The 57,671-nt window shown below is 53.4% G+C and carries 55 protein-coding genes and 2 pseudogenes (1 of these 57 running past the window's edge); 32 read left to right on the top strand and 25 right to left on the bottom strand.

The annotated features are described in order from the left end of the window. The 27 genes and pseudogenes from QW71_RS19265 to QW71_RS19145 form a co-directional block, all read left to right on the top strand. Positions 1–344, top strand: partial view of a 5-formyltetrahydrofolate cyclo-ligase gene (locus tag QW71_RS19265; protein WP_039302118.1) — the 3' portion only. Its footprint begins 316 nt before the window's first position; only the last 344 of its 660 coding nucleotides appear in the window; its start codon lies off the left edge, out of view; its stop codon occupies positions 342–344. Further along, positions 335–811, top strand: a complete 477-nt coding sequence (gene moaC, locus QW71_RS19260; protein WP_039302115.1) for a cyclic pyranopterin monophosphate synthase MoaC — start codon at positions 335–337, stop codon at positions 809–811. Before QW71_RS19265 ends, moaC begins: the two co-directional genes overlap by 10 nt. Positions 812–901: 90 nt before the next feature. Then, positions 902–1,387, top strand: a complete 486-nt coding sequence (locus QW71_RS19255) for a molybdenum cofactor biosynthesis protein B (protein ID WP_039302112.1) — start codon at positions 902–904, stop codon at positions 1,385–1,387. 128 nt (positions 1,388–1,515) lie between these two features. After that, on the top strand, positions 1,516–1,758 hold the full coding sequence (gene tatA, locus QW71_RS19250) for a twin-arginine translocase TatA/TatE family subunit (RefSeq protein WP_039302110.1): 243 nt from the start codon (positions 1,516–1,518) through the stop codon (positions 1,756–1,758). Positions 1,759–1,873: 115 nt separating this feature from the next. Further along, positions 1,874–2,638, top strand: a complete 765-nt coding sequence (gene tatC, locus QW71_RS19245) for a twin-arginine translocase subunit TatC (protein WP_039302107.1) — start codon at positions 1,874–1,876, stop codon at positions 2,636–2,638. Between the two features lie 323 nt (positions 2,639–2,961). After that, entirely contained in the window at positions 2,962–3,243 is a 282-nt protein-coding gene (gene groES, locus QW71_RS19240) for a co-chaperone GroES (RefSeq protein ID WP_039302104.1), read from the top strand. 137 nt (positions 3,244–3,380) lie between these two features. Then, entirely contained in the window at positions 3,381–5,009 is a 1,629-nt protein-coding gene (groL, locus tag QW71_RS19235) for a chaperonin GroEL (RefSeq protein WP_039302101.1), read from the top strand. A 257-nt stretch (positions 5,010–5,266) separates the two neighbouring features. Further along, complete coding sequence (locus QW71_RS19230; protein WP_039302098.1) at positions 5,267–6,487, top strand: hypothetical protein; 1,221 nt, start codon at positions 5,267–5,269, stop codon at positions 6,485–6,487. Positions 6,488–6,525: 38 nt separating this feature from the next. Then, complete coding sequence (locus tag QW71_RS39070; RefSeq protein ID WP_052770091.1) at positions 6,526–7,383, top strand: zincin-like metallopeptidase toxin domain-containing protein; 858 nt, start codon at positions 6,526–6,528, stop codon at positions 7,381–7,383. Positions 7,384–7,400: 17 nt separating this feature from the next. Beyond that, entirely contained in the window at positions 7,401–7,736 is a 336-nt protein-coding gene (locus tag QW71_RS19220; RefSeq protein WP_039302095.1) for a hypothetical protein, read from the top strand. A 42-nt stretch (positions 7,737–7,778) separates the two neighbouring features. Further along, on the top strand, positions 7,779–8,204 hold the full coding sequence (locus QW71_RS19215; protein WP_039302093.1) for a hypothetical protein: 426 nt from the start codon (positions 7,779–7,781) through the stop codon (positions 8,202–8,204). 576 nt (positions 8,205–8,780) lie between these two features. Further along, entirely contained in the window at positions 8,781–9,035 is a 255-nt protein-coding gene (locus QW71_RS19210; protein WP_039302090.1) for a hypothetical protein, read from the top strand. Next, positions 9,032–9,208: a hypothetical protein gene (locus QW71_RS40540; protein ID WP_156118540.1), complete on the top strand. Its 177-nt coding sequence runs from the start codon at positions 9,032–9,034 to the stop codon at positions 9,206–9,208. Before QW71_RS19210 ends, QW71_RS40540 begins: the two co-directional genes overlap by 4 nt. After that, positions 9,195–9,569, top strand: coding sequence for a hypothetical protein (locus QW71_RS19205; protein ID WP_039302087.1), 375 nt, complete (start codon positions 9,195–9,197; stop codon positions 9,567–9,569). Before QW71_RS40540 ends, QW71_RS19205 begins: the two co-directional genes overlap by 14 nt. Before the next feature lie 174 nt (positions 9,570–9,743). Beyond that, entirely contained in the window at positions 9,744–10,721 is a 978-nt protein-coding gene (gene msrA / locus QW71_RS19200; protein WP_039302084.1) for a peptide-methionine (S)-S-oxide reductase MsrA, read from the top strand. 205 nt (positions 10,722–10,926) lie between these two features. Further along, positions 10,927–11,031, top strand: a pseudogene (locus QW71_RS39065) (HutP family protein); the annotation flags it as partial. Positions 11,032–11,127: 96 nt separating this feature from the next. After that, on the top strand, positions 11,128–12,672 hold the full coding sequence (gene hutH / locus QW71_RS19190) for a histidine ammonia-lyase (protein WP_039302081.1): 1,545 nt from the start codon (positions 11,128–11,130) through the stop codon (positions 12,670–12,672). A 238-nt stretch (positions 12,673–12,910) separates the two neighbouring features. Continuing rightward, complete coding sequence (locus QW71_RS41835) at positions 12,911–13,033, top strand: hypothetical protein (protein ID WP_268794624.1); 123 nt, start codon at positions 12,911–12,913, stop codon at positions 13,031–13,033. Between the two features lie 150 nt (positions 13,034–13,183). After that, a complete protein-coding gene (hutU, locus tag QW71_RS19185; RefSeq protein ID WP_152679807.1) occupies positions 13,184–14,863 on the top strand; it encodes a urocanate hydratase in 1,680 nt (559 codons plus the stop codon). Next, positions 14,863–16,137, top strand: a complete 1,275-nt coding sequence (gene hutI / locus QW71_RS19180) for an imidazolonepropionase (protein ID WP_039302078.1) — start codon at positions 14,863–14,865, stop codon at positions 16,135–16,137. The genes hutU and hutI overlap by 1 nt, the downstream gene beginning before the upstream one ends. After that, complete coding sequence (locus QW71_RS37195) at positions 16,137–17,333, top strand: Zn-dependent hydrolase (protein WP_063776457.1); 1,197 nt, start codon at positions 16,137–16,139, stop codon at positions 17,331–17,333. The genes hutI and QW71_RS37195 overlap by 1 nt, the downstream gene beginning before the upstream one ends. Further along, positions 17,314–17,568, top strand: coding sequence for a M20/M25/M40 family metallo-hydrolase (locus tag QW71_RS41425; RefSeq protein WP_063776456.1), 255 nt, complete (start codon positions 17,314–17,316; stop codon positions 17,566–17,568). The genes QW71_RS37195 and QW71_RS41425 overlap by 20 nt, the downstream gene beginning before the upstream one ends. A 12-nt stretch (positions 17,569–17,580) precedes the next feature. Beyond that, on the top strand, positions 17,581–18,903 hold the full coding sequence (locus QW71_RS19170) for an amidohydrolase family protein (protein ID WP_039302076.1): 1,323 nt from the start codon (positions 17,581–17,583) through the stop codon (positions 18,901–18,903). Positions 18,904–19,188: 285 nt separating this feature from the next. Continuing rightward, a complete protein-coding gene (locus QW71_RS19160) occupies positions 19,189–19,923 on the top strand; it encodes a ZIP family metal transporter (RefSeq protein WP_039302071.1) in 735 nt (244 codons plus the stop codon). A 51-nt stretch (positions 19,924–19,974) separates the two neighbouring features. Next, positions 19,975–21,438, top strand: a complete 1,464-nt coding sequence (locus QW71_RS19155) for an O-antigen ligase (RefSeq protein WP_039302068.1) — start codon at positions 19,975–19,977, stop codon at positions 21,436–21,438. Positions 21,439–21,677: 239 nt separating this feature from the next. Beyond that, entirely contained in the window at positions 21,678–24,155 is a 2,478-nt protein-coding gene (locus tag QW71_RS19150; protein WP_160311825.1) for an S-layer homology domain-containing protein, read from the top strand. Between the two features lie 165 nt (positions 24,156–24,320). Beyond that, positions 24,321–24,614 carry a hypothetical protein gene (locus QW71_RS19145; protein WP_039302063.1) on the top strand — a complete coding sequence of 98 codons (294 nt, stop codon included), beginning with the start codon at positions 24,321–24,323 and terminating at the stop codon, positions 24,612–24,614. Positions 24,615–24,732: 118 nt separating this feature from the next. On the opposite strand, the gene QW71_RS19140 is transcribed toward QW71_RS19145, so the two are convergent. From QW71_RS19140 to QW71_RS19125, 4 genes are all read right to left on the bottom strand, one after another. After that, on the bottom strand, positions 24,733–25,641 hold the full coding sequence (locus QW71_RS19140; protein ID WP_039302060.1) for an aldo/keto reductase: 909 nt from the start codon (positions 25,639–25,641) through the stop codon (positions 24,733–24,735). A 153-nt stretch (positions 25,642–25,794) separates the two neighbouring features. Continuing rightward, a complete protein-coding gene (locus QW71_RS19135) occupies positions 25,795–26,784 on the bottom strand; it encodes an aldo/keto reductase (protein WP_039302057.1) in 990 nt (329 codons plus the stop codon). Positions 26,785–26,943: 159 nt separating this feature from the next. Then, positions 26,944–27,789 (bottom strand): AraC family transcriptional regulator, encoded by an 846-nt coding sequence (locus QW71_RS19130; protein ID WP_039302054.1) that lies wholly within the window; start codon positions 27,787–27,789, stop codon positions 26,944–26,946. A gap of 252 nt (positions 27,790–28,041) precedes the next feature. Continuing rightward, on the bottom strand, positions 28,042–28,353 hold the full coding sequence (locus QW71_RS19125) for a ferredoxin (RefSeq protein ID WP_042134087.1): 312 nt from the start codon (positions 28,351–28,353) through the stop codon (positions 28,042–28,044). 373 nt (positions 28,354–28,726) lie between these two features. On the opposite strand from QW71_RS19125, the gene QW71_RS42250 reads away from it, so the two are divergent. Further along, positions 28,727–29,905 carry a YsnF/AvaK domain-containing protein gene (locus tag QW71_RS42250; RefSeq protein ID WP_039302051.1) on the top strand — a complete coding sequence of 393 codons (1,179 nt, stop codon included), beginning with the start codon at positions 28,727–28,729 and terminating at the stop codon, positions 29,903–29,905. A gap of 443 nt (positions 29,906–30,348) precedes the next feature. Here QW71_RS42250 and glpX read toward each other — a convergent pair whose 3' ends face one another. From glpX to QW71_RS19105, 3 genes are read right to left on the bottom strand one after another with little or no spacing between them, the layout of a single operon-like run. After that, on the bottom strand, positions 30,349–31,344 hold the full coding sequence (gene glpX, locus QW71_RS19115) for a class II fructose-bisphosphatase (protein WP_039302048.1): 996 nt from the start codon (positions 31,342–31,344) through the stop codon (positions 30,349–30,351). A gap of 25 nt (positions 31,345–31,369) precedes the next feature. After that, entirely contained in the window at positions 31,370–32,170 is an 801-nt protein-coding gene (locus QW71_RS19110) for a pyruvate, water dikinase regulatory protein (protein WP_039302045.1), read from the bottom strand. 18 nt (positions 32,171–32,188) lie between these two features. Then, positions 32,189–32,833 carry a helix-turn-helix transcriptional regulator gene (locus QW71_RS19105; RefSeq protein ID WP_200905939.1) on the bottom strand — a complete coding sequence of 215 codons (645 nt, stop codon included), beginning with the start codon at positions 32,831–32,833 and terminating at the stop codon, positions 32,189–32,191. Positions 32,834–33,147: 314 nt separating this feature from the next. On the opposite strand from QW71_RS19105, the gene QW71_RS19100 reads away from it, so the two are divergent. Next, positions 33,148–33,741 (top strand): hypothetical protein, encoded by a 594-nt coding sequence (locus QW71_RS19100; protein ID WP_152679806.1) that lies wholly within the window; start codon positions 33,148–33,150, stop codon positions 33,739–33,741. A 103-nt stretch (positions 33,742–33,844) separates the two neighbouring features. Here the strand turns inward: QW71_RS19100 and QW71_RS19095 are convergent, their stop codons facing one another. Then, positions 33,845–34,795 carry a DMT family transporter gene (locus QW71_RS19095; RefSeq protein WP_039302038.1) on the bottom strand — a complete coding sequence of 317 codons (951 nt, stop codon included), beginning with the start codon at positions 34,793–34,795 and terminating at the stop codon, positions 33,845–33,847. Between the two features lie 234 nt (positions 34,796–35,029). On the opposite strand from QW71_RS19095, the gene QW71_RS19090 reads away from it, so the two are divergent. After that, complete coding sequence (locus QW71_RS19090; protein ID WP_039302035.1) at positions 35,030–36,466, top strand: PLP-dependent aminotransferase family protein; 1,437 nt, start codon at positions 35,030–35,032, stop codon at positions 36,464–36,466. A gap of 267 nt (positions 36,467–36,733) precedes the next feature. Next, entirely contained in the window at positions 36,734–37,405 is a 672-nt protein-coding gene (locus QW71_RS19085) for a hypothetical protein (protein WP_052770090.1), read from the top strand. Between the two features lie 502 nt (positions 37,406–37,907). Here QW71_RS19085 and cysC read toward each other — a convergent pair. The 17 genes from cysC to QW71_RS18995 form a co-directional block, all read right to left on the bottom strand. Continuing rightward, complete coding sequence (gene cysC / locus QW71_RS19080; RefSeq protein WP_039302032.1) at positions 37,908–38,468, bottom strand: adenylyl-sulfate kinase; 561 nt, start codon at positions 38,466–38,468, stop codon at positions 37,908–37,910. Between the two features lie 643 nt (positions 38,469–39,111). Beyond that, complete coding sequence (locus tag QW71_RS19070) at positions 39,112–40,014, bottom strand: STM4011 family radical SAM protein (RefSeq protein WP_047013858.1); 903 nt, start codon at positions 40,012–40,014, stop codon at positions 39,112–39,114. Then, positions 40,011–41,399 carry an STM4012 family radical SAM protein gene (locus QW71_RS19065; RefSeq protein WP_047013857.1) on the bottom strand — a complete coding sequence of 463 codons (1,389 nt, stop codon included), beginning with the start codon at positions 41,397–41,399 and terminating at the stop codon, positions 40,011–40,013. Before QW71_RS19065 ends, QW71_RS19070 begins: the two co-directional genes overlap by 4 nt. 31 nt (positions 41,400–41,430) lie before the next feature. Then, a complete protein-coding gene (locus QW71_RS19060) occupies positions 41,431–42,216 on the bottom strand; it encodes an STM4013/SEN3800 family hydrolase (protein ID WP_039302026.1) in 786 nt (261 codons plus the stop codon). Further along, entirely contained in the window at positions 42,213–43,607 is a 1,395-nt protein-coding gene (locus QW71_RS19055; RefSeq protein WP_039302023.1) for an STM4014 family protein, read from the bottom strand. Before QW71_RS19055 ends, QW71_RS19060 begins: the two co-directional genes overlap by 4 nt. Beyond that, complete coding sequence (locus tag QW71_RS19050; protein WP_039302020.1) at positions 43,607–44,452, bottom strand: STM4015 family protein; 846 nt, start codon at positions 44,450–44,452, stop codon at positions 43,607–43,609. The genes QW71_RS19055 and QW71_RS19050 overlap by 1 nt, the downstream gene beginning before the upstream one ends. Positions 44,453–46,240: 1,788 nt before the next feature. Further along, positions 46,241–47,650 carry a nucleoside recognition domain-containing protein gene (locus tag QW71_RS19045; protein WP_039302017.1) on the bottom strand — a complete coding sequence of 470 codons (1,410 nt, stop codon included), beginning with the start codon at positions 47,648–47,650 and terminating at the stop codon, positions 46,241–46,243. Then, a complete protein-coding gene (locus QW71_RS19040; RefSeq protein WP_039302015.1) occupies positions 47,628–48,359 on the bottom strand; it encodes a FeoB small GTPase domain-containing protein in 732 nt (243 codons plus the stop codon). Before QW71_RS19040 ends, QW71_RS19045 begins: the two co-directional genes overlap by 23 nt. Then, complete coding sequence (locus QW71_RS19035) at positions 48,356–48,610, bottom strand: FeoA family protein (RefSeq protein WP_039302013.1); 255 nt, start codon at positions 48,608–48,610, stop codon at positions 48,356–48,358. Before QW71_RS19035 ends, QW71_RS19040 begins: the two co-directional genes overlap by 4 nt. Positions 48,611–48,909: 299 nt before the next feature. Beyond that, complete coding sequence (locus tag QW71_RS19030; RefSeq protein WP_039302010.1) at positions 48,910–49,365, bottom strand: SRPBCC domain-containing protein; 456 nt, start codon at positions 49,363–49,365, stop codon at positions 48,910–48,912. An 83-nt stretch (positions 49,366–49,448) separates the two neighbouring features. Beyond that, entirely contained in the window at positions 49,449–50,408 is a 960-nt protein-coding gene (locus QW71_RS19025; protein ID WP_039302007.1) for a YafY family protein, read from the bottom strand. A 113-nt stretch (positions 50,409–50,521) separates the two neighbouring features. Then, entirely contained in the window at positions 50,522–51,619 is a 1,098-nt protein-coding gene (locus QW71_RS19020) for an endospore germination permease (RefSeq protein ID WP_039302278.1), read from the bottom strand. Positions 51,620–51,628: 9 nt separating this feature from the next. Next, complete coding sequence (locus QW71_RS19015) at positions 51,629–51,862, bottom strand: hypothetical protein (RefSeq protein WP_039302004.1); 234 nt, start codon at positions 51,860–51,862, stop codon at positions 51,629–51,631. A 12-nt stretch (positions 51,863–51,874) separates the two neighbouring features. Further along, the gene (locus tag QW71_RS19010; protein ID WP_039302001.1) at positions 51,875–53,107 is read right to left on the bottom strand and encodes a Ger(x)C family spore germination protein; all 1,233 of its coding nucleotides are present in this window, start codon (positions 53,105–53,107) and stop codon (positions 51,875–51,877) included. Further along, the gene (locus QW71_RS19005; protein ID WP_039301998.1) at positions 53,104–54,207 is read right to left on the bottom strand and encodes an endospore germination permease; all 1,104 of its coding nucleotides are present in this window, start codon (positions 54,205–54,207) and stop codon (positions 53,104–53,106) included. The genes QW71_RS19010 and QW71_RS19005 overlap by 4 nt, the downstream gene beginning before the upstream one ends. Continuing rightward, the gene (locus tag QW71_RS19000) at positions 54,204–55,826 is read right to left on the bottom strand and encodes a spore germination protein (RefSeq protein ID WP_083442623.1); all 1,623 of its coding nucleotides are present in this window, start codon (positions 55,824–55,826) and stop codon (positions 54,204–54,206) included. Before QW71_RS19000 ends, QW71_RS19005 begins: the two co-directional genes overlap by 4 nt. A gap of 187 nt (positions 55,827–56,013) precedes the next feature. Continuing rightward, positions 56,014–57,165 (bottom strand): phosphodiester glycosidase family protein, encoded by a 1,152-nt coding sequence (locus QW71_RS18995; RefSeq protein ID WP_039301995.1) that lies wholly within the window; start codon positions 57,163–57,165, stop codon positions 56,014–56,016. 270 nt (positions 57,166–57,435) lie between these two features. On the opposite strand from QW71_RS18995, the pseudogene QW71_RS37185 reads away from it, so the two are divergent. Further along, positions 57,436–57,671, top strand: a pseudogene (locus QW71_RS37185) (helix-turn-helix domain-containing protein); the annotation flags it as partial.

Raw genomic sequence — 57,671 nt, 5'->3', positions numbered from 1 at the left:
GAGCTTACGGTATACCGGAGCCCGTAACCGAAATAGCAGGTCCCGGCGCTTACGCCGGCAAGAGTGAGAGATCCGGCCTGCCGGATGCCGTATTCGTACCCGGCCTGGCCTTCGACTTGCGCGGCGGACGGCTCGGCTATGGGCAGGGCTACTATGACCGCCTGCGGGCAGCCTGGGAAGCAGAGCTTCCTGAATCTGCCGCCAGGCCCCTGTGGGTGGGACTGGCCTTTAGCCTGCAGCTGGTGCCTGAAGTGCCGCTGGAAGAGCATGATGCCTTAATGGATGTGCTGATTACGGAGAATGGCATTTGGGACTGCCGGAAGGAGAGGAAGACATGGAGTTAACTCATTTCAATGAACAGGGCAGAGCCCGCATGGTGGACGTGAGCGAGAAGGAAGTCACCAGCCGGACAGCGGCGGCGCGAAGCCGGGTGCAGATGGACCCGGAGACGCTTACCGCCATTAAAGCGGGCAGAATCAGCAAGGGGGATGTGCTCGCCGTAGCCCAGGTTGCGGGAATTATGGCTGCCAAGCAGACCTCCGCCTGGATTCCGATGTGCCATCCGCTGCCGCTTACCGGGGTGGATATCAGCTTCTCGGATAACAGCAAAGATGAACTATATATAGAAGCAACCGTCAAGACTACCGGTAAAACCGGAGTGGAGATGGAGGCGCTGACTGCTGTTTCAGCAGCGGCGTTGACCGTATACGACATGTGCAAGGCGCTGCAGAAGGATATGATTATCGGACCTACCCTGCTGGTGTCCAAGAGCGGCGGCAAGAATGGCGATTACGCGCTGGAGGAAGAATAGCTAACAGCATGAGACTTACGCTGAAGGTGCGGGCAGCGGCTGTATCAAGCAGCCGGACTTACATAGTACATAGAGAGGGAGGGACAACCTATGGCGTGGAAAACAGCAATCCTGACGGCCAGCGATAAAGGGGCCAGAGGCGAACGGGAAGACACGAGCGCCCAGGTTATTCGGGAACTGGTGGAAGAGGAGCTTGGAGGCGAGATCGTAGAATACCGGATCGTACCCGATGAGCAGGATGAGATTATTGCGGCATTGATTGAACTGACGGATTATTTCCAGGCGGATCTGGTGCTGACTACCGGAGGAACCGATCTGGCGATCCGCGATGTTACACCGGAGGCTACACGGCGTGTCATTGAACGTGAAGTCCCTGGACTCTCCGAGGCGATGCGCAGCACAGTGATGCAGAAGAACCGGGCGGTGATGCTGTTCCGGGGAATCTGCGGCATCCGCGGCCGGACATTGATTGTCAATCTGCCCGGCAATCCTAAGGGTGTACATGAGAACCTGGCGGCTATTATGGATCAGCTGCCTGAAGCCTTGCTGATGGTTACCGGACAATACCGGCAATAAGTGCACATGCTCCGGTAACTTCAGCATGATTCGTCACTCTAGACGATGGATGTGTGATATAAGTTATGGTATTATTAATTTATCGTTAACGATATCATGAACGGATAGAGTGATGGGAGGAAACAGTAATGCTAAATGGTATTGGTGCACCCGGAATTATTCTATTGGTTATCTTGGCGCTCCTGCTCTTTGGCCCGAATAAGCTTCCTGAGCTTGGGCGGGCAGTCGGACGTACCTTCCGTGAATTCAAGGACGGGGCGCGGGAGATCATTAATGAACCGGAACCGGCCCGGAAGAGTGAAGTGCCTGCTCCTCCGGCTCCGCAGACTGTAGCAGCAGAACTTCCGCAGGACCGCCGTCTGCCGGAATAATTTCCATCCACTTACGCAGGGGCGTCTTTCCCAGGTCTGCTTCAGACTGGGGCGGCGCCTCTTTTTTCTCTAATCTATATAGCTATTTTATATGTCATTTCGGGTGGTGTCAGTCATGTCTCTGGAAGCGGAAGAAATGTCTTTGGTCGATCATCTGACTGAGCTGCGCAGACGGCTTATCTACGTGCTAATTGTATTTGCAGCCGGACTTGTACTCGGGTTGTTCGTTGCCAAACCGATCTATTTGTATCTTATCAGTGCTGACCCTGCCCAGGGATTCGTGCTGCATGCCTTCTCTTTCTGGGACGGGATCGGCATGTACATGAAGATTGCCATGGCCGTGTCACTGGCATTCTCCGTGCCGTTTATTGTCTTTCAGCTGTGGGCCTTTATCAGCCCGGGCCTCCGGCCTGTTGAACGCAGCGCAGCGCTGCGTTATGTGCCGTATGTGTTCGTTCTGTTTATTCTGGGCATAGCCTTTGCCTATTACATCGTATTTCCTATGGCCTTGTCCTTTACGATCTCGATTACGCGCAGCATGGGACTTGAGGAGACATACGGCATAGCCGAATATTTCAATTTCCTGTTCAGTCTGGTGATCCCGCTGGCCTTGCTCTTCGAGCTGCCGCTGATTGTCATGTTCCTGACCAAGCTGAGAGTGCTCAATCCGCTGCGCCTGCGCCGGATGCGGCGGTATGCTTATTTTGCGCTTGTATTTATTGCTGTGGTGATCACACCGCCCGATTTCATCTCGGATTTTCTGGTGACGATTCCGCTTCTGGTGCTGTATGAATTCAGTGTATTTCTGTCTGCGTTCGTTTACCGGAGGCAGTTGGCGGAGGATGCGCAACGGGAAGCACGTTATATTAAGGCGGAGTAATGGAGGGGGCATATTTTGCCCCCTGGTGGATAGAATGTAAGAGAGTGTGTGCCGGACAACCCCTGAAACCATAATTTTCCCCAAAACAAATACGATTTTACGTAAAAGGACTTGAAATCCGTCTTCAAGTTGAGTATCATAAAAATTGTTGTTAGCACTGCAAGCAGTTGAGTGCTAACGCTGTGGAAAATAGGGAATGGGCCGGCGAAACAGCATTTAAGTATGCTGATTCTCAACATTGCCATAAGGACCGCTAAGATTCCCGGCAGTTCAATCTATGTTTTCAAGGTAAACAACATAATTTCAAAGGAGGCTATTTTTTCATGATTAAACCACTAGGTGAACGCGTATTGGTAGAACCAAGCGAGCAAGAGCAAACCACTTCTTTCGGGATCGTGCTTCCGGACTCTTCCAAGGAGAAACCGCAAGAAGGCACTATCATCGCTGTAGGCAGCGGAGCTTTGAAAGACGGAGTTCGTGTAGCGCTGGAAGTTAAAGAAGGCGACCGTGTGCTTTTCTCGAAATATGCCGGAACTGAAATCAAATACGAAGGCAAAGAATATCTGATTATGAAAGAAAGCGACATTCACGCGATTCTTGACTAGTCTTAGAGCCTTTCATAAGTTAGACCCCGATTACTTATATACACAAAACTTAAGTTTATGCTTTCGAAGCGAGTTTTGTACGAAGTGAAATCAATGAAGCGAATGCTACACAAAACTTTTAGGAGGTTAACAACACAATGGCAAAAGAAATTAAATTCAGTGAAGACGCCCGCCGCGCTATGCTGCGCGGGGTTGATGCTTTGGCAAATGCGGTTAAAGTTACACTCGGACCTAAAGGCCGTAACGTGGTGCTTGAGAAGAAATTCGGCAGCCCGCTGATCACTAATGATGGTGTTACTATCGCCAAAGAAATCGAGCTTGAAGATGCATTCGAGAACATGGGCGCGCAGCTTGTTAAAGAAGTTGCTACCAAAACTAACGATGTAGCCGGTGACGGTACTACAACTGCAACAGTTCTGGCTCAAGCCATGATCCGCGAAGGTCTGAAGAACGTTACTGCAGGCGCTAACCCTATGGTTATGCGTAAAGGTATCGACAAAGCGGTTAAAGCTGCTGTTCTTGAACTGCAGAGAATTTCCAAACCTATCGAAGATTCCCAGTCTATCGCACAAGTAGCTGCTATCTCTGCTGCTGACGAAGAAGTAGGCCAACTGATTGCTGAAGCTATGGAAAAAGTCGGCAAAGACGGCGTTATCACCGTTGAAGAATCCCGCGGATTCCTGACTGAGCTTGAAGTGGTAGAAGGTATGCAGTTCGACCGCGGTTACATTTCCCCGTACATGATTACAGATACGGACAAAATGGAAGCTGTTCTGGAGAACCCGTACATCCTGATCACTGACAAAAAAATCAGCAGCACTCAGGAAATTCTTCCTTTGCTTGAGAAGATCGTTCAACAGGCGCGTCCGCTGGTTATCATCGCTGAAGATATCGAAGGCGAAGCTCAGGCAATGCTGATCGTGAACAAACTGCGCGGAACCTTCAATGCAGTAGCTGTTAAAGCTCCTGGATTCGGCGACCGCCGCGAAGCTATGCTGCAGGATATCGCTGCTCTGACAGGCGGCCAAGTGATCACTGAGAAGCTTGGACTTGATCTGAAAAGCACTTCCATCGAGCAACTGGGTAACGCACGCCAAGTGCGCGTAACCAAAGAAAACACTACAATCGTAGACGGAAGCGGCGACAAAGCGGATATCAATGCTCGCGTAAGCCAAATCCGCTCCCAGCTGGAAGAAACTACTTCCGAGTTCGACAAAGAAAAACTGCAGGAGCGTCTGGCTAAATTGGCTGGCGGCGTAGCCGTTGTCAAAGTCGGTGCTGCTACTGAAACTGAACTTAAAGAGCGCAAGCTGCGCATCGAAGATGCCCTGAACGCAACCCGCGCTGCGGTTGAAGAAGGTATCGTATCCGGTGGGGGTACTGCTCTTGTGAACGTATATGCTGCTGTTGCTGCTGTAGTAGCTGAAGGCGACGAAAGAACCGGCGTTAACCTCGTGCTGCGCGCACTGGAAGAACCTGTTCGCACCATCGCTGCTAACGCAGGCCAGGAAGGTTCCGTCATCGTGGACCGTCTGAAAAAAGAAGCTGTAGGTATCGGCTATAACGCTGCTACCGATGAGTGGGTAAACATGTTCGAAGCGGGTATCGTTGACCCTGCGAAAGTAACCCGTTATGCTCTGCAGAACGCGGCTTCCGTAGCTGCAATGTTCCTGACTACTGAAGCTGTTATCGCTGACAAGCCAGAACCGGAAAAGGGCGGAATGCCTGATATGGGCGGCATGGGCGGTATGGGCGGCATGATGTAAGACAGCGAAAAACCCTTGCTGAGGCAAGGGGGGGAGCTGTTGGGGAGTTCAATTCCCCACATAGGGTAATACAATTAGAGGCTTCTCACGAGTTCAATAAACTTGTGGGAAGCCTTTTTTTAGCTTTGAGGATTCAAAAGTAAGGATAACTAGTGATTAAATGGAAAATTAAACCGATATATAGGTTATTAGCAATCTTCTTGTTTTACATAAGCTTTCCAACGATGAAGTAGTGTATAAAGAATTGGAGGGAAGGAATGTCAGCTGGAAAAATGGTGTTTGACGCCGATGAAGCCCGGCGTCTGCAAACGAAAATAAGCCAGGTAAGTGAAGACACGAACCGGTTGTACCTGCAACTGAAAGGCCAGGCCAGCCAATGGGACGGGCTACCCATAGGGACAGGCCGGTTGCAAGCTCAGGTGCTTATCAACGAGCTGACTGTAGAGGCGGAGAAGCTCGAGGATCTCATTCGGATAGCGGTGAAGGGTGTTCAGGACGTGCAGGACGAAAGCAAGCGTCAGGCGGGCCAGCTCAGCCAGCAGTTCGGCATTTTTGGCGGTATGTTCGGAAGTTTTGGAGCAGGGTTCGGGAGCGTGGAAAGGTTGCCAATTCCGGCCTTTGCCCAGAAGATATCAACCAACCTGATTTCTTCGATAGCGATCCTGAGCGGCAAGGATGAACTGAACAGCGATCCAATGGTGCGGAAGCTTCTGGACATGAACAGTCAGTCCGGCCTGGGGACAGTGGACTCCATTGCCGTGCAAAGCAAGCTCAAGGATATCTACGAAGCACGGGACCAGATCGCAAAGGCGCAGACGGCTTTTGGTGTGTACCAGGCATTTGGAAACCAGGCGCAGATGGATAGGGTGCACCAGTTGGCGGAAGAGGCACGGGCGAAGCTGAAATCGTTTGGAGTGGATGAGGTCCAGTACCAGGCGGGGAAGGATCTGAGTGTCTACTTCAAGCAGCCTGCAGTCAAGGCATGTAAGTATGATCCGTCCATTACGTCTGGTAACGTACCTCTGGTACAGAATGAAGCGTATCTACTGCTGCTGCGGATGGGGATGGAAGATGGAGTTCAGGGCAATTGGGCGAAGGGGCAGCTGGAAGGCATTCATGCTACAATGAAGCAAATGATAGCTACAGGGGTCAATTTAGGCGTACATATGATGACGAACCAAGGTGCAGAAGCTTGGGGAGACGTCGCCCGGTTAACTTCCTCATTTGCGCAATTAGAAAGCTATAACCTGTTTAAAAGCAAAGCGCCGGATGAACAACCGGAAGCGCCAGAGAAGTCGAAAAATGCTTTCTTAAAATCGCTGGACAGTTTCAAAGAAATTGGGACGGGTTTCATGGATACGTTAAGAATCCGTGCGGATAAAGCCACAGATTCCCCCTATGACTTTGTCAACTGGATAACGTTAGGCATTGCAGGCGATCTTCCCGTAGGGAAGAGAAGTCGAAAAATGCTTTCTTAAAATCGCTGGACAGTTTCAAAGAAATTGGGACGGGTTTCATGGATACGTTAAGAATCCGTGCGGATAAAGCCACAGATTCCCCCTATGACTTTGTCAACTGGATAACGTTAGGCATTGCAGGCGATCTTCCCGTAGGGATATACAGGCAAGCCAAAGAGCGGGCGGATCATATGTTGGATTCACCGGAGAAGTTTGCGGATTGGTTGACGCTCGGGACAGTAGAAATGGGGAAGGGGGCATTCCACCCCGAAGAAAGCTGGTCCGCAGAGCATTGGCTGAACAGTTTGGGAGTAGTATCGTTGTTGGTGGGTCCCTTGGAAAAGTCCTTGTTATCTACAGGTGGCGAATTGCCGAAACCGATGATTTCAAAAAATGCAGCTGACAATGGGATGGATATATTCAGTAAAGATAAGGGCGGGCAGGGTATTGAGGGGACGGGAAATTTTGATTACAAAGAATGGGCAGACATGCCTGTTAGCGGTGAAGTCAGAATAACATCCAATGGACAAAGATTAATTAGCATAAGTGAATTGAAGTTGTTTAAAAAAGAAATGAATGGAAAAGGAATTGAACTTATTCCTGATAAAAAAGGAAGTATATTACCGGATGATGTGGCTGCTGCTTTCGATCCAGATACTGGATCGATAATCTTAAGAAAAAACCCAACCTATTTAAGTGCTGTTCATGAATCATACCATGCTGAGCAATGGATGAAGTTGGGAAAAGAAAATTATTTAAAGCAATCAAGACTCGAAAGGGAAGAGTATGTTTTTAACGAAATAATGAAGAACAAAGATAAGTTTTCAGAAGCCGAAATATTATTTTCTATGAAGTATATTTATAAAGTAAGGCATGGAGAATGGCCACCACGAGATTGGACAGGATTCACAGATTGAAAGGAGAACAATTAAGTATGAACTTATCAAGTAAGCAAGCATTGGAGATTGCTTCGGCATATACAGAGAAATACAATTTATCAGGAAAAATTGTAATTAATAATGAAAGAACTGTAAAATCATATGATGGATTTGATGGAGTAGAAGGGATTACATGGATTGTCTTAGTTACAATAGAACCTACAATTTATCATGCGGATAGTGAATTTTCTATTATTATTTCTGATGAAAAGTCACAGGTTGAATACATTATTGATGCAAATGGGCATTATTACGCTCCTCATATAAAAGGAAGTGGCGGTATGACGGATGAAGAATTTGATTCACTATGGGATGATGACAGTGATGGCTAGAATTATTTAAATAGGTAACAGACTCATCATATTGCATCAACTATGGCAGGTTTAGAAAGCTATAATCTGTTTAAAAGCAAAGCGCCGGATGAACAAGCGGAAGCACCAGAGAAGCCGAAAAATGCATTGTTAAAATCGCTGGACAGTTTCAAAGAGATTGGGACGGGTTTCATGGATACGTTAAGAATCCGTGCGGATAAAGCCACAGATTCCCCTTATGACTTTGTCAACTGGATAACGTTAGGGAAAAATGCATTGTTAAAATCGCTGGACAGTTTCAAAGAGATTGGGACGGGTTTCATGGATACGTTAAGAATCCGTGCGGATAAAGCCACAGATTCCCCTTATGACTTTGTCAACTGGATAACGTTAGGCATAGCAGGCGATCTTCCGCAGGGATATACAGGTAAGCGAAAGAGCGGGCGGATCATATGTTGGATTCACAGGAGAAGTTTGCGGATTGGTTGACGCTCGGGACAGTAGATGCTATCCACAGCGTCGAATTGCCGAAACCGTTTTACAGAAACAAGGTAATATGACTACTGCTGACGTGCAAATATCAGGAATAAAGAAAGAGTTCAATGCACATAGCAGAATGCCGCTAAATCATGAGTAGAATATATCTTAGATTTGAAAATTGATTAATCTTACGTTAGGCAAAGCTCCTTACTTTTCAATGCTGAAGTTATAAATTGGGTGAAAGTGAACTTCATCCAGAATTACAAACGAATAAGTGTTGTATTAATGTTAATTATTCGCTTTTTCAAAACCTTGCCAGGCCGGGCAAGGTTTTTTTTGTTATGGATACTCACTGAAGAGACAATTTCATTGTTCGGACATCTATCCGCACACCCGCCCGCCCCCCGCTCTAACAATATACTGCTGCACCCAATCAGAAATGCTTTTGAAAGAGTAGATTACTATGAGGGTGTTGTGATTGGAGCGGTAGTAATGGCTGGTGGCGAAAAAGTGGACAGGGGGTAAGGGCGCATTCATTTCTGATGACAGAATCTAGATTACATTATAGGAACGGGGGGACTACCCATGGATTTCAGTGCATTGACTGGCCTTTTTGTGAATAACAATGGTTCGGTCGTGCTAAATGTCCTGTTATCTACTGCATTAATCTGGAGTATTAAGCAAATTGCGAACAAAGAGAAAGTGATTCAGAATTACCAGAAACGTGATGAAGAGAACGAAAAGCAGCTGAATGAATATAACCGTACGCTCGTCAAGCTGCTAATCGAGAGAGGCACTGCGGAGAAGAAACCTAAAGATGAGGAGGTCGTCAACAAGTGAAGCTCCTCGATATATTCAGAAAACACGAGATGAAGCCCAGCCGGGTCAAGCATGAAATCGATACCTTGGGCGAAATTCAGGAAGCGTATGAATCCAATGATCTGGAGAGACTCATTGATCTGCACCGTACCGGCTTAGGTAGAAGGGGAGATGATCTGCATGGAAATTGTTGACTTGACACTGATCACACTGGAAACGATAGCCTTTATTGCTTTTACTGCTTATGTTATCCGTTACCGCAGGTATTTTATGGGACGAGGCCCCTTGCGGACGTATAATTTGTATCTCCGGAGTGTATGGGTTACCTACGGGGCTGTAGCACTGCTATGTCTCAATCTGTTGTGGGGACGGCTGAACATCATTCTCGGATATAATACGGACGGCAGCCTATCGGGCATCATGAGGGAGTATGTCCTGATTCTGACCCTCGTAATGCTCGTATTCGCAGGCTGGATGCATAAGGAGCTATGGGATTCCAACCGGCGTGAAGAAAAGAAGCGGGCCCGTTCAAACCAATCAAACAGACTCAAATAGGCCTAAATAAGCCCAGAGAGACGCAGATTCACATCATAGCTATTCTGGTGCTGGACGAGCTGGCCAACGGACGGGATCTCCCGGGGAAGTATGGAGCATTCACAGCGTATTCTGCTCTCGTGAAAAAGGATATTCATATATAATAGGGGAAAAGAGTACAAGGAGGCGGTCTGTTTGACTACTAACAATACACTCCAGGTGGCCACCTTCGCCGGCGGCTGCTTCTGGTGTATGGTCAAGCCGTTCGACGAGCTGCCGGGTATAGTCTCGGTGGTATCCGGTTACACGGGCGGACATACGGAGAATCCTACCTACGAGGCAATAGGAAGAGAAGCTACAGGGCATAGGGAGGCGGTGCAGATCACCTTTGACCCGGAACGTTTCCCTTATGAACGTCTGCTGGACATTTATTGGCAGCTGATTGATCCGACAGACGGCGGCGGGCAATTCATGGACCGGGGGCGGGCTTACGAGGCGGCGATTTTTGTACACAGCGAAGAGCAGCGGCAGAAGGCGGAGCTGTCGAAGGCGGCGCTTCAGGCCAGCAAGCGGTTCAAAGCACCGATTGTGACGGAGATTCTGCCGGCAGCAGCCTTCTATCCGGCGGAAGCGGAGCATCAGCATTATTATAGAACCCATCCGCTGGACTACAAGCTGTACCAGAAGGGTTCAGGCCGTGATGATTTCACGGAGCTGCACTGGAACAGCCGCGAAGACAAGAAGCAGCTGCTGAAGCAACTGACAGAGCTGCAATATGAGGTCACCCAGAAGAAGGCTATGGATCCGCCGTATCAGAACGAATATTGGAACCACTTCGGGGAAGGGATCTACGCCGATATTATCAGCGGGGATCCGCTATTCAGCTCCACTGACAAATTCGATGCCGGTACCGGCTGGCCCGGGTTCACCAAGCCGGTGGAAGAGGGGCTGATCCGCCGAGAAGCGGACTACGGCAGCGGTGAAGTGCGGACGGTGCTGCGCAGCAGGCTGAGCGGGGCTTATCTGGGGGATTTATCCTACGATGGCCCGGAGCCGGCGAAGCTGCATTACCGGGTGAATTCCGCCGCACTGCGTTTTATTCCGAAGAATGAGCTTGCGGAGAAAGGGCTTGGGCGGTATTTAGAGCAGTTTGAGCGGGAGAGCCGAGGTTAACTCCGGATGAAGGCTGACTTCAGGACGGAATATCATATGTATTAGGGCAGGCTCCCGGATCTGGGGGACTGCCCTAACTTGTTTTTAATGAGGATTATTCATGATTAGCGAGTGTAAGGCATATTATATAACGTCAAGAAAAGAGGAGATCTCCGGCATGGGAGAAGCATCGGCTTCAGTGCGGGGGATGATGTCCGGCAGCGTGGAGCATGAAGGGGAATGGATTGCCGTCTGTGCCTACGGTACGATCGGTGCGCCCAAAAAAGGCTTTGAGCATGAAGCGGTAGGATTTGGATTCAATCATATCTAGGGATTATTAGCCGTAATTTAGCGATTAGTGATATAGAAGCCGGTACCTCTATTAGGGTATGGGCTTTTTCTATTACCCGGGAAGCAGGTGAGGCATATGCCCGAAATAGACAATCAAACCGTCATGATCCGCGGCAATACTTTAACCATTGAGGAAGTTGTTAAGGTGGCCCGGTATTATCGGATGGTGGACCTGAGCGAGGAGAGCTGCCGCAAGGTGGACCGTACCCGCCAATATGTAGAGAAGCTCCTGCTGGAGAAAAAAGTGGTGTACGGCCTCACGACCGGCTTCGGCAAATTCAGTGATACGTACATCTCGCCGGAGGATACGAAGCAGCTGCAGCTTAATCTGATCCGCAGCCACTGCTGCGGAATTGGCGAGCCGTTCCCTGAGGAGGTCGTGCGCGCAATATTGCTGCTGCGGATAAACGCCTTATCCCTTGGTTATTCCGGCATCCGTCTGGAGGTGATCCGGCTGATGGTGGAGATGCTTAACCGGGGCGTAGTTCCGGTAATTCCGGAAAAAGGCTCCCTGGGCGCAAGCGGTGACCTTGCCCCTTTGTCGCATATGGTACTGGTTCTGATCGGCGAAGGCGAAGCCTATTATCAGAGTATACGGATGCCTGGTGCTCAAGCGCTGGCCAAAGCGGGGCTTGCGCCAATTGTCCTTGCGGCCAAGGAGGGGCTGGCCCTGATCAACGGAACACAGGTGATGACCGCTGTCGGCACGCTGGCCTGCTGGGATGCGCTGAATCTGGCCAACTGGGCGGACTGCACGGCCGCACTTAGCTGTGAGGCGCTGCGGGCGGTCCGGGATGCGTTCGACCCGGCGACGCATGCGGTTCGTCCGCATCAAGGCCAGCGCCAGGCGGCCGATAATATCCGCAATCTGACAGCCGGCAGTAAGCTGATGACTAATCAGGGGGAAGTGCGGGTGCAGGACGCCTATTCGCTGCGCTGCGCGCCGCAGGTCCACGGCGCAAGCCGTGATGCGCTGGCTTACATCGCAGAGAAGCTGGAGATTGAGATCAACTCGGCCACAGACAATCCGCTGATCTTCGCGGATGAAGACAAGGTGATCTCGGGCGGGAACTTCCACGGGCAGCCGGTTGCGCTGCCGATGGATCATCTGTCCATCAGCGCGGCGGAGCTGGCGGATATTGCCGAGCGGCGGATCGAGCGGCTGGTCAATCCGCAGCTGAACGAGGGACTGCCCCCGTTCCTGACGAAGAACGGAGGGCTGCAGTCCGGGTTCATGATCGCCCAGTATGCGGCGGCATCTGTGGTGTCCGAGAATAAATCACTGGCTCATCCGGCCAGTGTGGATTCTATCCCCTCCTCCGGCAATCAGGAGGATCATGTAAGCATGGGCACGATCGGCGCCCGGAAGGCGAAGCAGATCGTCGACAATGCCTATGCGGTGCTGGCGATCGAGCTGCTCTGCGGGGCGCAGGCAGCCGATTTTCGGGGGCCGCAGCTGCTCGGGGCGGGCACGAAATGGCTGTATGACCGCTGCCGGGAGCTGGTCCCGTTCGTGGACGGGGACCGGGTGCTGTCCGGTGATTTCGCCACCATCGCCGAGTGGATGAAGGAAGCGGATGTGCTGGAGGAGCTGTTCGCGCTGGTTCCGTTTCATTCCTGATCAAGGGCAAGCAGAAACATTCGATTCCGCTAACCGGTTAGTTACTGGAGGACGGGGTTCGGCCGATCAAGCCTTTTGGCGAGTTTTAAACGAGGCAATGGGGCGGTAATGAAACTGTTTGCTTGGAGTTCATGTCTGGAAGCCGGCTGAGAACTTTAGTTCAGCCGCTATAGGCATAATTGTTGTAAATTTTGCAACTTTGATACCTGGATACCCGGGTGTTCAGGGGGATTGTTGTATGGAATACAACATTTCTCCCGCTAAGCCGGCTGGAAGAGGAGGAATGCTGTATTTTCTACAACAATCTCCGGTTACGGCCGATTTGATGAAGGGAATGTTGTATTTTGTGCAGGATTTTTAATCAAAATTGTAATTTGCTCTCTTGCGGGATAACGCTACATTCAACCATGTATGAAAGTTTCCCGCTGAAAGGGGAGTTATCTACAGCATAAGCAGTCACCGGGTTCCCGGCATGATCAGCATATTCAATGGAGGAAGGGGAGTTAAGAACATGAGTATGGATGAACCAAGAGTCTGCCGCGCGCCAAGAGGCAGCGGGCTGAACACCAAGGGCTGGGTGCAGGAAGCGGCGCTGCGCATGCTGATGAACAATCTCGACCCCGAGGTGGCGGAGCACCCGGAGCAATTGGTTGTCTATGGCGGGATCGGCAAGGCTGCGCGCAACTGGGAGAGCTATGATGCTATTGTGCGCTCCCTTAAGATGCTCGAAGACAACGAAACTCTGCTGATACAGTCCGGTAAGCCTGTTGCCGTCTTCCGCACCCATCGTGATGCCCCGCGCGTGCTGCTGGCCAATTCCAATCTGGTGCCGGCCTGGGCCAACTGGAGTACCTTCCATGAGCTGGACCAGAAAGGGCTGATGATGTACGGGCAGATGACGGCGGGCAGCTGGATTTATATCGGCACACAGGGAATTGTGCAGGGGACATATGAGACGTTCGCGGAGTGTGCGAGACAGCATTTCGGCGGTTCACTTCGGGGGACGATCACACTTAGCGCGGGACTCGGCGGCATGGGAGGCGCGCAGCCGCTGGCTGTCACCATGAACGGCGGGGTATTCATCGGCATCGATGTGGACCGGACGCGGATTGAGAAAAGAATCCAGTCCCGCTACTGCGATGTGCTGGCCGAAACGCTGGATGAGGCGCTGTCGCTGGCTGAAGCAGCCCGGGATGCCGGGCAGGCGCTCTCGGTGGGCCTGCTCGGCAATGCGGCAGAAGTGCTGCCGGTGATGATATCCCGGGGCTTTGTCCCGGATATTCTGACTGATCAGACCTCGGCCCATGATCCGCTGAACGGCTATGTGCCGGAAGGCTTCACGGTGGATACGGCTAAGCAGCTGAGAGTTCAGGACCCGCAGGAATACGTCAAATTGGCCAAACAGAGTATCGCCCGCCACGTGGAAGCGATGCTGGAGCTTAAGCGGAGGGGAGCGGTTACCTTCGACTACGGCAATAATATCCGCCAGGTTGCCTATGATGAAGGCGTGAAGCAGGCTTTTGACTTCCCGGGCTTCGTCCCGGCCTACATCCGCCCGCAATTCTGCGAAGGCAAAGGACCGTTCCGCTGGGTCGCCCTGTCGGGCGATCCTGAAGATATCTATAAGACGGATGCGGCTATTCTGAAGGCATTCCCGGATAACGGAGGGCTGCAGCGCTGGATTACTCTGGCGCAGGAGAAGATCTCCTTTCAGGGGCTGCCTGCACGGATTTGCTGGCTCGGCTACGGTGAACGGGCGAAGTTCGGGCGGATTATCAATGATATGGTGGCATCCGGAGAGCTGTCTGCGCCAATTGTTATCGGCAGGGATCATCTCGACGCAGGCTCTGTCGCTTCCCCCAACCGGGAGACGGAAGCGATGCGTGACGGCAGTGATGCGGTATCGGATTGGCCGCTGCTGAATGCACTGGTCAATACCGCTGCCGGCGCCAGCTGGGTATCGCTGCACCACGGCGGAGGCGTCGGCATGGGCTATTCGCAGCATGCCGGAATGGTCGTGGTGGCGGATGGAACGAAGGAAGCGGAAGCACGGCTTGAACGGGTGCTGACCTCAGATCCGGGGATGGGCGTAGTCCGCCATGCGGATGCGGGTTACCCCCTGGCTGTGGAGACAGCCAAGGCTCAAGGCATTGTGATGCCTATGCTGATTGACCCGAAAGGAGTCAAGTGATGATCTATATTCAGAACGCTGCGCAGATCGCGACGCTTGGCGGTGCCGGCAATAAGCCGAAGACGGGCAAGGACATGGAGGAGCTCGGGCTAATCGGGCACGGGGGGATTGTGATCGAAGACGGTATCTTCACCTTCGTCGGCAGTGATGAGGATGCGCGCAGCTATGTGGAGCAGCATGCCGGAGATAAGCAGGTGACGGTGTTCTCAGCGGAAGGGAAGACCGTCACACCGGGGCTGGTCGATCCCCATACCCATGCCGTTTTTGCCGGCTCCCGGGAGTTTGAGCTGAATCTGCGGCTGCAAGGCGCTAAATATATGGACATTCTAAATGCCGGAGGTGGAATTCTGTATTCCACCGAACGGACCCGGGAAGCTACGGAGGAGCAGCTGATCGCCGAAACCGTGAAGCGGCTGGACCGTTTCCTGGCGCATGGAGTAACGACCATCGAAGCCAAGAGCGGATACGGATTGCGGCTGGAGGATGAGCTGAAGCAGCTGCGCGCAGCCCGCAGACTGGGTGCTTCCCATCCGGTGGATGTGGTGTCCACATTCATGGGCGCCCATGCCGTGCCGGTGGAATATCGCGGCGATGCGGATGGATATGTCCGCAGTGTGATTGAAGAGATGATTCCGGCTGTGGCCCGGGAGGGGCTGGCGGAGTTCTGTGATGTGTTCTGCGAAGAGGGAGTATTCACGGTGGAGCAGTCCAGGGACATTCTGGAGGCGGGCCGGAGCTGGGGGCTGAAGCCCAAGCTCCATGCCGATGAGATTGTCTCCTGCGGAGGGGCGGAGCTGGCCGCCGAGCTGGGGGCAGTAACAGCGGATCATCTGCTGCATGCTTCCGAAGCTGGCATACAGGCGATGGCGGAGAGCGGAGTAATCGCCGTATTGCTTCCGGGTACAGCCTTTTTCCTGATGGCGAAGCCTGCGGATGCGCGGGCGATGATTAATGCCGGTGTGCCTGTTGCGCTGTCGACCGACCGCAATCCCGGCTCCTCCCCGACGGAATCGCTGCCGTTTATTATGAATCTGGCCTGCCTGACGATGGGCATGACTCCGGCGGAGGTGCTGACGGCCTGTACAATCAACGCGGCACATGCGATCTGCCGTGCGGATGTGATCGGCAGCATTGAGGTTGGCAAACAGGCAGATCTGGTAATGTTCGATGCGCCGAATGTTCTCTACCTCCAGTACCATTACGCAGTGAATCTGGTGGATACCGTGTTCAAGAAGGGTGAGGCAGTCATTCAGAACGGACGGAGGGTATGGTGATGAGATCCTTGCGGATTAATGCGGAACGTCTGCAGAATAACATCCGGGAGCTGGCCAAGTTCGGCCTGAATGTGCAGACCGGAGGCCTGGACCGGACGACCTTCACTGAGGCCGAACTGGCAGCACGGCAGTGGCTCAAGAGTAAGCTGCTGGATCTGCAGCTTAGGGTCAGGGTAGATGAAGCGGCGAATATCTGGGCCACCCGGAGGGGAACGGGACAGGGGACTATATCCGGAGATTCGGATGTTATGGAGTGTCCAGAGGCTCCGGAAGACTTAGAGGTTTCAGGAGTTCCCGATGGGCAGAGGATTTCAGATCCGTCAGGAAATTCCGCAGCTGCCGGCGGTTCCTGTGCTTCCGGCAGAGCACGGGAGAGCCTTCCGGTGATCGCATTTGGCTCCCACATCGATACGGTTCCAAACGGCGGGAAATATGACGGTGCGCTTGGGGTTCTGCTGGCTCTGGAGGTCATGAATGTAATGGAAGAGAACAAGATCAGCACCCGGCATCCGCTGGAGCTGGTCTCCTTCAGCGCGGAAGAACCTAATCCGTTCGGACTCTCCACGTTTGGCAGCCGGGCGGTAGCGGGCAAGCTCAGCCGGGGTGATCTTGCCGGAGTGCGCGATGATCAGGGGCAGCTGCTGACGGAGGCGCTGCGGCGGGCAGGCGGCGATCCTGAGCATTTCGAACAATGCCGGAGGGACCCCGAGGCGCTTGCGGCTTTTCTCGAAGTCCATATTGAGCAAGGTAAGCGGCTGCTGGACCGGGGCATTCCAGTGGGAATCGTCACCGCCATCACGGGAATTTACCGCGAGGAGATTACCGTCACGGGAGAAGCGAATCATGCAGGAACCACCTTGATGCAGGACCGGAAGGATGCACTGATGGGCGCTTCCGAGATGATGCTGGCGTTCGAAGCGGTCTGCCGGAAGCATCCGGCGGATGAAGCCGTAGGCACGATCGGGCGGATCAGCAATGAACCGAATGCCGCCAATATTATTCCGGAGAAGGTACTCTTCCACCTGGAGGCCAGGGGAGCGGCCCGCCAGCAGATTCAGGAGATGATAGAGGACTGGAGCCAGCAGGCTGAGGCTATTGCCCGAAGCAGAGGCCTCCGGCTGGAGCGGCGGCTGATTCTGGATCAGGCGGCTGATTCTGGATCAGGCGCCGCAGCCAATGGATGCACGGGTCATTGATGTGAGTACTGCACAGGCAGAGGCGCTGGGGATTCCCGGCCTGCACCTGGGCAGCATGGCCGGTCATGATGCTACCCATATGGCTTCGCTGACCCGCGCAGGAATGCTCTTCGTACCGAGCCTGGGCGGCAAAAGCCATTGCCCGGAGGAAGAGAGCCGGATGGCGGATATTGAGAAGGCGGGCAATGTCCTGCTGCAGTCTATTCTGGCACTTGATGAGCAACTAAGCTGTTAGGAGGATCAAGCCATGCGCGAAATATATTCAGCAGATGTTCTGTACACGCAGGACGAATTCAAGAAGAATGGTGCCCTGCTGGTGGAGAACGGGAGGATTTCGGATGTGGGAGAGCGTGAAGAGCTGCTGGGCCGCTATCCCGATGCCAGGCACATCCACTGGGAGGGCAGAGCTATCGTTCCCGGTACCGTCAATTCACATAATCACTCCTTCCAGAGCCTGCTGCGCGGGATTGCGATTGATAAGCCGTTTCTGGATTGGCGGGATCAGGCCCTGTACAAGTACACACCGCTTCTCGATGAAGAGGCCATCTATACCGGCGCGTTGCTTGCCTTCGGAGAGATGCTGCGCTACGGAATCACGACCGTCTGTGATTTCTTCTATGTGCATAATGGCGGAACTGCCTACGATGAAGCTGTGATCCGGGCCGCGGGTGATCTGGGAATCCGGCTTGTATTTGCCCGCACGATGTATGACTGGGCCGGGGCACCACTTGCTTACCGGGAGACGGTTCCGGAGGCTGTAGAGCGGACGCGGTCATTAGCCAAGAAGTATCAGGGCAATCCCATGGTTACGGTACATCCGGCTCCGCATAGCCCGCATGCGGCTTCACCGGAGATGATTAGGGCCGGGCATAAGCTGGCTATGGAGCTGGATACGCCTTTTCATATCCATGTGGCGGAAGAAATGTTCGAGGTAGAAGAGATCCAACGTGACTATGGCCTGCGGCCTGTGCATTATCTGGATTCCCTGGGCGTTCTCGACGAGCGGATGATTGCGGTTCATCTGGTCTGGCTGGAGGATTCCGAGATTGAACTGATTGGCGCAAGACGCGGGTCGCTGGCATACTGTCCGTCCAGTAATATGTTTCTGGCTGACGGCGTGACCCGCATTCCCGACCTGCTGAAGGCAGGCGTCAGAGTGACACTCGGGACTGACGGAGGCTGCAGCAATAACCGGATCAGCGTGTATGAGGAGATGCGTATGTGTGCGCTTTTGCAGAAGGTCAGCCGGCTGGACGGTACCTGCATCACTGCCGGACAGGTGTACCGGATGGGCACCCGGAGTGCCGGGGAGATTCTGCAGCTGCCGGTGGGTTCGCTCGAAACCGGGCAGTACGCCGACTTCGCGGCGCTCGACCTTCAGGATCTGTCGCTGGCTCCGAAGCGGGAATTGTTCGCGAACATGGTCTATGCCATGCAGCCGGGAGCGATCCGGACAGTAGTCGTTGGCGGGAAGGTGGTTTTTGAACAAGGAAAAATCAAGGCAGTGTCCGAGGAGGCCATCGGCGGACGGGTAGACCGGTTGTTTGAGAAGTGGGCGAGGCTGGAGTAATTCATGTCATTCATCACCATCAGATTCTAATGTATTTCATACAATTGATTGCTGAAGTCCGGCTCCATAACACCCTTTCTATTGGGATCTGCTGTACAGAGTACAATAGATTCAATTTTTTAAGCATATCTAGGGCTGATCTGTTGTACAAAATGCAATTGAACTCTGGCTGGGCGCCACCGGTTCAATCTGTATGGGAAGAAAATAATGGAAGCCTGGTTATATTTAAGGCTGCCGGAAGCATAAGCTTGTCTATAAGTCCTGTCCACAAAAGGGGTTGAAGACTTGGCGAGTGCGTTTCTAGGCAGCTTTTTATCTGCAATGGCTACGGTTCTTGGCGTGATTCCCATCCTGTTCGTGAAGCGGCTGTCTGAGCTGTGGAAAGATGTGCTGGTGGCCTTTACCGCCGGTATTATGGTGTCCGCGACCACCTTCGGACTGATGCCGCAGGCGATCAAAGAGTCGGGAATCATCGCTCTTACTCTGGGTCTGATTACCGGGGTGCTTCTGCTTGATCTGATCGAGAGCCATATTCCGCATATTGATGTGGAGAACAAGCCCGGTCTCAGCAATCTGGATTCCAAAGCGCTGCTCGTGATGATCGCGCTGTTCATTCATAATATTCCCGAGGGGCTGAGTACCGGCTTCAGCTATGCCAGTGAGCAGGCGAGCCTGGGGCCCATGGTAGCTATTGCGATCGGTGCCCAGAATATGCCCGAAGGCCTGATCCTGGCAATATTTCTGATGAATGCCCGTGCGACCCGGCGCAAGGCATTGACTATTGCCTTCCTGACCGGCCTCATGGAGATGGTGTCGGCAGTCATCGGGTATTTTACAGCCAGCTATGTGCAGAATGTAGTCGGTTACGGGCTGGCCTTCGCGGCCGGTGCGATGCTATTCATTGTCTATAAGGAGCTGATCCCGGAGAGCCACGGCCATGGGTATGAGCGGCCTTCAACCTATTCGTTTATATTCGGCCTGCTGGCGATGGTGTATATTACAACGTTTTTTGGCGGATGAAGGATCTGCATAGAGGTTTTTCCGCAAAGTCTGTCGAAAAAGTCTATTACTATGGCGAAAATAAAATCATTGGCAGCAATGCCTTACTATGTTGTACTGGTCTATATGATTGCGGGGTTGCTTGGAGCGGGTTATTTTCATACCCGGTCCTTTTTGGTGTTGGATGTTCTGCTGTATGCTGCTGCGTTTAGCTGTATTTTACGCTCGGGCAGGATCATGCTGCTGCCTGTACACGTTCTGCTGCTGGTATTCACAGCGATGTATTGGATATCTGCGGTTTGGGCGGTTGATGTTGAACAGGCGGTGCTGGAGGCGGCCAAAATATCGTCGCTGCTTCCGTTGTCTTTGCTGTTTGCCACACTGTCACCGGAGCAGCGTGACCGGGTATGGTCGGCATGGGCTTGGTGCGGTGCAGCGCTGACCCTATGGGGACTTGTCTTTGGCTTGTTCAGGGAGGGAAGACTGGAATCGACGCTTGGGTATGCGAATAGCTATGCTGTGATAGCAGCTGCAGCCATTGCGGCCGGTTGGCGCGCCTATCAGCAATCGGGATATAAGCGTTACTGGCTGGCCTGCGTTGTCTCCTCTGGGGGGCTGCTGCTCTCCGGTTCCAGGGCTGTGATTATTCTGGCTGTGATTGGGGTTGTGCTATATATATGGATTACAGGGCAGAGCAAGAAGATTGCAATACTGAGTGCTCTGACAGCAGCGGCGGTCTTGCTGGGCGGCGGCATTGCCTTGAACGTGTGGGGCGGCGAGGCGGCTTATCGGGAGATTGCCTGGAATGCGCCTGAATTCGCGTTGCGCCGGATCTATTGGAATGATGCTGTGCATTTATGGCGCAAGCATTGGCAGCTTGGCGTAGGCGGAGGCGGCTGGGCCGTGCTGTACCCTTCCGTATTTGTGAAATACGCACATCAGCAGTATTTGCAGGTGGCTTTGGATACCGGCATACTGGGGGGCTTAACCTTCATTGCAATGATTACCAGTTCGCTTTGGGCAGGTTTGCGCAGAGGGCACACAGGACGGAGCGCCCTGCTGGCAATAATCTTGTTTGGTATCCATATAGCCTTTGATATCGAATTGGCTTATCCGCTGATCTTCGGGCTATTCATTATGCTCCTTACCGGAGCAGAGGCTGACGGGTTCTCTGCCAGACCAGTCCGCATCTCCCGCTGGACGGGTGCAGTTACAGCGCTGCCGGTGGTCTGCGCTATAGTGGCTTTTACATGGCTGACCCTGGGTTATAACCGGCTTGCCGGAGGAGAATCGCAGATGCTCAGGAAGGACTGGCATAAGGCGGAGCAATCCTTGCTAGGAGCAGAAAAAATGCTGCCATGGTCTCATGAGACACACTATCAGCTGGCAGCCTTGTATTCAGCAATAGCTCGAGATAAGGGAGATGCAATATATATGGACAAGGCCGTACAAGAGATGCAGACTGCCTCGGATATAATCCCGGAGAACAGAAATTATAAAACGATGTTGAAGCAGGTAGAGAAACAGCAAGAATGACAGTTTATATATTAAAAATCACATTGTAATATTCTGGAGTTCCTCGTATAGTAGTGAAGGATTTTCGAAATTCGAATCCTACATATTCACCGGGGGGAATTTTTCTGCACAACATTTTACGTAAAATTAGCGCTTCGCTTGCAGTTCTTATGCTGCTGGCACTGAGCGCGCCTGTACTGACCTATGCGGCCAGTATACTGAAAGTTTATTACAATGCCTCCACAGGAGAGATTTCAGGAGTGATTTACTCTGATCAGGAGAATATTTCACTGAGTCTGGATAGCACCGATGGCAGCAAGATTCAAGTCCCTGAATCAGTCATTGGGGAGGTCTACCATTCTAACAGCGCTCATGTATACTGGGCCAAGGTGAATGGAAATATTGCCACCGGGCTGATTCCCGGCAGTGCAACTGTAGAATCGAGCGATATCAGACGGTTCAACGCAAGTGTAACGGGGGATGTATATTCGTTTGATAACAAGGTTACTACTCCGTATATCGAGCACTACTGGTACAGTTTCCTGAATAAAACTACGATGTTAGCTCCATATTGGCTTACTGAGGACAGGTTTGGTTTGGCTCATTATAATATCTATGACAACAACCAGCTTATGGCTTCAACTAAGAGTTATTATCGCGAGTTCTATAACCTGCCTTATAATTCTCTCCACAGGTTCGAACTTACTTCGGTAGATTTACTGGGTCATGAGTCAGAACGCTACAGCTATCCTATGTATGCTCCTTCTCTAGTACCGGAAGGCAAAGTTCTGCTCAGCGGCAAAAAAAGAGGTGCGGCCCTGATGCCTAATGACGAAATGCTGGCATTCAGGCCAAGCGCCCAGCATCTGGATACAGATCCGGGATTCAGCTTCCAGCTTACATTACCAGGAGCTCAGGCTGCTGATTTCTCCCATTTTCCGTATTTATTTGATGCAAATGAAATAGCGGCTTCCGATTTTGAGCTTGCAGATGATTCCGGGGGGATTTACCAGGTGGATTCCTTTAATTTTGAGGATGATACCTTTCATTTTGGATTTGCCGGCCAGTTAAATACGGATAGTATGTATACTTTGCGGCTTTCATCAACGGCATCCGGTAAAGAGATTCATTTGCCTGATATCAATTCAAGATATGGATGGCTCTACTTTTACTTAAACAGCTCCAAAGACGGTGCTCAATATACCTTTGATTATTTTCCTGAGAATATTTCTCTAGGTCTTTTCCCGGACAAGCCCACAGGGTTTGCAGCAACACCAGGGAACGGGACGTTGAATCTGACCTGGAACAGCAACACAGAAGCTGATCTGGACGGATATCTGGTATGGCTTGACGGTCAATTATTGACGAAATCACCCATTCATCAAACGAATTATCTGATTCAGGGATTACAAAACGGTAAAAATTATCATGTGAACATTGCAGCCGTAAATAAAGATGGGGACCGGTCCTATCAAGCCTATCTTTTCCCGGCTCCGCAGAGCACGGGAAGCGGTACGGTTGGCGGTGGAAGTAACACTGGTGGTGGTGGAGGCGGAGGCGGCGGTGGTATCGCCAGCCCGGTTACTAACGGGGCCGCTTCAACTCCAGCAGCTCCGGTAATCACTGTTGTTGACAAAGCAGGTGTTGCGAAGCCGCTGAGCACGGTATTGAACAGTGAGAATGGCAAGACTACAGTTTCCGTAGCCAGTGACATTAAGCAGATGTTGCTGCCGGCTGGCTCGGTGCCAATCGATACAAATAACACTTTGGCCGTTGCCAAAGATGACCTGTCCATTCAAATTCCGGGTGGAGTACTGGACCAGCTGAAGGCCCTGGTTCCGGCTGATGCATGGAAGGATGCCAAAGTCTCTGTTGAATTTTCTCCGCTGACCAGTGAGGAAATCGCTACGAAGACGGGCGCCATTACCGGAAAATCGGCAAATACGATAATCACTTCCGCAGGTGCTGCGTTTGAAATAAGATTATCGCTGATTACAGCGGACGGGAAAGTAACCGGTTTGTCCAAGCTTGACCTTCCGGTTACGCTGAAGCTGAAGGTTAATGCAGGTGTGGACGGCAATCTGACCGGGATTTATTACTTGGGCGACCCAGGAGACCTGCAATACATGCCTGGACATTTAGATAATGGCTTCTGGATTGCAGAAACCAGTCATTTCAGCCAATATGCCGTACTGCAATACAGCAAAACGTTCAGAGATATTTCAGCGTCTCATTGGGCAGCTGCGGCAATACAGTCTATGGTTGCGAAGCAAGTGGTCACAGGAACAAGTGATCTGGACTTCTCTCCGAATCAGAATGTAACACGTGCTGAATTTGCAGCATTTATTGCCCGGAGCCTAGGTCTGAAATCAGGGAGTGCGGGCAGCTTCACCGATGTGACTTCAACCAAATGGTATGCCGGCGAGATCGCCGCTGCCGCAGAGGCCGGCATTGTGACCGGTACTTCCGGATCAAGCTTCGCACCGGATCAGCCGATTACGCGGCAAGAGATGGTAGCGATGCTGATGAAGGCTTATGTATATAAGAATAAGACACCGCTAAATGCGGGAGAGCCGGAGATTAAATTTACCGACTATAGTTCCATCGCTGCCTGGGCACGGCCGTATGCCAGCGCTGCCCAGAAGCTTGGGCTGATCCTGGGACAAGGCGGCAACAAATTTAATCCGCTGCAGAAGGCTACGCGTGCTGAAGCGGTACAATTGATCTCCAAACTATAATTTCATAGAATTCAATATTCAGACCGCCTGTGTGCAGACACCAGGTGGTTTTTTGTGTTGGTATTGAAACTTCGCACAATTTGCGTCTGCTTCCCAAAGCAGCTATACTGGCTGTTATCCCAGCGATTCATAGAGCGCTAGCTTGAAGATGGAAGGTGTGATTTGATGGACAGACTAACCTGGGAAGCTTTGCTGACATTTGTACTTCTGGTTGCTGGTTTCATAAGCTTGTATGCTGCCATTCACAAACGGACGAACTTTGCCCGTTACAGTATGACGGTTCTGCTGATTGCCAGCGGGGCGCCGCTCGCGGTGATGCTGGTGCTGGAGAGCAGAAGAGAAGCGCTCGATGCGAATATCGGGCTGGGTATGGCCTTTTTGCTGACATGGCTTATTACTGCCCTGGTATTTGCAGCTTCGGTGATTATATGGATCGTTAAGAAGAGAAAGCACAGTTAACCGGATTTATCGCTGTAATTCAAACTTGTTCCCCGGATGTATGAAAAAGAAGCTGTCCAATGACTGCAGATTTCCTGCAGCTTCAAGGCAGCTTCTTTCGCTTTGGAATCATTCAACTCTACAAGTGCACTGTATACCGTCCTGCCTTGCTCACCTTACGGACAGCCTCTAGATCAAGGGCAGAGAGCGGCGGTGAGGTAGCCGATGCAATATTCTGCCGCAGCTGCGCAAGGCTGCTCGCTCCGGGAATAATAGCGGCAACGGTAGGATCTGCCAGCGGATACTGCAGCGCTGTCTGCGTCAAGGTACGGGTGAGGGTAGTCTGCTGCATCAGCTGGCCGTGCAGCTCTGACAGCTCCGCAGCAGTATAGTCCAGATATGCCCGCTCCGCCTTGCTGCGGCCATGTTCTGTCAGGATACCGCTGGCCAGCGGTCCCCGCGCAATCAGGCTGATGCCCTCCCGGGCCAGCAGCGGAAGGATGCTCTCCTCCGGGCGTCTGTCGAGAATGCTGTACTGGCTCATCACACTGACTATTCCCGAGCGCTGCACATATTCCCGGATGACATTCGGCCGGATGGAGGAAATCCCGTAATGACGGATTACCCCTTCCTGCTTCAGCTCTTCAAAAGCTTCGATAGTCTCGTCAATCTCATCCTCCAGCGTTCCCCCATGCAGCTGATACAGATCGATATAATCGGTCTGCAGCCTGCGCAGACTCTCTTTCACCGCCGAGCGGATATAGGCTTTGGAAGCATCCCAGCTCCAGCCCTCTTGGCCGGGAATTCTGCGGTTGCCCACTTTGGTGGCCAGAATTACATCTGCACGGCGGTGCCGGATCGCCTGGCCGACGATTTCCTCATTGCGGCCTTCATCATAGAGATCGGCGGTATCCAGGAAATTGATTCCGTGATCAAGCGCTTCGTGAATAATAGCAGCGGCCTTCACCTCATCCGTCCCCAGCGTCATACAGCCAAGGCCCATGGCGCTTACATATAAATCAGATTGTCCCAAACGGTTAGTGTTCATCTGACCTGACGTCCTTTCGTTACTGTAATTATGTCTATTATATCATCCTGATGCGCAAAAACGGCAATCCTGCCGCCGCTGACTGTCAGCCGGGCGGGCAGGATTGCCGTTATAAGTAAGAATAGATATTGTTTCAGCCTTTCAGGCGCGTGGTTATCCGCGCAGAATGTTCTCGATCTGCTCCAGCTCTTCTGCACTCAGCTCAGGCGCATTCAGGGAAGCTACAGCATCTTCGATCTGGCTGACTTTGCTCGCGCCGATCAGGGCGGAGGTCACTTTGCCGCCGCGGAGTACCCAGGATAAGGCGAGCTGGGACATCTTCTGTCCGCGGGCTGCGGCAATATCGTTCAGCTTGCTTACCTTGGCGATCACCTCGGCCGTGATTTCCTTCTCGGAGAGGAACACGCTTGGTCCGGCTGCGCGGGAATCCGCGGTAATGCCTTTCAGGTAACGGTCGGTCAGGATACCCTTTTGCAGCGGAGAGAAGGCGATAGTGCCGATGCCTTCTTCAGCCAGCACATCCTGCAGCCCGTCTTCGATCCAGCGTGACATCATCGAATAGTTCGGCTGATGAATCAGGCAGGGAGTGCCGAGACGGCGGAGAATCTGCGCAGCTTCACGCGCCTCTTCAGGCTTGTAGTTCGAAATACCGACATACAGCGCTTTGCCCTGGCGTACTAGCAGATCCAGTGCAGACATGGTTTCTTCGAGCGGTGTATTCGGATCTGGACGGTGGTGATAGTAGATATCCACATAATCCAGGCCCAGCCGCTTCAGGCTCTGATCCAGACTGGATACGAGATTCTTCTTGGAGCCCCATTCGCCGTACGGGCCGGGCCACATATAGTAGCCGGCTTTGCTGGAGATGATCAGCTCATCGCGGTAAGCAGCGAGATCCTTCTTCAGAATCTGTCCGAAGCTCTCTTCGGCAGAACCTGCGGGCGGACCGTAGTTATTGGCGAGATCGAAGTGGGTAATCCCCAGGTCGAAAGCGCGGCGGACCATGGCCCGGCCGTTCTCGAACACATCGTTGCCGCCGAAATTATGCCAGAGTCCAAGCGAAATCGCCGGGAGCAGCAGGCCGCTGCGGCCGGTGCGGTTATATTTCATGGTGTCATAGCGTTCAGGACTAGCGATATACATATTATTCCTCCTACAATTTGTTGGTTAGTGTGTTCTGTGATTAATGTGTACAAACTGGCGCTCCCTATCCGGGGAATGTTAGCGTTTGCTTCTCCGGGCAGGCCACGTCCTTATTGTAGCGAATCCGTGCGGATAATCGTATGTCAGCATGGATGATGTTTATAGAACAATGTCAGTATCCGTGTGGCGGATGCGGTATTCTTTGGGGGGGCAGCCTTTAACCTTTTTGAACATACGGGAAAAGAGCAGCGCGTCCTGATACCCGACAGAATGCGAGATCTCGCCGATGGTACAGCTGGTCTCGGTCAGCAATTCGCAGGCCTTGGCAATCCGGAAATTAAGCAGATACTGCTGCGGCGGCAGACCAATGGTCCGTTTGAACAATGTGGAGAGGTACTTGCGGTCCAGCTTCAGGGAAGCGGACATGCTCTCCACGGTGACATTCTCACAGTAATGGGCATGCAGGTAGTGGAGGCATTGCTCAACATAGACACTCTTTTGACGAGGAATCACCAGGTTTGCAGTGGCCGGAACCGTGCGCAGCAGCAGGGATAAGAACTCATAGAGGATTACCTTAAGCGGCAGATCCAGCACATCCTGGCAATCGGCGGCTTCAGACAGCCTCTCGAATAGAGAGGGCATCAGCTCTTGATCCATCGGGAACACCGGCTGCTCCGGCGACAGTGACGTCTGCGACAGCAGATATCCGGCTTCTTCTCCGGTAAAAGCAATCCATGAGTAGGTCCAGGGACTGTCCTGGTCTGCGGCATAATGCGTCACAACATGGGGATAGGTGAGGAAGGCTTGTCCTGCCCCCAGCGTGTGGCTCGCTTCCCCGACAACGACTTTGCCGGTGCCTTCGTGAATGAAGTGGATTTTGTACAAATCACGGACCCCGGGTCCGACGGAATGGCCGGGTGCGCATTGCTCCTGTCCCCAATAATGGAGATGGAGATCGGGACTGGTGCGGTGCGGACGATGGGAATTATATTTGAATATGGCCATGCTTCAGCCTCTTTCCTGTATAGGGAGTGTTCTTTGCCTAAAAAGCGTATATTCCCCATTATACATCAGTTTCACCAAGGCTGATCAACCGCAAAATAACCCCACAAAGTGGGGCTCTGGCTTCGATGATTACTCAGGTACTTTGCGGGGACCCCAAGGCAGATACACTGCAAAAAGTCCCAGCTCCGCTGAAAGGGATAGGGACCTTACGTACATATTCATAACGCAGACGGCGCCGCCGTTTCCTGCCTGTCAGGCTTCCATTTTGAGCATAACGAGTTCTTCTACGGGCACCCCGTTCACCAGATGCTCCTCTACAATGCGCGCCACATCATCGGTGGTTACATTGTAGTACCAGATTCCGTCAGGATACACGATGACAAAAGGACCGTTGCCGCATAGGCCGAGGCAGCTGGTTTTGTTGATTTTGACCGTTTTGTTAATCCCGTGTTCCACCATCTGCTCTTTGAATTCCTGCATGACCTCTTCAACATCCTGGTTATTGCAGTGTTCGCTGCAGCAGAAAAGTAAATGTTTCTTGAGCACCTTCAAACGCATATTCATCGCGGTTCCCCCTAAAAGATATCTGAGTGGCTGACCTGTCTTATGAGGAGTATAGTCTCTTTTGGCGGTGCTGTAATGCGGTTGAGACCATTGTTCTAAAAGGCTTAATAAATGCCATGAGGCGGATAATTGGATGTTATCTATGCTGACTCCGAAACGGTAAATATGAGTAAAATGTGTCCGGAATGCAAGAGGAAATCCGTTTGGAAATTATTTCCCGGATTATTTCCTGTTTCATAAATAATTTTGAGGTTACGTTTACAAGTTTATAAAATATCAGTTTCGCGGATGCCTGTTTGGTTAAGTAAGGGATGTGAAAGTTAAAGTGAGACCAATCCTTATTCACAAAATAAGCTACCAGGAGGGAATCGTTATGAATAAGAAAATTGTAGGTGTATTCTATACCGAGCATGAAGCTTCACGGGCCATTGAAGACTTGAAGAGTCACGGGTTTCTGACAGAGGATATCTCAGTGATAGCGAGAAATAAACGGGATGTTGAAGCGATCAGTGATGAGACAGGAACCAAGGCGCCTGAGGGCATGGCATCCGGTGCAGCAACAGGCGGTATACTCGGCGGTGTCACCGGGCTGCTGGCAGGCATCGGCGCGCTGGCGATACCGGGGATCGGGCCGATTATTGCTGCGGGACCAATTGCCGCGACATTGACGGGAGTAGCCGTAGGTGCAGGAACAGGCGGGCTTGTGGGCGGTCTGATCGGGCTGGGTATTCCGGAGGATGAAGCAGAGAGTTACGACAACTATGTGGATGAAGGACGCATTCTGGTTATGGTTGATGCAGATAACACGCGGGCAAGTGATGTATACTCCATATTCCGTAACCATAATTCAGCGAACGCAGACCGTTATATGGATGATCCTAATACAACCGGCGATGCTGCGGATACCGCACGTCATTCGGTAACAGATACCGTGGATGCCGCGTTCAACGGCTCCGGTCTTGAAGGCAGGGACGATACAGGGCTGGATACGATGAATTCGGCAACGGAGCATGATCTCCCGGGGGCAAGAGCACTGGATGATGTGAACCGTCCGGGAATGACGGGAGATGTATATTCCGGTACGGCGAATGGCATAGACGGGACGCTGGATAGTACACGAACTGGCGGGTTCAATGATCTGGATGAAGACCGCAAGCTGCGTTTGCGTGAAGAACAGCTGGATGTATCCAAGAACAAGGTGCAGACAGGTGAGGTCAACGTACACAAGGAAATCATCGAAGAGCAGAAAACGATCAATGTCCCGGTTACCCATGAAGAGATTGTCATTGAGCGGCGTGCCGTCAATAATGACACAACAGCAGAGCCGGTTGGTGCGGATGAAACGATCCGAATCCCGGTGAGCGAGGAGCAGGTGGAGGTCCGTAAGAATACGGTCGTTACCGGTGAAGTCGGAATTCACAAACGTGAGGTTCAGGGAACCGAGCAGGTACAGGATACGGTCAGACGCGAGGAAGCACGGGTCAACAAGAGCGGTGAGGTGAAGGTGGACGGCAGTGACGAGCTGCTGAGAGACCACAGCCGCAGCCGTTAAATAGCAGGGACGTTATGACGTGCTGACAGGCTAGATGACGGGATTTGTCATTAAGGCTAAAGCTAGTGGGAACGGCCTTGCCGTCACTTTAAGCATGGAGCTGTTTCAGCGAGAAAAATAAAAGGGTTTCCGCGAAGTCCAGCCGGACTTCACGGAAACCCTTTTGTATATTCATTGAACCGGTAATCTTCGGATCAGAATGAAATTCAGCTTGAAGCAAAGGGCCCAATCCGGCGAGGCTTTAACTGTATTTTCTGCAACTAAAATCACTGATAATTGCCCGGGAAGTGCTTTAGTTGCACTTTATACAATTATATTGACCAGTTTCTCTCAAAAGGCTCACCTCATGCTATTTTAGCTGTACAGAATACACTTAGCGTAATAAATCTGGGCGTATACCTTGTTTTAACTGTACGAAATACAATTATCCGCTGCCCCTGTGCCTACATAAAGGCCGCATTGGCTCTGGCCGGAATGACCTCCGGGATGTCCTTGCCGGGCAGGAAATGAATGCTGCGGATGTAGCGGATCGTGCGGCTCTGCGCCCGCATGATCACCGAATGGGTCTCGGCGCGTTCCTTGCCGATGAAGCGCACGCCGCTGAGGAACTCGCCGGAGGTTACCCCGGTGGCGGCGAAGATGACATCGCCGGTGCCGACCATATCCTCCATGGACAGCACCCGTGCCGGATTGTCCAGGCCCATCTGCAGGCAGCGCTGCATCTCAAGAGGGCCTTCGGGCAGCAGCCTGCCCTGGAGCTCTCCGCCCAGGCAGCGCAGTGCGGCGGCGGCGAGTACACCTTCCGGTGCTCCGCCGGAGCCCATGTACAGATCTACATCGCTGTCCGGCAGCGCAGCGGCTATTGCCCCGGCGACATCGCCGTGATTGATCAGCTTGATGCGCACGCCTGCTTCACGCAGGATGCTGATCAAGCCTTCATGCCGCTTGCGGTCCAGCACCATCACCGTCAGCTCGGAGAGCGCTTTGCCGGTGATCATGCCGGCTTTGCGCAGCGTTACTTCGGCCGGATCGTCCAGGCTTAGCTTGCCAGCCAGCTCCGGTCCGCAGGCCAGCTTCTCCATATAGATATCCGGTGCATGCAGCAGGCTGCCCTTGTCAGCAATCGCAATCACCGACTGTGCATTATGCAGTCCGCAGGCGACGACCTCGGTCCCTTCCAGCGGATCTACCGCTACATCGACGGAAGGGCCGTTCCGGTTACCGACACGTTCTCCGATATAGAGCATCGGCGCCTCATCCATCTCGCCTTCGCCGATCACCACGGTTCCGTCAATGGAGACAGAATCGAACATGGAACGGATTGCGGTTGTGGCAGCATCATCTGCCGCATTTTTGTCGCCCCGGCCGATCCAGCGTGCTGAGGATAAAGCACCCAATTCAGTGACCCGTACAATTTCCAGTGCCAATTCGCGTTCCATAATGATTCCCTCCAGTATAGTTAGATTAAATATAACCCATGATAATGCCGGCGGTTTCTTCAATCGCCTTATCCGTAATATCAATGACCGGGCAGCCCAGCTTTGCGAACAGTGTTGCTGCATATTCCATCTCTTCTGTAATACGTTCGAGGCTGGCATATTGCGAGCCGGTAGGCAAGCCCAGCATCTTCAGCCGCTCAGAGCGGATCTTCAGCATGTACTCCGGCTTCATGGTCAGACCGATGATCCGGTTCGGCGGCAGGCTCAGCAGCTGCTGCGGCGGACCGACCTCCGGGACAACCGGATAATTCACCACCTTCTTACCGCGGTGGGCCAGAAAGATGCTGAGCGGTGTCTTCGAGGTGCGGGACATGCCGAGCAGAACAATATCCGCCTTCAGCATGGCCCCGAGATCACGTCCGTCATCACAGGCGACGGTGAATTCAATCGCCTCGATCCGGCTGAAATATTCCTCGTCCAGCTGATGCAGCAGTCCGGGCCGGGCCTCCGGAGCATCATCGAAGGTATCGATGAAGGCCTGCATCATCGGGCCCATAATATCCACAATCCGCAGATCGAGGCGAACCGCCTCCTCGCGGATCATCTCCCGCAGCTCCGGCTGGACCAGGGTATAAGCTACGAAACCCTGAAGCTGGGCGGTCTCTTCCATTAATTTGCGCAGTTCATCTTCATGTCTGACATTACCGTATCTTCTGATAGTGACACGCTGATTCTGAAATTGGTGGATGACGGCCTGCACGACAGCTTCCGCCGTATCTCCAATAGAATCCGAGCATATCGTAATGTAATGGGTGGATGGCTCCATGCTCTATCGATTCCTCCGTTATCCTTTGGCTTCAAGCTCGAGGAGAAGCTTCACGATGGAAGTCTTCGTGAGCCGCCCTACTACGTCCAGACCTGCTCCGGACCCTTCCCCGCTGCCGGGAACAACTACCGGCAGACTGTCTACCTCGTGGTATATCATGCGCTGCGCGGCGTCAAGCACCGTGTCATCGGGCGAAACAGTTACTACCTTGGGCTGGCGGGTCATGACCATGCTCACAGGCATGGTTACCGCGCCGGGATTACCGAGCGTGACCTTCAGGAAGTCCTTGCGCGAGGCGACACCCGTCAGCTTGCCGTCGCTATCGCAGATGATCAGCGTACCGACATCCTGAAGAAACAGTGTAACTACGGCGTCTTGAATCGTCGTATTCTCACGGATAATGACCGGGATGCTCTGGATATCGCTAACCTTGGTATCCTGCAGCAGACCCCGGCTGTTATGGCGCGCTGCGGCCTTGGTACCAGGGAAGTAGCCGACCTTAGGCTTCGCATCGACATATTCGAGCATGACCAGGATGGACAAGTCCCCCCGGATGGTCGGCCGGCTGAGGCCCAGGCTTTCCGCGATTTGGTCACCGGTAATCGGCGCCCTTTTTTTCACAATTTCAATAATTTGCAATTGCCGGGTTGTCAGTTCGATCACAATGTTCCTCCACTTTCCGGTTTACGAATAGATGCAGGTACTTCTCTATATGGAAAAGGAGCACCGTTCCGCCGATTCCCCCTTTCAATCAGACGTCTTAATAGAAGTTTATTCCCTAACTTGGTTATATAATACGCAATAATGATCATAAATGCAACATATAGTACGTCATATATAATGATTTTATGAAAAAATAGGTAGCATAATCAGAATTGCGTTAAGGAGAAACAGGAATATTCTAATATATGGTATTTATTTAATGCTCTTTCCTCACGTGTATGGTAAGGTTTGATCAGGCAAGGAGGTGTATTCATTTGAGGAAATCATGCTTCGTTCTCATTTGCGGGATAGTCATCCTATTGTTGTTACTTGCCGGATGCAGCAAGGACACCCCGAAGTACGCAGAATTGTTCACACAGGTGGAAGAGCACAGGGCTGTGTTCACCCAGCCGCTCGAGGACGGGCTTGCCGTTCTGGGGGTTACCGATGCTGTGGGGGAATATGATCCGAATTTGGGTACAATCATGCAGGATGATGTCCTGACCGTCAATCAAATGGAGTTCATCCAGCAGATTACGGCAGATGTTACTACCGATACAATCATCGGCTACCGGATTGGGACGGTCTTTCCCAGATCGGAGTCCGGGTACGAGAATGCGAGGGAGCTAGTGCGTGCTTTTCTGGAACATTACAAGCCTGCGGATGATGAAGAGGCTGACAAAGTCGAGCAATCGGTTCAGACGATTGACCGGATGGCGCTTCCGCTCATGCCGTCAGTAGGCTTTATCCAAGAATCATGGACATATGGCGAGGGTGAGAACAAGCTGTATATCACATACAGAATATCGAACAGTTTCCAGAGCGATGAGGAATTGCCGCTGAATTTGTATTTCAGCTCTGAGGAGTAGCGTTATACTTCAGGGTGCTTGAGCCATAGGGTGAAAATAACAGGACAGCCCGGAGCCCTTTGTAAAGGTCCAGGCTGTTTTTGTTTGACAAGGGCAGAATTAATTAATCCTGCGGAAGAGCTTCAATGCTTGTTTTTTGAAGTACGGGTATTGCCGGTTTTTGTTTGAAAATCAGCTGCTTCAGCGCGCCCGCATTCACAAGGACCGTGCCAGCGATAATGGTGAATACACCAAGCAGCGTTACCCAGGTTACCGCTTCGTTATAGAACAGGAAGCCTACTCCGACGGCGATCGGCGGAGAGATATACAGCCAGGTCGACGGAAAGACGGGATTCGTCTTGGAGACGAGCCAGTAGAACAGGGTATGACCAACCATGGAGCCGACAACGGTCAGGTAGAGCAGGGAGCCTGCGGTTTTGAACGACAACAGGAAGGCGGGATGCAGCGGCTCGGTAAACAGCGAGATGATGAACAGCAGCGCTCCGCCGTACATCATCTGGGCCGCGTTCAGTGCTACAGGGGATACTCCGGAGAAGGTGGTGGTTACTTTTTTGGAGTAGATCGCCCCTGCCGCATAGCAGATTTCTCCGATCAGGACGACAACACAGCCGATCAGCCAGAGCGGAGTGACGTCAGCCGCAAGGCTGGGCAGCACAAGCAGCAGTACGCCGGTGAAGCCGATGATACAGCCGAAGAGTGAGTAGGCGGGAGCCTTTTGCCGGAGAAAAGCCATCTGCATCAGTAGAATCATCATCGGCCCGGTTGCCGATAATACGGCCGCGAGTCCGGAGGATACATATTGCTCGGCCCAGTAAAGTGCGGCGAAGGTGCCGAAGGTCAGCGTCGCTCCGGTGAACAGCATTTCCTTGCGCAGCAGCAGCGAGAAGCTGGCTTTGCCTTTCACTACCATGAACAGGAACAGCACCGCCCCTGCCGTGAAAAAACGAAGTCCCGCAGAGAAGAACGGCGGCGCTCCGGCGTCTACGCCGATTTTGATCGCGAGAAAGGTTGTGCCGAAGATCAGACAGACCAGTGAATAAGCTAACATAATCATGTTTCCGTGCCCCTTTGTGGTGGTAATGTGGCAATCTCTTAAAGTATTCTGTTAATCATATCCTCATAGGCGCAGAACAGATTGCAGAACACAGAACAGTTGCCGGGCGGAATGCTGTACAATAGGGCAAAGAGCAGTTGGCGGAAGTGGGCGCTGGAGTGAGCGGCGAACGGTGAGCGGCGAGCTGTGGGCAGCGGGGCGGTTGCGAGTATATTGTGGAGAGGGCGGGGGTATATGAAGAAGTCAGTGGGAGCAGAGCAAAGTAATCCCTTGTTCCGCCAAGTCTATGAGTTCATGGCGAACCGGATCGGGCGCGGGGAGTGGAAGCCCCACGACAAGCTGCCGTCGATCCGGCTGCTGGCGGATGAGCTGGGTGTCCACCGGCTGACGGTATTTAAGGCTTACCGGGCATTGACGGAGAACGGTATGCTGTATGTCAAAGACAAATCCGGATATTATGTATCGCCGGGCAGCCGGCTGGCCAACTCAGTGGAAGAAGGAGCAGCAGTGCTGGGGTATACGGTCAAGAGTCCGATGTCCGATATTCAGCGGAAGCCGGTCACTTACCAGTTCTCTCAGGCGCTGATTGATCCGGGTCTGCTGCCCAACCTGTTCCTGTCCGATTATGTCAAAAAAGTATTCGACCTCTACCCGAAGGTCATGGGTACCTATTCCACCGTGCAGGGGGATGAGGAGCTGCGTGCTACGTTGAGCAGCCATTTCCATGACCGGTACCGGCTGCAGTTATCAGCCAGCGAGCTGCTGATTACCTCGGGCGCGCAGCAGGCGATCAATCTGATCGCCGGAATCATGCTCGGCCCGATGGATGCCGTGCTGGTGGAGCGTCCGACGTATAGTGTGGCGCTGGATATTTTCCGCCGGGCAGGCGCGCGGCTGGTTCCGGTGGAGATCTCGCCGCAGGGGTATGATCTGGCGGCGGTCGAGGAATTGATGCGCAGGCATAAGCCGCGGATGTTCTATATTAACCCGACGCACCATAATCCGACGGGTTATACGGTGCCGGCTAAGCAGCGCAAGCTGCTTGTTGAGCTGGCGGAGCGTTACCGCTGCCTGCTGGTGGAGGATGATCCGTTCCGTGATATGCACTTTGAGGAGGAGCCGCCGGCGCCGTTTTTTGCCTATGATACCGAAGGCTGGGTCATCTATATCAGCAGCTTCAGCAAGTATGTAGCCCCCGGGCTGCGGATCTGCGCAGTAGCCTGCCGTTATCCGTTCATGGAGCGGCTGATTGCCGCCAAATCCCTGGCGGACAACGGGACGCCGCTGCTGAATCAGAAGATATTCCTCCACTACTACACCTCGCCGCGCCTGCAGCAGCATCTCGGCAAGCTGAGGATCGCGCTTCAGGTGCATAAGGAGATTATGGAGGAGGAGCTCGCGGCCACCGGCTGGGAATGGACAGCGCCGCAGGGCGGGCTGAACCTGTGGGTGAAGCTGCCGGACACAGTGTCCGTAGATGCGCTTTTTATACGCTGTATGGAGCAGTCCATCTCCTTCGTTCCCGGTGAAATCTGTGATCCGCTGGGCGAGATGAAGTCGTGGCTGCGCCTCAGCTACTCCTTCGCCAGCGAAGCGCTGCTTCGCGAAGGGATGCGGCAGCTGACCGCAATTGCGCGGGAGATCGAGGCGGAGGGTGGACATAGAGAGTGAATTTAGAGAGTAAATACGAAGAGCAGATGCAGAAAGTAGATGCGGGTAAGCCTTGGGGTTTAGCCTGCAGACATGATGAGCCAGCTGCTATCATATATCCGTCAGGCATAGCTGGTAGCACATGCTCATGACGCAGCCGTTATCACGTAGCTGTTATTACGCTGACTGTCCTATCATTCCCGCGTGCCTTTTAGCTGGCATGGGATTTTATGGTGTATAGAGTAACCTTTCTCTGGGAATTTCGTCTGGTGGATAAGGAGAGTGATTATGATGATTGCGATAAAAAGAATCCGGGGCGTCTTGCTCATGTTCCTGTGTGCCCTGCTTGTCTTCATGACACTACTGACCGTACGTCCGCAGGTTACCTATGCCTGTTCTTGTGTCATACCAGCTCCTCCGCTGGAGGCTTTGGAGGACAGTGCGGCTGTGTTTGAAGGCACCGTAATATCGGTCGCCAAACCATTCGGAATTATCCAATCCAGCGCTGATCCCATGCAGGTTACCTTTCAGGTGGGTGCCCGCTGGAAGGGTGATTTGGGTAATCAAGTGACCGTAAGTACGGCTCAGTCCGGAGACAGCTGCGGTTTTGAGTTCGCCGAGGGTGAACGCTACATGGTTTATGCAAGAGGAGCGGAAGCAGATGGAAACCTAGCGAAGGGGAATGCAGAACAGAGTGAGTTGACTACGAGCCTGTGCAGCCGGACTGCCCTGTACGCTGACGCGCAGGAAGATCTGAATGAGCTGGGGCCAGGTACCGGCGGCGGGTCGCCGACAGCTCCGCCAGAGACCGCTGAAGGTGATGCACCTTCAGTACCTGTAGACAACCATTCAGCAACAGCACCATGGCTGCTATATGTGGGAGCGGGTGCGGGGATGGTGATCTTGATAGCACTAGGGCTAACCTGGCAGCGCCGTCAAAGTAACAAATCACGGAAATAGTGTAAGGAAGATTAAAGCGGGATGAGGCGGAGTAAGATGTGACGGGGAAAGCAACGTTGGAGGATACCTGAGCAACGCGGCTGGTTTGTTGGAAGAACGTGACAGGATGGAGCAACGGGGGCGGAGGGAGATCAGCGTAACAGGTGGGTCATACACTTATGCGGACACCAGGGACCTTATTTCGAGCAAAGTGCTGCTTTTTGGAGACTTGCGGACACCAGAGACCTTATTTACCGAATCGCCTGCCACAAGCGATATTGTGCGGAGGATAAGGTCTCTCCAGTCCGTAAGATATGATAATGGACGGGAATCAGCCGAATAAGAGCTCTCCAGTCCGTATGGGAATCAAACAGATGCAAATGAAACCAATAGCAGCACTTTGCGGTTCCGGTAGCCGTGAGCTTCATATCAATAGAAGGGAGGCTCATAGCTAAAAGCTATAAGTCTCCCTTCTATTATGCTCATAGTGCAGGCGAAGCAGGAGAATGTCCGCACTCTAACTCTAGCGCCACGGCTGATAGAGCCGGTTCTCCGTAAGCCAGTCAATCATTTCCTCCACGCATTCCTCTGGTGTACGCTCTGCCGTGTGCAGCCGCAGCTCCGGGCGGTCCGGAGCCTCATAAGGATCGGAGATCCCGGTGAAGGCCTGGATTTCACCGGAGCGGGCCTTGGCGTACAGCCCTTTGACATCCCGCGCTTCACAGACGGGGAGCGGGCAGTCTACATAGACCTCCACGAACCCCGGCAGCTCCCGGCGGGCATAGCTGCGCATGTCGGCATAAGGGCTGATCACCGAGACCACAGTGACCACGCCGTGCCGGTTCAGCAGGCCGGCAATATAGACCGCCCGGCGGATATTCTCGAACCGGTCCTCGCGGCTGAAGCCGAGGCCCCGGCCCAGTGTGCGCCGCAGCTCATCGCCGTCAAGCCACTCCACTGCCCGGCCCTGCTCCTGTAGCCGGTCCTTGAGCAGAGCGGCAAGCGTGGACTTGCCCGCCCCGGACAGGCCGGTGAGCCATATCGTTACCCCTGCTTGTGTCTGAGCATGTAGCTGAGCTGTCATTGCTTTGTCCTCCCGTAACTTTTCGCTTCATTGTAAGCACATTGTAGCCACCTTGTGGCCATATTGTAGCCACCTTGTGGCCATATTGTAGCCACCTTGTGGCCATATTGTAGCCACCTTGTGGCCATATTGTAGCCACCTTGTGGCCATATTGTAGCCACCTTGTTAGCCACCTTTTGGCCATATTGTAGCCACCTTGTGGCCATATTGTAGCCACCTTGTAGCCATATTTGCTCTATCCATTGAACGGTACTCTTTCGAAATAGCGGCCTAGGAGATAGAACCAGACTTCTGCTCGAAGCCAAGAACCTCATCCGACAATAACTGTATTTACTACAACTAAAGTCACCAGCCATTGTCTTTCCAGTCCAATAACTGCACTTTCTACAACTAAAAGGACTGACTTTCCCCAAAGGAGCGCCTTCGGCCATTTTTAGTTGTACAGAATACACTTATCCGCACAAATCCGGTGTTTATCCTCCTTTTAATTGTACGAAATACACTTATCCGTGGCCTCTCTGCGTCTGCATTCGCCCACATATAAGAGAAAGTGTGTTTGGAACTCGCCCTACCTTAGCGGTATCTATCCATCGCCGTATCAATTCTATCGAATCTGTCAACCTAACCCGCCAACCCAATCCGCTCACCGCTGAATCCCCATTTCCCTCATTTCGTCTGGGATTCTCTCTCCCGCGCCGTAAGGAATCCGCTCCAGCAATCCTGAGCCGTAAATCTGCTCCAGGCTGAGCTCCGGCATATGAATATAGCCGATGTAGCAGTCGCAGACCTTCATCCGGCAGCTGCGCTGCGCAGCAAGTCCTTCGAGACCATCGCGGTAGAGGTTACCGATGACCGCGCGGTCTTTATAGCAGCGTTTCACGAGACCTGCACCTTGCACATAGAACACGTTGCTGCCTGCATTGCAGCTTTTGCCCAGACTGTCGTAGTCAACGGCATTGATCCGGAAATAAGGATCTATCCCGCTTAGGAAGCTTACATCCTCTGGCGTATAATAATCCGGCTTGTCCTTGTAGGCGTTCACCCACAGATAGACATCCTCCGGCAGGACGGCACGCAGCGAAGCAATAGCGGGAAAAGCACCATGAACACCTACACTGCCCACGCTGAATGGAATGCCCTGCCCGTATACAGTCATACACTGCGCCAGGAACCGTTCCTCACTTACCTGACCGGGATGATAGGTCGCCCAGAAGGCGGCTTTTGCCGGATTCAGCTTTGCGGTGAAATCAAGCCGGGCCGACAAATTCGTCTGAATGGCGACTTTGTCCACATGCTCCAGATGGGATAGAGTGATTAGCGCGTCCCGGTACCAGCGGTGTGTAAGTCCTTCCCCGTAGGGATTGAAGAAAATAGACAGCCGGTGGCCTGCCGCTCCCTGCTCCGACACCCAGCGGACGAAGGCCGTAAGATGCTCGCGGTCTTTGGCGAGGGTGGCGGCGCTGTCTTTTGTTTTGCCGAAAGGGCAGTAAGGGCAGTCATAGTTGCAGGAGGAGAGGGAGCCGCGGTAGTAGAGGACCGCCTTCATGGCAGGATGAACCCTTCCATCTGCTCCCTGATCTCGCCGGAAATAAACCAGTCGCCGATGGAATCGGAGTAGCCGAGCCCATCCGGAGTCAGCCGCAGGATGCCCTCTTCATCCTTGGCGAAGCCGCTCTGTACCAGCAGGCCCAGCTCGGGATGATCTTCCCAGAGCGTAGAACCGAATCTCCGGCTGTAATCTGCCACGGTGAGACCTTCGCTATTCAGGATAGCTTTGAGAATGAAGCGCCGTTTCTGTTCTGCAAGGCTCAGTACAATCCCGTAGTCAGCAGTATCATAACGTTCGGCTGCTACATAGTCAGCGATGATGCTCTCAGTAGCTTTGCGGCTGACGCCGTAGCGGGAGGCATAATGCACATTCCGGGTATAAGAGCGGGCACCGCAGCCGAGGCCGACCATGCCTTCCTCCTGGCAGCTGTAATCGAGAATATCTTTAGCAGTTCCTGCGTTCTCCTTGGCGAACCTGCGCATCGAATATTGGCGGTAGCCATGCTCTGCCAGCAGCTGGCCTGCGGCCTGATAGCATTCATGGCGGATATCAGTCTGGCGCAGCAGATCGCCCGGCTTCACAATCGTGTGCTCACGGGTGTAGAGCGGATAGATGAAGATCTCCTCCGGCTCATGCAGCAGCGCCTGATTCAGCGAATACAGCCATGATTCCACCGTTTGACCCGGAAGCCCATAGATCAGGTCCAGATTGAGGATGGGAAAATCATATTTACCCAGCAGCTCAAGCGCCCGGTATACCACGTCCGGGTCCTGCGGCCGGTAGATGGCAGCCGACTCAGCGGCCACGAAGCTCTGAATCCCCATGCTGACCCGGTCGACGGTATGCTCCTTCAGGATCGACAGCTTCTCTTCCGTCAGCGTCTCGGGTGAGGTTTCGACGGAGATGGATGTGGCTGCAAGGTCCACGCCCATGATATCCGCAGCAATGCCGAACAGCCGGTTCAGCTGCGCGGGAGCCAGCAGGCTTGGCGTTCCGCCGCCGATGGCGAAGCGCGCATAAGGTTTGTGACTGGTAAAAGCAGCCCACTGCTTCGCCTGCCGTTCCAGCGCATCCACGTACTCGGCGTGGACATTCGCTCTTTTATCGGGCAGGGTGAACAGGTTGCAGAAGCCGCAGCGAGCGCCGCAGAAGGGAATATGCATATATAAGAAAAAACTCTCCGCAGGCTCGTTCCGCCACAGTTCCTCTAAAGAAATGGGGGCCGCGAACTCGCGGTAAGCGGTTTTGTGCGGATAGGAATAGAGATAATTGCGGTAAGGATTGGCCGTAATCTGCCCGGTCCATTCCTGAAGCTCCCCGGAGGAGAAGGGAGGTCTTTCGTCATTGCTCTTATGATGAAGGGATTGCCGGATTGACGTCATACGTTCTCCTTCCTGTTGCGGGATGGTATCGCTATAAAATAAACTCGCGGTAAGGGACATTCCATACCGTTTCATGCGCGAGCCGGTGGCCCAGATAGCCGTCTTCGCCGTAAGCTTCTCCATGATCGGAGAACGCCAGGCAGAACACCGGGTTACCGCGTTCGCGGAAGGCAGCAAACAGACGCCCCAGTTCGCCGTCGGCATAGCGGAGTGCAGCGCGCTGGCTGTCCACTGAATCACGCTTCGTACCAGGCAGGAACATATGATTCGGGCCGTGGATCGCAGAGACATTAATGAACATAAACAATCGCTGGTCCAGCGCGGTATTATTCAGTATCTTGAGCGCATGATTTACCTGATGCTCCGTTGAGCGCGGGTTCGTTACCCCGAACGTCATCCGCCAGTAGCTGTGCTGGAAATAACCGGGCAGGACACGGGCGAGGGGAACCTTTTTGCTGAAAAAGATTACGCCCCCGATACACACCGTCTGATATCCCGCCGCTGCCAGCCCGGACACCATATCCGGCGTATCGAACAGCCAGGTATGGGGATGCGTCCTCAGTCCGGTATTCCGGGAATGGAAGAGCCGCACATGCTCAGCCTTATTCGTAGTGGCCGGAGTGGGCAGGAATCCGCCGAAGAAGGCGTGATGGGCTGCATAAGTGAAGCTGCCGGGCGTATGCCGCTTTTCCCAGGAACCGCTGCCGCACAGGTTGGGACAATTGGCCTCCTCCAGAACAGCGGCATCATAGCGCAGCGTATCGAGCGTAATCATTAAGATATCGTGGGTGCCGACTACGGCATTCATATCGGTCATAGGGCCAGGTTCCTCCCGGATAGCTGTTTCATTTCCCATTCATAGGTGCTGCAGCCGTGGTATTCCACATCGTACAATAAATCGCCAAAAGGGTTCACATCCGCCGTATACGTCCGCCCGGTGCTCCCCACCAATACATCAATTCCCGCCACGGAGGAACGCGGAAAAGCAGCCAGAGACTGCTCGGCCGTATGCCGTACCTCTGCCTGCATGTCCTCCGTGAGTCCGGCTTCGGCCGGAGTCATCCGGCGGCTGCGCAGATGCAGGTTCGTAATCGGTGTGCTGCTTACCCGCGCAACCGAGTGGCAGGCCACACCGGCAACAACCAGCTGGCGGATATCGAACGATTGCCCGCCCGCGCCGGGCTTCGGAATCCACTGCTCGGCATAGGCGCCGTGGCGGTAGAGCCAGTTGATGATTCCGGTGAGGAGCGCAGAGTCCGTATAGCGCCGCAGCTTGCCGGAATTATAATACACCGGGGGACGGGTGATATAGCTCTCGACCCCGATGGTAGTGACCGCCACCTCAGCTCCCGTTGCCGGATTGAACTGATAGGCAATGACGCCGGATGCGGCTGAGCCGCTGGCCAGCTTGATGAATACGCGGTGCATCCGCTGCGAGAGCATCAGCCCGCGGAGGGAGGCGTAGTCCACAGGGGCTTGTCCGCTGCTGTCCATAAGCGGCCGGGGAATAGGAACGCCAGCCGCAGCCAGTATTTGCTGCGTCCAGCGTTTATCCGTCATGGCCGCGATCTCGCCGGGATGGTTGGTCCAACGGGCGGCGGGCAGGAGCTGCCCGGCTTCACGCTGAATCCGGGCCAGCAGCCGGCAGTAGCCGCGGAACCACTGGGACGGATGATGCAGCACGCCCGGCATATCCTTGAGCGCGCCGGCCGCCTTAAAGCTCAGCGGGCGGAGGTCCGGCTGGCCGCCGTAAGGATGCAGCGAGTCGTCTGCGTCCGGCGCATCCGGCGCACCGAGTGCGATCAGGGCGCGCTCGATTTCGAAGCTGCCGCCCGGCGACTCCAGCCGCAGCAGCGGCGGGGCCGTGTCCGGGGCAGGAGCTGGGGCCGTGTCCGGGGCAGGAGCTGCCGGCCTGGCTTGCCGGCTGGTGTCGCGGCCTTGGGCAGCCGACTCTGTTAGGTCCGGCAATCTGTCCGGTGCCGGTGAATTCACCGTTGCTTGTCCCTGCAATGCATCCAGCACCCGCATCCCATCAACCCGCTGCCCCGCCTGCTCCAGCAAATCAGCCAGCGGCTGGCCCTGCAGCAGCCCGGCGTACGGAATCAGGACCGCCGGAGGCATGCCGAGGCGGCTTCGCGCCTGCTGGATGCCTTCCGAGCGCCTGTCGCCGGGATTGCAGAACACAATCAGCGGCTCTACGGGTGGCATCACTCGGTGATCGACGGATAACGCAAGTCATCCTCGTCGTCGCTTTTCTGCTGGTCGCTGACATCGGCAGGCAGTCCGCTGTTCTTCCAGCGCTGAATCATTCCGTCAGACATATAATGATGGCTCAAGTTGAGCAGCTTTAGTCCTTTGATCTTCCCGCTGGCGAGCAGCGCCTCGGCGCCGGTATCGCTAAGGGTTCCGAGTGACAGGTCGAGCGTCTCGAGCTGATCCAGAATAGGTGCATCGGCTAAGGCTGCAGCGATTTCATCCTGGATTTCACTATTTTTGAGTCCCAGATAGGTAAGCTTGGGGAACTTTCCGGGTTCGATCAGCGGATACAGGTCTTCCAGACCGCCGTCAAAGCCGTAGTTGTCCACGCCTAGATATAATTCCAGCTTTTGCAGATTCGGCAGATTGGCGGCGGCGATATCGGCCAGGACATTTTTGCCGAGTCCGCCTGTTATAATAATCAGTTCTTCGAGCTTGTCATGCTGCAGCTGGCTCAGCCGCAAGTCCGTGCCGCCCTGCGCAGTCAATGACTGCAGCTCCGGATAAGCGGGAAGCAGCGGCGAGAGGTCAGTTTGGGTAATCCACGAAATTTCACATTCCTCATACCCCATTTCCCCGATAAAAAGCCTGCGCAGCGAAGGGAAACTTGCACTGTGCTTCACCAGCGCCTGGACGGCATCCTCCGAGCTGTTCTCGTAGGCTTGCCCCCAATCGCCAATCGTCAGACTGCTTACTCCAGCGGCTTCGGGGCTACTGCTCAATTGTTCAATCTCCGTCTCTATCCGCTTACCTTCTTCAAATGCATCGTAATCGATACTGAGCTTCACTGCTGTCATGAACATTCCCTCCCGGAAAATTATGGCTTCCAAATCACCCTAACATTAAGCAGAAGGGGAGTCAAATGGCCAAGACGGAAGGTTACGGGAGATGGATTGGCGGCAGCTGGAGCGGTAGGGTAGGAGGGACATGAGAGTAGGATGAGGGTGGCTGGAGAGTGGCTGGAGAGTAACTGAAGAGTGGTAAGAGAGTAGCTGGTGAGTAGTTCGAGAGTAGTAGGAGAGGTGCTTGTAGAGTAGCTGGAGAGTAGTAGAGAATAGGCTGGAGAGTAGCATGTGGAGTAGCTGGAGAGCAGTAGAGCAGTAGTAGGGCGGTAGCAGAGTAGGTGGAGAGCAGTAGTAGAGGTACTTGTAGAGTAGCATGAGGTGTAGCAAGAGAGTAGCTGGGGAGCAGTTGTAGAGCAGTTGTAGAGCAGTTGTAGAGCAGGAGTAGAGCAGTAGTAGAGGTGCTTGTAGAGTAGCTTAGGTGGAGAGCAGTAGTAGAGGTACTTGTAGAGTAGCATGAGGTGTAGCAAGAGAGTAGCTGGGGAGCAGTTGTAGAGCAGTTGTAGAGCAGTTGTAGAGCAGGAGTAGAGCAGTAGTAGAGGTGCTTGTAGAGTAGCTGGAGAGTAGTATGAGAATAGCTGGGGGAGTAGCATTGGAGTAGCTGGAGAGTAGTAGAGCGGTAGCAGAGTAGCTGGAGAGTAGGAGTAGAGCGATAGTAGAGGTACTTGTAGAGTAGCATGGGGAGTAGCTGAGGAGTAGCTAGAGGAGTAGCTGTAGAGTAGAGAGCAGTAGTAAAGGTGCTTGTAGAGTAGCATGAGGTGTAGCAAGAGAGTAGCTGGGGAGCAGTTGTAGAGCAGTTGTAGAGCAGTTGTAGAGTAGGAGTAGAGCAGTAGCTGTAGAGGAGGAGTAGCTAGAGGAGTAGCTGTAGAGTAGAGAGCAGTAGTAAAGGTGCTTGTAGAGTAGCATGAGGTGTAGCAAGAGAGTAGCTGGGGAGCAGTTGTAGAGCAGTTGTAGAGCAGTTGTAGAGTAGGAGTAGAGCAGTAGCTGTAGAGTAGAGCAGTAGTAAAGGTGCTTGTAGAGTAGCATGGGGAGTAGTATGAGAATAGCTGGGGTGTAGCAAGAGAGTAGCTGGAGAGTAGGAGTAGAGCAGTAGTAGAGGTACTTGTAGAGTAGCATGGGGAGTGGCTGTAGAGTGGCTTGAGAGGCTGATTTTCGCAAATTTATGGAGTTTTTGATATCTGCAGAGTAATTTTAGGCTTTTGCGTGCGCGAAATGAAGTTATGCAGCTCGTATGTAACGCTCCTCCTAAATAGTAGCCTTCCGATCGCTGATAATAAGATGAACTGATTCAAATGTTGCATAAATTACAACTTTGAGGTAGAGATACCGGGGCATTAGAGAGAATTGTTGTAGAAAATGCAAGAATTTTTACATGAATTCAATGAAAATAAGGGAAATCTTGTATTCTGTACAACAATTTTGGTTTTCGCCGCTTATCGCGATGGGATTGTTGTATTTCGTGCAAGATTTTGAAGGGAGGGAGGGGAAGGGGGCCGCTCGGCGTCCCGCTCCATCGCCCCGCCCCGACGTCCCGCTCCATCGCCCCGCCTCGTCGCCTCTCTCCATCGCCCGGCCCCGTCGCCCCGCTCTGTCACCGGCTCCCCCCGCCTCAAGCGGCAGGGAGCAGGGCCAGCGGCGTGCCACCCGCCTCGTCGCCTCTCTCCATCGCCCGGCCCCGTCGCCCCGCTCTGTCACCGGCTCCCCCCGCCTCAAGCGGCAGGGAGCAGGGCCAGCGGCGTGCCATCATACCCAGCCGAACAGCCGGGCGGCGGCTGCAACCAGGAAGGTTACCGCGATGGCGATGCCGAGCGGAATGACGGCGGAGAGCACCGCCCATTTCATGCTTTTGGTCTCCTTGTAGATGTTCACCAGCGTGGTGCCGCAAGGATAGTGCAGCAGGGAGAACAGCATCATATTCAGTGCAGTCAGCCAGGTCCAGCCGTGGCTCAGGAAGATATCCTTGATGCTGCCAAGACCTTCGATATCGACCATGGCACCCGAGGACATGTAGCCCATCAGCAGAATCGGCAGTACAATCTCATTGGCCGGCAGCCCGAGGATGAAGGCCATAATAATGAAGCCGTCCATGCCGAGCAGCTGGGCAAAAGGATCAAAGAATGCAGCCATATGGTTGAGCACGCTCTCCCCGCCGACAAACACATTGCCGAGAATCCAGGTGATGATGCCGGCCGGGGCGGCTACGACGATGGCACGGGTCAGCACATTCAGCGATTTCTCTTTGGAGGAGCGGACGATCGTCTTCCAGATCTGCGGGCGGCGGTACGGCGGAAGCTCCAGTGTGTAATGGGTAGGCACACCGCGCAGCGCTGTTCTGGACATGACCCAGGATACACTCAGAGTTACGGTAATGCCGACCAGCACTATGCCCATCAGTACCAGAGCCGTGGAGAAGGTGCGCAGCATTCCGGTTGTCGCGGCCCCGACCATGAACATGGAGGAGAGCAGGATAAGTGTGGGCCAGCGGCCGTTGCAGGGCACGAAGTTGTTGGTCAGAATAGCCAGCATCCGTTCACGGGGCGATTCAATAATGCGGGTCGAGAGAATGGCGGCAGCATTGCAGCCGAAGCCCATCGACATCGTTAAGGCCTGCTTGCCGTGGCCGCCGGATTTCTTGAACAGGCGGTCCATGTTAAAAGCTACCCGGGGCAGATACCCGAAATTCTCCAGGAGCGCAAACACCGGGAAGAAAATCATCATCGGCGGCAGCATGACACTGATGACCCATGAGGTTCCGCGGTACAATCCGAGCACAAGGACGCCGTGCAGCCAGGCCGGCGCATGAACAGCGGTGAATCCTGCAGTCAGATAGCCCTCGATCCAGCTGAAGAGGGAGGCAAGCCAGCTTGAAGGATAGTTGGCCCCGGCAATCGTAATCCAGAATACCAGGCCGAGACCGGCAAGCATGATGGGGAAGCCCCAGAGCTTGGAGGTAACGATATTATCCAGTTTATAGGTGCTGCCCAGCTTCTTCTTATCTTGGTAGGTGACTGCATCGCTGCAGATGGCGGCGGATACGCCGTAGATCCCGCTGACAATCTCATCGCGGATTCCCCCTTTATCAGCCAGCTTCTTAGCGGCCGCGAGCAGAGAATCCACCGGGTCGTGACCGTTAATGGCATGCGGTGATTCCATGGCCGACTACCTCCTCGCTTACGGGAATATTCTTGCGGCCCATGCGGGCTTTGAGCGAAGTAAGCAGGCTGTGATCACCATCCATCAGCCGCAGGGCAATCCAGCGGGCGGGGTATCTCGAACCGATGGTCTGCTCAACCATAGGAATCAGCTCGGCAATGCCTTGCTCAATGTCAGCGCTGTAGGTGATTTTCAGCGGCTCTGCCTTGAATGCACCCGTGGCCACGCGCTCGATTTGATCAAGCAGCGCTTCAATACCGATTTTGTTACGGGCAGAAATAGCGGTTACGGGAACGCCGAGCCTCTTGGAGATCCGCTTCAGATTGATATCAATTCCAAGCCGGCGGGCTTCATCAATCAGATTGATGCAGACCACGGCACGGCCGGTGATCTCCAGTACCTGCAGGGCAAGGTTAAGATTGCGTTCCAGCGAGGTAGCATCCAGGACCACTAGCGTTACATCCGGCTGTTCAAAAATAATATAGTCCCTTGCAGCCTCTTCATCGGCGGAGTTGGAGTAGAGCGAGTAGGTGCCCGGAAGATCCACAGCCAGGTACGTGTGGTTCTTGTGGGAGAACCCGCCTTCGGCGGTGACTACGGTTTTGCCTGCCCAGTTGCCGGTATGCTGGCGCATGCCGGTCAGCAGATTGAACAGCGTGCTCTTACCCGTGTTGGGATTGCCTGCAAAAGCGACCGTGTACTGGCTCATCCTTCACCGCCTCCAATTAATTGCCCGTAGATTAAAGAGCTTTCTTCCCGGCGCAGGGCAATCGTCGTATTGCTTACCCGGAATGCCGTAGGATCTCCCAGCGGGCTGCGCCGCAGCACTTCTACAGCATTGCCGACGACGAATCCCAGATCAAGCAGTCTTCTCCGCAGCACACCCTGAACTTCAATGCCGCTGATGCGCAGCGTACTGCCGTTCACAGCTTCTGACAATGGAATAACGGCTTCAGCCATAAGATCTCCTTCTTTCGTATGAAATGGAATGAATGAATATATAGCCATAAGTATGGAGTATGCATTTATATAGTGTATTGTTCACGCGGCATAGATTATTGCAGCCTGCCACAATATTAGTATATGAGAATAATTTTGTCCTTGCAACAAGAATGTTTCCCTAGGGAAAGAATAAAATAATCCCTGCTACAAAAGCGGCACGAGCCTCTTTATAGCAGGGATAGCGGAAGAGTAATAAATTAGAAGCGTCTATTCTGTGGTGATGATTGTTTGAATATAACAGAGGCTGTCTGCTGCTACTACCAGCTGCCGAAATCCAGTGTGCGGCCGGTTTCTGCCAGCGTCTTCGTATTGCTAAGAATCTGCCACCATGAACTGTTGCTGGCATCGTAGGAAGGGTCATCCGGATGCCAGTCTCCGTGTACCAGTGTCAGCCTGGTACAGCCGCCCGCCGGCTCCAGCTTCCAGGTGATGACAGACTCATAACTCTCTCTATTCGTGAGGTAAGCGGGGCCGGTCTTATGGGTATAGCGCAGCGTCTGCTGCGGAACATATTCGAGCAGAGTGCCGTAGACATGCACCGTTTCTTCCCCGGCGGCCCCCGGGCCTACATACTCCAGCTGCTCACCCACAACAAAGCTGGAGCGGATCACACTTCCGTAATAGATTTGCCGGACCTTCTCCGGGGAGACTAGAGCCTCCCATACCTCTGCAGCGGCAGCACCAATATAGAAGTCATACTTCAATTCTCTCATTCTTGTTCCTCCTGGCATGATTGGATTCGTGAACAATATACACAAGGATCACTGACAGCTGCGGTCAGTGATCCTCCAGGAGATTAAGATTCCTTATAATGTTCGGCGAGATCCGCAGCAACCCTGGACAGCTTGTGCTTGAGGGACGCGGGTTCCACAATGGCCAGCGATTTGCCGTAAGGCAACAGGAAATAAGGGACGAAGCTGTGTAAGGCAGCCTGATCCAGCAGAAACCGGGCACTTCCCGTGCTGCGCCGCTCCAGCGTATGTCCGAACAGCCAGTGACTGCACAGATCGTTCAGAGTGGCTTCTTCCGCTTCGATGACCACAGCGGTTAACTCAGAGACCTGCTCCGTTACAGGGAGCAGCCTCTGCAATAAGAAATCCCGTGCTGAGAATCCGTCAGGACGGAGGAAGGCTGCCCCTGTCCGCTGCAGTCCGGTGATCCGGTCCACCCGGAAGTTGCGGATATCCTGGCGCAGATGGCAGAAGCCGGAGAGATACCACTGGCCCTTCCACATCACCAGACCATAAGGGTCGATGCAACGGGAGGAAGCCGGGGTACCGTTCCCCTTACGGTATTCCATCTGAAGAGAGAGACCGTCCGCAGTGCAGACTTCCAGTTCTTCAAGCAGCATCGAAGGGTGCTCTCCAGGGGAGTGGAGGATCGCAAGTCCGCTCTCATGGCGTTCCATCTGCGACAGCTGGGCTTCATTGCTGTAACGCTTAAGCTTGGCAATTGCCCCGTCGAGCTCATCGACGTAAGGGTAGCCGCTCCCCCTGGCAAAAGCAGATGCCTGTACAAGTGCCCGCCGTTCTCCATCATTGAAGAATAGCGGAGCGGTGCTGAAATGCTCCGGCAGCCAAAAACCGCCGCCCGGCCCGGCATCGGCCTCTACAGGGACACCGCTGGCGCACAGCGCATCGATGTAGCGGTAGATCGAACGGACGCTCAGTTCAAGCTCGCCTGCCAGTTCGGCGGCCGTTCTTTTGCGCTGCTTCAGCATCCAGAGTATAGACAACATATAATCGGCTTTGGCCATTGGCTTGAACCTCCTAGGCAGAATGACTGATCTAACAGCCAGTTTACCTTCAACAACCCGTTTTGCCAACCTTCTGCAGCGCCGCCGGGTAATGTAGCCTGGCTGGGACCGGCTTACGAAGTGGATCGCTTAATCCCGCTGCGCACCAATATGGAAATGGCCAGCAGCAGGGGGATGGCGACCTGAAACACCGGGTCAAGCTTGAGGCTGGGGCCCAGGCCGATGGCGATATGCTGCGTGTAGTCGCGCTCCAGAAAGGAAGCTCCATAGATAACGGCGCCTACCGGAAAGACCCACCATTTGGCCGGTTTGCCGGTCAGCTCCGCAATAGCTTTTACAGAACAGAAGTAGAAGAGCATCATCTTAATCAGCAGTCCCAGAAAGAGCTGGATGGTCACCAGGATATCGAGCCGTTCCACAAACTTGAGGTTCGATAAGGTCCGGACGGTTTTGAGAAAAGGCAGCTGGCTGATTCCCGCAATCGTCGGGCCGAGGACTGCCACATTCAGCGCATTCATGAAGATCAGGAAGAGACTGATCAGGAGATAGGCGTTCACGGTATATTTTACAGGCACACCGGGCTTCTCCCATAAGGACCACAGCATCAGGAATACGATCATCTGCCCAAACGGGAACGAGACGATATCCGGCAGCGCGGCTTTGACGATAGGCATCAGTCCGCCCTCCATGACCGGAGCCAGCCGACCGAAATCAATCGATCCCATAATTCCGAGCAGCACAACAAGCACAATGTAAAAGAAGATCATCACCGGTAGCAGAACCTCCGGCAGCCGGAAAATAACCTCAGCCCCCTTCCAGATCGCATAGAGGGCAAGAAGCACAAAGACTAACATCGTTACGGCCATCGGGGTTCTTGGCAGCATGGTGATTGCTGTGAGCTCACCTAAATCACGGACATTACGCATGGACTGATAGGCGAAATAGAGGCCGTAGACACCGCCGATGAATGAGCCGGCAACCTTGCCGAAATGAAATTTCAGCATTCCTATCAGATCCGTATTCAGAGAACGGTGCTGAATCCACATCAGAAGCAGAAGCAGGATGAATCCGGCGGCTGAACCTGTACACATCGCCAGCCACGAATCCTGCTTGGCCTTGCCTCCAAGCAGGAACAGCGGCGTGCTGCCAATTTCAAACAGCATAATCATGAACGCAATTTGCAGGGAGGACACCTGTTCTTTTTTGGGCATAATCAGCATTCAGCCTCCTAACCAATAGATTATTGCCCTGCCGATAGGCTGAAAGAACGCCGTATACAAGATCCCGACACTAATGAAGGGGGTTCTTGTCATTCCGCAAATATTAATATAAGCGCAATAGACAAGAATGCAGCCCAGCCACAGGCGGTGCAGCTGGCGGCCCTTTCCGCGCAGTCTGGTGCAGCCCCATAAGAAGGCAAGAATATAGAGTATAAGAGTTATAGCTATTTTCATAGTGAAGCTCCTTTACTCTTGCTGGACAGACTTGAACGATTTATTGCTGAGGCCTGTCCGTTCAATCTGGAACGAGACATGCGGACGGATCTCAATCTCCTGAAATACGCTGTCCCAGCTTTTCTCCTTCTCTATCTGCTTCCAGCGCTTGCGGTCGCTGCGGTGAACTCTTACCGCAAAGCCTGTGACATCTGCGCCGAGCTTTTTAACCTCCGTCCAGGAGTTATTCACGAGATCGAGTACCTGCCGTTCGAGGGATGCTTCCATTTCACTGATCGCTTTACGGTCATTCAGATCCATAACGCTGCCCAGCTCCGTTAATACCCCGCTGCCCTTGATGTCTATATCCATGATGAAATGGTCTTTAGCCCAGACGGGATGTACATTAGTCCAGGAATTCTGGAGGATGAACGAGGCGTCAAGCTTGTCGCTCTTCCGGGGCTGGGAAGCGAAGGCGATGGTTGCGGTCTCGATATTGTCTGTCATAAAAGACAAGCCGAAGGCCTGTTTCTGGCTGAGCCAGCCCACAAACTTCTCGCCTTTGATTACACCCAGTCTGCCCAGCGCCAGGCGTGAAGACAGATCTGTCCGGCCGGTCTCGCTGGTCTCATCCATAATATCCGGACCCGTAAGCAGAATCTCCGGCAATACCGCACTCCCGGACTCGGAGGAAAGGGCCATCGCCAGCTCAAACAGGCGTGTACCGGGATAAAAGGACAGCAGCCGCGACTCCTGTTCAATCATGAGCTGGATACCGGCGCCCTGGTTTTTGGTCAATTGCATCAGCTGATCCAGGATATCGCCGGCTTCGCCTTTGGAGATGAACACATATACGGTTTCCCGGGCATCCTGCTTGCGCAGAAACATGTCGATCAGCTGATTGATGCCATGCTTGGCCAGACTTTCCCCGATGACCGTAATCCGCGAATGGGAGAAGAACATCTCACGCGTGCTGGTCAGATTGGTCCGCTCGATCGCCTCCATAATCGTCCGCCCCTTTACCGTGAAGGTAACGAAGGGCGGTGAGCTTGTGCTTCCTCCCCCGCTGCCGCCCATTCCGCTTGCACCGGAAGAAGGGTTGATGACCTGATAGGTAGCTTTCCACTCGTTATTATCCCAGTCATAAGCCGAACCTGAGGTAACCCCCAGCTCATTCAGTTCGCGGTCATCCCAGCAGCCGGAGAGAAGGGCGGACAGAAGCGGGAGACAGAGGATGAGGCATAGCGCTCTTCTCTGTGTATTCATGTTTCCACCCCCTTCCGCTTGGACTTCGACTTGTGGACCCGGTACAGCAGGATAGCCCCCAGCGGCACAAGCACATTGAACAGGAAAAAGACTACAAAACGTCCTTCCTTGTTGTACATGTTGAGCTTGGCCGTGCTTTGCCAGGAGAACAGGCATTCCAGCGCGATGAGCAGACCCAGAGCCCCGATGAACGGCCGGCTGCTGCCCACCCGGAACGTCTGCTTGAAGCACTCTACCGTCACAAATAGGAAGATCGCAAATTTAAGATAGATCGAGAGCACCCAATAGGAGATGAACAGAATATCCAGCTTCTCTATGAAACGCCCGATCCTTATGATGCCTACGGTAGAAAAGCCCGGATAGGTGCTGAGCTTGATGAAATCCGGACCGAACACCATCAGGGCCGAGATCAGGGAGAACATCATCAGAACGGAGACAAACAGCAGTCCGATCCACCCGATAATCCGTGCTCTCTGCGGATATTGCAGGTAGGGGGCCAGAAACAGCAGCACAGCCACTTCAGACATCCAGGTGGTCGGCGTCAAGCTGGCCAGTGTTAATTCAGCCAGGTTGTGATCGAACATCGGCAATAAATTATGCACATTCAGATCGCTGAACAAGCCGAACAGGTACAGGGGGACGAAGACGAAATAGAGCAGAATGACCAGGGTATTCACTCTGGCAATGGATTCGATCCCTTGTCTGACCATATAGATGGTGATGAACAGAATCAGGATCACCAGTACGATAACTGGTGTGTTGATCAGTACATTATCCTTGATGAAATTGACGAATTCACGCAGAATCGTTGCCGTGGTATCCAGATAGAATTGCAGCATCAGCAGACCGAGTATGGTAGAGACTACCGGAGAGCTTTTCTCCCTGACCCAGTCCAGAAAAGGAGCGCCATTGTTATTCTGAATCACAGTCCCGACAATTGCAGCAATAAGCAGCCCGGCCAAGGTGGACAAAATAATTGCCATTGGCGCATCTTGCTCTGCATAGGTGCTAATAATGATGGGCAGCACGACGGTAGCCGTCGGCAGAATCGTATTAACAACCAGCATGGCTGCCTGGGTGGTGCCGATTTTTCCATTCATGTTGGACCCTCCCCCTGAGGTTTCGGCTGTTCCGGTGCTCCTTGATTCGCTCCTTCAACAGGCTGAGGCTTCTGGTTCGGCCCTTGTCTGCGGGTTTCTTTGCCGAGATCGGTCTTGGGACGCATATTCATGCTCCATAGCGGAACGCGGATGAAGATATCCTTCAGATAACGCGGAATCATCGGCGCTACCGGAGACAGATAGGGAACGCCGAAGGAACGCAGTCCCGCCATATGAATCAGGAGCACCATCATGAAGGACATGATGCCAAACAAGCCAAGCGTTGAAGCGATGAACATCATGACAAAGCGGATTAGCCGGATGGAGTTGGCAATCGCCAGTGACGGAATCACAAAGTTCGAGATGGCCGTAAAAGAAACCACAATAACCATAGCCGCCGAGACAAGCCCGGCCTGAACGGCAGCCTGGCCCAGCACCAGCGCGCCGACGATGGAGATAGCCGGTCCGATGGTGCGCGGCATGCGCACCCCCGCTTCGCGCAGCACATCGAAGGTGAGCTCCATGAGCAGCGCTTCCGCCAGCGCGGGCAGCGGCACCCCCTCACGCTGGGCAGCGAGACTGATCAGCAGGGTGGTCGGCAGCATTTCCTGGTGAAAGGTAGTGACTGCAATATAGAGTGCGGGCAGCAGCATCGACACAAAGAAAGCCCCGTAGCGGATCAGCCGCAGAAAGGAGGAGATATCATACCGCTGGTAGTAGTCTTCACTGGACTGAAAGAAGTTGAAGAAGGTAGACGGCGCCAGCAGGGCAAAGGGGGTGCCGTCAATAATAATCCCGATTTGTCCTTCCAGAATGCCTCCGGCTACAGCATCGGGACGTTCTGTGTTCTGAATGGTAGGGAAGGGGGTCAGGCCGCCGTCCTGAATGAATTCTTCAATATAGTTGCTCTCCAGAATGGCATCCGTATTAATGGCATCAAGCCGGCGGCGGATTTCTGTCAGCACCTGTTCACTGGCGATGCCCTTCAAATAAATGATGGCGATTCCGGTCTGGGTACGCTGGCCGATTTTATATTCTTCGATCCGCAGATCGGTAGTTTTGAGCCGGCGGCGCAGCATGGAGGTGCCCGTGCGCAGACTTTCCGTGAAGCCTTCCTTCGGACCGCGGATGACACCCTGGGAGGTTGGTTCGTTAATGCTTCTCTTCTCCCAGCCGGAGGTGTCTGCGGCCAGTGCGACCTGAAGTCCTTCGAACAGAATCAGCGTATAGCCTTCAAAAAGCATAGCCAGCAGAACTTCCAGCGTTTTGCCTTCCTTGACACCCCCGACCGGCAGCATCTGATCCTTGATCATGCTGAAAGCCGCTTCGGCGGTAATCGTATCTCCTTTCAGCGTCACATTCTCCATCAATGGCTGGAGCACCGTCTGGTTGACAGAATCGGCATTCACCAGGCCGTCAATATATATGAACGTAAGGGAAAGGGAGCTCAGGGATTCATTGGTGAAGTTGCGGATGACGATATCCGAGCTGCTGCCGATCCGCTTTCCGATTTCCTGCAAATTCACCTCTAGTGAGGTGTTCAGCGGGAGCGGTGCGGGCACAGAGGTTTCCACGGGATCTTTGCCTGTCTTCCGGCCTTTCTGCTGATTCTGCGGCATCTTCGGGGGCTCCTTTCTGCTGGAATCTGGATTCTTTGGCTGTATTATCCCCCGCAGGTGGATTCCTTATTCTGCCTGATTTACGGAATCAGTGGATGAGTTCCAGGCTTGTGAACGCGAAAAAGGCATGTCTCCAACCTGTTCAGGATGGGAGACATGCCTCCATATAGATGCTTATAGCCGGATATTATTTGGTCTGGACGACCAATGCGTTGCTGATCAGGCGGCCGGGTGTGGTCAGATATTTGCCGTTATAGTAAAGGCCGCTTGAGGCTCCGCCATCCAGATTCATCGCCTGGTACGCACCTGCCTGCTTCATAATTTCCGCCAGCTGGGGGATGGTTGCCCCGCCGGAGGTCAACAGAATCAGCTTGTGGTCGCGGGTCAGACCCAGCGCGCTGCGGGAGCCTCCGCCTGTCAGTATCTTAGGGTCCTTGAAGCCCTCGGCGAGCACATTGAGGGATACCTTGCCGTTCACCAGCAGGCGCGGGCCTGCCTGCAATGCGCCTTGAATGGAGCCGGCGTTGAAGCGGTCCATGAATTCGCTGCCCGGGATCAGCTCAGCCAGAAGGTTGCTGTCATAGGCAAAGACCGTCCGCTTGTCTCCGGGGCTGTTCTTCAGCATTTTTCCGCCGCTGATAATGTAGCCGTAGGGAGCATAATAGGTGCCTTTGGTGTAGGCATCGAAGAAGGTGCCGTTGATGGCGGCTGCGGCATTGCTGCGCTTAGCAATGCTGGCGAGCGCCTCTGTCTTGCCGACAGTATTTCCGGCCAGGACGGCATCCAGCTTCACCGACGGATGCAGCAGGGAGACTGTAACGGTCTGCACGGCGAAGGAACGTCCGCCGACCTTGTATGTATGCTTGCCGCTGACTACAGCAGGCGTACCGCTCTTGATCAGGGCGCCGTTCTGCACGGGTAAGGTGGCTGTGGTCTCACCGCTCTTAAGCTTAAGCGATGCGGAATCTTTATTCCACTGGAGCTGTATGCCAAGCGTCTGGCTGACGAGAGACAATGGAATATAGGTCATGCCATTCTCGCTAAAGGGACGTTCGCCCAGGGTAACGGGCTTGCCGTTGACGGAGGCTCCGGCCGTGCCTGGAGTGAAGGTAACAGACAAATCATCACGTGTTACCCGGATCTGGCCTCCAGCAGAGCTTACAACAGACTGGATGCCGGCGAAGCCGTTCAGGAATCTTAGCGGAATGAACGAATGGTTCTCCTTATCAACATAGACGGCAAGTTTGGCTGGTGCTGCCGCAGCGGCCCGGGATTGCTGGGGAGAAAAAAGGACAGTGAGCAGACAGAAAGCGGTGAAGAGGACGGACATTCTTTTCATAGTAAACGAAATCTCCTTCAGATTGTAGCAGTATAACTGCAGTTTAGGATGAATCTGGAACGGACTCCAGAAAGAAGCACTTGAAATAATATAATATAGCGGGCTCCGTTGACCGTCAATGGAACATGCATAGAGAGAGAGGTTCGTTTATCTAAAAAAGCCGAGAATACCTCCACCCTCGATAGGGTGGGGATGAATCAGCAGTTTTCGATATCAAGACGAACATATGTGCTATAATATGGATGAGATCACTAAAAGGAGCTGTTGCACATGCTCGTGTCTGCGCAGGAGGTTTCTTCGAAACCCCTGGTTTATCAAGCCTATAAATATCGGATCTACCCCAATACAGAGCAACAGCAACTCATTCGTCAAATGTTTGGCTGCTGCCGTTTTGTGTTCAATTACTTCTTGGGAGCTTGGAATCAAAGGTATGCGGAAACGGGAAAAGGCTTGTCTTTATCACGCTTGTGCAACACAACTCCCCGGTTTAAAAGCACAATACGACT

This window comes from Paenibacillus sp. IHB B 3415, assembly GCF_000802655.2.
Lineage (GTDB): Bacteria > Bacillota > Bacilli > Paenibacillales > Paenibacillaceae > Paenibacillus_AQ > Paenibacillus_AQ phytohabitans.
The sequence above is the reverse complement of the archived record's forward strand: the minus strand, read 5'-3'. Positions and strand labels throughout refer to the sequence as shown.

Bases quoted from the DNA above. Each gene is read 5' to 3' on its own strand.
- moaC (WP_039302115.1), top strand. From the start codon at position 335: ATGGAGTTAACTCATTTCAATGAACAGGGCAGAGCCCGCATGGTGGAC.
- QW71_RS19255 (WP_039302112.1), top strand. From the start codon at position 902: ATGGCGTGGAAAACAGCAATCCTGACGGCCAGCGATAAAGGGGCCAGA.
- tatA (WP_039302110.1), top strand. From the start codon at position 1,516: ATGCTAAATGGTATTGGTGCACCCGGAATTATTCTATTGGTTATCTTG.
- tatC (WP_039302107.1), top strand. From the start codon at position 1,874: ATGTCTCTGGAAGCGGAAGAAATGTCTTTGGTCGATCATCTGACTGAG.
- groES (WP_039302104.1), top strand. From the start codon at position 2,962: ATGATTAAACCACTAGGTGAACGCGTATTGGTAGAACCAAGCGAGCAA.
- groL (WP_039302101.1), top strand. From the start codon at position 3,381: ATGGCAAAAGAAATTAAATTCAGTGAAGACGCCCGCCGCGCTATGCTG.
- QW71_RS19230 (WP_039302098.1), top strand. From the start codon at position 5,267: ATGTCAGCTGGAAAAATGGTGTTTGACGCCGATGAAGCCCGGCGTCTG.
- QW71_RS39070 (WP_052770091.1), top strand. From the start codon at position 6,526: ATGGATACGTTAAGAATCCGTGCGGATAAAGCCACAGATTCCCCCTAT.
- QW71_RS19220 (WP_039302095.1), top strand. From the start codon at position 7,401: ATGAACTTATCAAGTAAGCAAGCATTGGAGATTGCTTCGGCATATACA.
- QW71_RS19215 (WP_039302093.1), top strand. From the start codon at position 7,779: ATGGCAGGTTTAGAAAGCTATAATCTGTTTAAAAGCAAAGCGCCGGAT.
- QW71_RS19210 (WP_039302090.1), top strand. From the start codon at position 8,781: ATGGATTTCAGTGCATTGACTGGCCTTTTTGTGAATAACAATGGTTCG.
- QW71_RS19205 (WP_039302087.1), top strand. From the start codon at position 9,195: ATGGAAATTGTTGACTTGACACTGATCACACTGGAAACGATAGCCTTT.
- hutH (WP_039302081.1), top strand. From the start codon at position 11,128: ATGCCCGAAATAGACAATCAAACCGTCATGATCCGCGGCAATACTTTA.
- QW71_RS41835 (WP_268794624.1), top strand. From the start codon at position 12,911: ATGGAATACAACATTTCTCCCGCTAAGCCGGCTGGAAGAGGAGGAATG.
- hutU (WP_152679807.1), top strand. From the start codon at position 13,184: ATGAGTATGGATGAACCAAGAGTCTGCCGCGCGCCAAGAGGCAGCGGG.
- hutI (WP_039302078.1), top strand. From the start codon at position 14,863: ATGATCTATATTCAGAACGCTGCGCAGATCGCGACGCTTGGCGGTGCC.
- QW71_RS37195 (WP_063776457.1), top strand. From the start codon at position 16,137: ATGAGATCCTTGCGGATTAATGCGGAACGTCTGCAGAATAACATCCGG.
- QW71_RS41425 (WP_063776456.1), top strand. From the start codon at position 17,314: ATGGATGCACGGGTCATTGATGTGAGTACTGCACAGGCAGAGGCGCTG.
- QW71_RS19170 (WP_039302076.1), top strand. From the start codon at position 17,581: ATGCGCGAAATATATTCAGCAGATGTTCTGTACACGCAGGACGAATTC.
- QW71_RS19155 (WP_039302068.1), top strand. From the start codon at position 19,975: ATGGCGAAAATAAAATCATTGGCAGCAATGCCTTACTATGTTGTACTG.
- QW71_RS19145 (WP_039302063.1), top strand. From the start codon at position 24,321: ATGGACAGACTAACCTGGGAAGCTTTGCTGACATTTGTACTTCTGGTT.
- QW71_RS19140 (WP_039302060.1), bottom strand. From the start codon at position 25,641: ATGAACACTAACCGTTTGGGACAATCTGATTTATATGTAAGCGCCATG.
- QW71_RS19135 (WP_039302057.1), bottom strand. From the start codon at position 26,784: ATGTATATCGCTAGTCCTGAACGCTATGACACCATGAAATATAACCGC.
- QW71_RS19130 (WP_039302054.1), bottom strand. From the start codon at position 27,789: ATGGCCATATTCAAATATAATTCCCATCGTCCGCACCGCACCAGTCCC.
- QW71_RS19125 (WP_042134087.1), bottom strand. From the start codon at position 28,353: ATGAATATGCGTTTGAAGGTGCTCAAGAAACATTTACTTTTCTGCTGC.
- QW71_RS42250 (WP_039302051.1), top strand. From the start codon at position 28,727: ATGAATAAGAAAATTGTAGGTGTATTCTATACCGAGCATGAAGCTTCA.
- glpX (WP_039302048.1), bottom strand. From the start codon at position 31,344: ATGGAACGCGAATTGGCACTGGAAATTGTACGGGTCACTGAATTGGGT.
- QW71_RS19110 (WP_039302045.1), bottom strand. From the start codon at position 32,170: ATGGAGCCATCCACCCATTACATTACGATATGCTCGGATTCTATTGGA.
- QW71_RS19095 (WP_039302038.1), bottom strand. From the start codon at position 34,795: ATGATTATGTTAGCTTATTCACTGGTCTGTCTGATCTTCGGCACAACC.
- QW71_RS19090 (WP_039302035.1), top strand. From the start codon at position 35,030: ATGAAGAAGTCAGTGGGAGCAGAGCAAAGTAATCCCTTGTTCCGCCAA.
- QW71_RS19085 (WP_052770090.1), top strand. From the start codon at position 36,734: ATGATGATTGCGATAAAAAGAATCCGGGGCGTCTTGCTCATGTTCCTG.
- cysC (WP_039302032.1), bottom strand. From the start codon at position 38,468: ATGACAGCTCAGCTACATGCTCAGACACAAGCAGGGGTAACGATATGG.
- QW71_RS19070 (WP_047013858.1), bottom strand. From the start codon at position 40,014: ATGAAGGCGGTCCTCTACTACCGCGGCTCCCTCTCCTCCTGCAACTAT.
- QW71_RS19065 (WP_047013857.1), bottom strand. From the start codon at position 41,399: ATGACGTCAATCCGGCAATCCCTTCATCATAAGAGCAATGACGAAAGA.
- QW71_RS19060 (WP_039302026.1), bottom strand. From the start codon at position 42,216: ATGACCGATATGAATGCCGTAGTCGGCACCCACGATATCTTAATGATT.
- QW71_RS19055 (WP_039302023.1), bottom strand. From the start codon at position 43,607: ATGCCACCCGTAGAGCCGCTGATTGTGTTCTGCAATCCCGGCGACAGG.
- QW71_RS19050 (WP_039302020.1), bottom strand. From the start codon at position 44,452: ATGACAGCAGTGAAGCTCAGTATCGATTACGATGCATTTGAAGAAGGT.
- QW71_RS19045 (WP_039302017.1), bottom strand. From the start codon at position 47,650: ATGGAATCACCGCATGCCATTAACGGTCACGACCCGGTGGATTCTCTG.
- QW71_RS19040 (WP_039302015.1), bottom strand. From the start codon at position 48,359: ATGAGCCAGTACACGGTCGCTTTTGCAGGCAATCCCAACACGGGTAAG.
- QW71_RS19035 (WP_039302013.1), bottom strand. From the start codon at position 48,610: ATGGCTGAAGCCGTTATTCCATTGTCAGAAGCTGTGAACGGCAGTACG.
- QW71_RS19030 (WP_039302010.1), bottom strand. From the start codon at position 49,365: ATGAGAGAATTGAAGTATGACTTCTATATTGGTGCTGCCGCTGCAGAG.
- QW71_RS19025 (WP_039302007.1), bottom strand. From the start codon at position 50,408: ATGGCCAAAGCCGATTATATGTTGTCTATACTCTGGATGCTGAAGCAG.
- QW71_RS19020 (WP_039302278.1), bottom strand. From the start codon at position 51,619: ATGCCCAAAAAAGAACAGGTGTCCTCCCTGCAAATTGCGTTCATGATT.
- QW71_RS19015 (WP_039302004.1), bottom strand. From the start codon at position 51,862: ATGAAAATAGCTATAACTCTTATACTCTATATTCTTGCCTTCTTATGG.
- QW71_RS19010 (WP_039302001.1), bottom strand. From the start codon at position 53,107: ATGAATACACAGAGAAGAGCGCTATGCCTCATCCTCTGTCTCCCGCTT.
- QW71_RS19005 (WP_039301998.1), bottom strand. From the start codon at position 54,207: ATGAATGGAAAAATCGGCACCACCCAGGCAGCCATGCTGGTTGTTAAT.
- QW71_RS19000 (WP_083442623.1), bottom strand. From the start codon at position 55,826: ATGCCGCAGAATCAGCAGAAAGGCCGGAAGACAGGCAAAGATCCCGTG.
- QW71_RS18995 (WP_039301995.1), bottom strand. From the start codon at position 57,165: ATGAAAAGAATGTCCGTCCTCTTCACCGCTTTCTGTCTGCTCACTGTC.